This window comes from Tomitella biformata AHU 1821 (assembly GCF_000524475.1).
Taxonomy (GTDB): Bacteria; Actinomycetota; Actinomycetes; order Mycobacteriales; family Mycobacteriaceae; genus Tomitella; species Tomitella biformata.
Genome location: NZ_BAVQ01000043.1, coordinates 113,238 through 170,650, shown reverse-complemented (window position 1 = coordinate 170,650; position 57,413 = coordinate 113,238). Strand labels below are relative to the sequence as shown.

48 protein-coding genes, 2 tRNA genes, 1 other RNA gene and 1 pseudogene (2 of these 52 cut by a window edge) are annotated in these 57,413 nt (G+C 69.1%); 26 read left to right on the top strand and 26 right to left on the bottom strand.

Going from position 1 to position 57,413, the window contains the following annotated elements; genetic code table 11:
* A protein-coding gene (locus TBIF_RS14545; RefSeq protein WP_235174752.1) for an Rv3212 family protein crosses the window boundary here: on the bottom strand, positions 1-648 show its 5' portion. It extends 594 nt beyond the left edge of the window; 648 of the gene's 1,242 nt are visible here — the first part of the coding sequence; it begins with the start codon at positions 646-648; its stop codon lies off the left edge, out of view.
* An 80-nt stretch (positions 649-728) separates the two neighbouring features.
* Complete coding sequence (locus tag TBIF_RS14540) at positions 729-2,312, bottom strand: DEAD/DEAH box helicase (protein ID WP_024795507.1); 1,584 nt, start codon at positions 2,310-2,312, stop codon at positions 729-731.
* A gap of 274 nt (positions 2,313-2,586) precedes the next feature.
* Here TBIF_RS14540 and TBIF_RS14535 point away from each other — a divergent pair, with 274 nt between their 5' ends.
* Together TBIF_RS14535 and TBIF_RS14530 are read left to right on the top strand one after the other, a co-directional pair.
* Positions 2,587-3,255, top strand: coding sequence for a ferritin-like fold-containing protein (locus TBIF_RS14535; RefSeq protein WP_038171334.1), 669 nt, complete (start codon positions 2,587-2,589; stop codon positions 3,253-3,255).
* Between the two features lie 46 nt (positions 3,256-3,301).
* On the top strand, positions 3,302-3,526 hold the full coding sequence (locus TBIF_RS14530; RefSeq protein WP_024795505.1) for a DUF3107 domain-containing protein: 225 nt from the start codon (positions 3,302-3,304) through the stop codon (positions 3,524-3,526).
* Positions 3,527-3,725: 199 nt separating this feature from the next.
* Here the strand turns inward: TBIF_RS14530 and fasR are convergent, their stop codons facing one another.
* Positions 3,726-4,370 (bottom strand): HTH-type transcriptional activator FasR, encoded by a 645-nt coding sequence (gene fasR / locus TBIF_RS14520; protein WP_051461565.1) that lies wholly within the window; start codon positions 4,368-4,370, stop codon positions 3,726-3,728.
* Between the two features lie 245 nt (positions 4,371-4,615).
* Between fasR and TBIF_RS14515 the strand changes: the two genes are divergently transcribed.
* The 3 genes from TBIF_RS14515 (at position 4,616) to TBIF_RS14505 (ending at position 7,740) form a co-directional block, all read left to right on the top strand.
* Positions 4,616-5,662: a DUF3152 domain-containing protein gene (locus tag TBIF_RS14515; RefSeq protein WP_235174748.1), complete on the top strand. Its 1,047-nt coding sequence runs from the start codon at positions 4,616-4,618 to the stop codon at positions 5,660-5,662.
* A complete protein-coding gene (locus tag TBIF_RS14510) occupies positions 5,659-6,819 on the top strand; it encodes a ThiF family adenylyltransferase (RefSeq protein ID WP_038171331.1) in 1,161 nt (386 codons plus the stop codon). The genes TBIF_RS14515 and TBIF_RS14510 overlap by 4 nt, the downstream gene beginning before the upstream one ends.
* A gap of 63 nt (positions 6,820-6,882) precedes the next feature.
* On the top strand, positions 6,883-7,740 hold the full coding sequence (locus TBIF_RS14505; protein WP_024795501.1) for a TIGR02569 family protein: 858 nt from the start codon (positions 6,883-6,885) through the stop codon (positions 7,738-7,740).
* Position 7,741: 1 nt separating this feature from the next.
* Here TBIF_RS14505 and TBIF_RS23700 read toward each other — a convergent pair whose 3' ends face one another.
* On the bottom strand, positions 7,742-8,941 hold the full coding sequence (locus TBIF_RS23700) for a MinD/ParA family ATP-binding protein (RefSeq protein WP_024795500.1): 1,200 nt from the start codon (positions 8,939-8,941) through the stop codon (positions 7,742-7,744).
* Positions 8,942-9,024: 83 nt separating this feature from the next.
* On the bottom strand, positions 9,025-9,690 hold the full coding sequence (locus TBIF_RS14495) for a FadR/GntR family transcriptional regulator (protein ID WP_024795499.1): 666 nt from the start codon (positions 9,688-9,690) through the stop codon (positions 9,025-9,027).
* Positions 9,691-9,812: 122 nt separating this feature from the next.
* Between TBIF_RS14495 and TBIF_RS14490 the strand changes: the two genes are divergently transcribed.
* Entirely contained in the window at positions 9,813-11,063 is a 1,251-nt protein-coding gene (locus TBIF_RS14490; protein ID WP_024795498.1) for an MFS transporter, read from the top strand.
* A 227-nt stretch (positions 11,064-11,290) separates the two neighbouring features.
* Positions 11,291-11,851, top strand: coding sequence for a hypothetical protein (locus tag TBIF_RS14485; protein ID WP_024795497.1), 561 nt, complete (start codon positions 11,291-11,293; stop codon positions 11,849-11,851).
* Here the strand turns inward: TBIF_RS14485 and TBIF_RS14480 are convergent.
* Genes TBIF_RS14480 through TBIF_RS23695 form a run of 4 tightly spaced genes read right to left on the bottom strand, consistent with a single transcriptional unit; the run spans position 11,835 to position 14,646 of the window.
* A complete protein-coding gene (locus tag TBIF_RS14480; protein WP_148302277.1) occupies positions 11,835-12,146 on the bottom strand; it encodes a hypothetical protein in 312 nt (103 codons plus the stop codon). The two genes, TBIF_RS14485 and TBIF_RS14480, sit on opposite strands and share 17 nt — an antisense overlap.
* Before the next feature lie 52 nt (positions 12,147-12,198).
* The gene (locus TBIF_RS14475) at positions 12,199-12,495 is read right to left on the bottom strand and encodes an MGMT family protein (protein ID WP_024795495.1); all 297 of its coding nucleotides are present in this window, start codon (positions 12,493-12,495) and stop codon (positions 12,199-12,201) included.
* On the bottom strand, positions 12,496-13,275 hold the full coding sequence (locus tag TBIF_RS14470; protein ID WP_024795494.1) for an alpha/beta fold hydrolase: 780 nt from the start codon (positions 13,273-13,275) through the stop codon (positions 12,496-12,498). It abuts the gene before it with no gap.
* Between the two features lie 21 nt (positions 13,276-13,296).
* Positions 13,297-14,646, bottom strand: coding sequence for a cytochrome P450 (locus TBIF_RS23695; RefSeq protein ID WP_038171246.1), 1,350 nt, complete (start codon positions 14,644-14,646; stop codon positions 13,297-13,299).
* Positions 14,647-14,762: 116 nt separating this feature from the next.
* Between TBIF_RS23695 and TBIF_RS14460 the strand changes: the two genes are divergently transcribed.
* Genes TBIF_RS14460 through TBIF_RS14450 form a run of 3 tightly spaced genes read left to right on the top strand, consistent with a single transcriptional unit; the run spans position 14,763 to position 22,084 of the window.
* Positions 14,763-15,380, top strand: a complete 618-nt coding sequence (locus tag TBIF_RS14460) for a TetR/AcrR family transcriptional regulator (protein WP_024795493.1) — start codon at positions 14,763-14,765, stop codon at positions 15,378-15,380.
* Between the two features lie 48 nt (positions 15,381-15,428).
* Positions 15,429-18,770 carry an ATP-dependent helicase gene (locus tag TBIF_RS14455; RefSeq protein WP_051461558.1) on the top strand — a complete coding sequence of 1,114 codons (3,342 nt, stop codon included), beginning with the start codon at positions 15,429-15,431 and terminating at the stop codon, positions 18,768-18,770.
* 5 nt (positions 18,771-18,775) lie between these two features.
* Positions 18,776-22,084, top strand: coding sequence for an ATP-dependent helicase (locus tag TBIF_RS14450; RefSeq protein WP_024795491.1), 3,309 nt, complete (start codon positions 18,776-18,778; stop codon positions 22,082-22,084).
* Here TBIF_RS14450 and TBIF_RS14445 read toward each other — a convergent pair.
* On the bottom strand, positions 22,028-22,423 hold the full coding sequence (locus TBIF_RS14445) for a DoxX family protein (RefSeq protein WP_038171241.1): 396 nt from the start codon (positions 22,421-22,423) through the stop codon (positions 22,028-22,030). The two genes, TBIF_RS14450 and TBIF_RS14445, sit on opposite strands and share 57 nt — an antisense overlap.
* Before the next feature lie 144 nt (positions 22,424-22,567).
* On the opposite strand from TBIF_RS14445, the gene TBIF_RS14440 reads away from it, so the two are divergent.
* Both TBIF_RS14440 and nudC read left to right on the top strand, forming a co-directional pair.
* The gene (locus TBIF_RS14440; RefSeq protein ID WP_024795489.1) at positions 22,568-23,647 is read left to right on the top strand and encodes a potassium channel family protein; all 1,080 of its coding nucleotides are present in this window, start codon (positions 22,568-22,570) and stop codon (positions 23,645-23,647) included.
* A 50-nt stretch (positions 23,648-23,697) separates the two neighbouring features.
* Positions 23,698-24,633: an NAD(+) diphosphatase gene (gene nudC / locus TBIF_RS14435; protein WP_024795488.1), complete on the top strand. Its 936-nt coding sequence runs from the start codon at positions 23,698-23,700 to the stop codon at positions 24,631-24,633.
* A gap of 74 nt (positions 24,634-24,707) precedes the next feature.
* Here the strand turns inward: nudC and TBIF_RS14430 are convergent, their stop codons facing one another.
* From TBIF_RS14430 to TBIF_RS14420, 3 genes are all read right to left on the bottom strand, one after another.
* Positions 24,708-25,280, bottom strand: a complete 573-nt coding sequence (locus TBIF_RS14430; RefSeq protein ID WP_024795487.1) for a DUF6434 domain-containing protein — start codon at positions 25,278-25,280, stop codon at positions 24,708-24,710.
* A gap of 106 nt (positions 25,281-25,386) precedes the next feature.
* Complete coding sequence (locus TBIF_RS14425) at positions 25,387-26,013, bottom strand: maleylpyruvate isomerase family mycothiol-dependent enzyme (protein WP_024795486.1); 627 nt, start codon at positions 26,011-26,013, stop codon at positions 25,387-25,389.
* A gap of 7 nt (positions 26,014-26,020) precedes the next feature.
* Entirely contained in the window at positions 26,021-26,287 is a 267-nt protein-coding gene (locus TBIF_RS14420) for a mycoredoxin (protein WP_024795485.1), read from the bottom strand.
* 83 nt (positions 26,288-26,370) lie between these two features.
* Between TBIF_RS14420 and TBIF_RS14415 the strand changes: the two genes are divergently transcribed.
* Positions 26,371-28,503: an ATP-dependent DNA helicase UvrD2 gene (locus tag TBIF_RS14415; protein WP_024795484.1), complete on the top strand. Its 2,133-nt coding sequence runs from the start codon at positions 26,371-26,373 to the stop codon at positions 28,501-28,503.
* 153 nt (positions 28,504-28,656) lie between these two features.
* On the opposite strand, the gene TBIF_RS14410 is transcribed toward TBIF_RS14415, so the two are convergent.
* From TBIF_RS14410 to TBIF_RS23690, 3 genes are all read right to left on the bottom strand, one after another.
* On the bottom strand, positions 28,657-29,979 hold the full coding sequence (locus tag TBIF_RS14410; protein ID WP_024795483.1) for an ABC1 kinase family protein: 1,323 nt from the start codon (positions 29,977-29,979) through the stop codon (positions 28,657-28,659).
* 4 nt (positions 29,980-29,983) lie between these two features.
* Positions 29,984-30,922, bottom strand: a complete 939-nt coding sequence (locus TBIF_RS14405) for a hypothetical protein (protein WP_024795482.1) — start codon at positions 30,920-30,922, stop codon at positions 29,984-29,986.
* 106 nt (positions 30,923-31,028) lie between these two features.
* A complete protein-coding gene (locus TBIF_RS23690) occupies positions 31,029-32,438 on the bottom strand; it encodes a zinc-dependent metalloprotease (RefSeq protein WP_038171239.1) in 1,410 nt (469 codons plus the stop codon).
* A gap of 125 nt (positions 32,439-32,563) precedes the next feature.
* Between TBIF_RS23690 and TBIF_RS14395 the strand changes: the two genes are divergently transcribed.
* Complete coding sequence (locus TBIF_RS14395; RefSeq protein ID WP_084611714.1) at positions 32,564-33,613, top strand: YlbL family protein; 1,050 nt, start codon at positions 32,564-32,566, stop codon at positions 33,611-33,613.
* Positions 33,614-33,620: 7 nt separating this feature from the next.
* On the opposite strand, the gene TBIF_RS14390 is transcribed toward TBIF_RS14395, so the two are convergent.
* Positions 33,621-34,193, bottom strand: a complete 573-nt coding sequence (locus TBIF_RS14390; protein ID WP_024795480.1) for a PPA1309 family protein — start codon at positions 34,191-34,193, stop codon at positions 33,621-33,623.
* A 167-nt stretch (positions 34,194-34,360) separates the two neighbouring features.
* Here TBIF_RS14390 and TBIF_RS14385 point away from each other — a divergent pair, with 167 nt between their 5' ends.
* On the top strand, positions 34,361-37,348 hold the full coding sequence (locus TBIF_RS14385) for a UPF0182 family protein (protein WP_024795479.1): 2,988 nt from the start codon (positions 34,361-34,363) through the stop codon (positions 37,346-37,348).
* Between the two features lie 89 nt (positions 37,349-37,437).
* Positions 37,438-37,511 (top strand) — tRNA-Met (locus TBIF_RS14380).
* A gap of 54 nt (positions 37,512-37,565) precedes the next feature.
* On the opposite strand, the gene TBIF_RS14375 is transcribed toward TBIF_RS14380, so the two are convergent.
* Positions 37,566-38,366, bottom strand: coding sequence for an isocitrate lyase/PEP mutase family protein (locus tag TBIF_RS14375; RefSeq protein ID WP_235174746.1), 801 nt, complete (start codon positions 38,364-38,366; stop codon positions 37,566-37,568).
* A 118-nt stretch (positions 38,367-38,484) separates the two neighbouring features.
* On the opposite strand from TBIF_RS14375, the gene TBIF_RS14370 reads away from it, so the two are divergent.
* Positions 38,485-38,558 (top strand) — tRNA-Met (locus TBIF_RS14370).
* Positions 38,559-38,612: 54 nt separating this feature from the next.
* On the opposite strand, the gene TBIF_RS14365 is transcribed toward TBIF_RS14370, so the two are convergent.
* From TBIF_RS14365 to TBIF_RS14355, 3 genes are all read right to left on the bottom strand, one after another.
* On the bottom strand, positions 38,613-40,364 hold the full coding sequence (locus TBIF_RS14365) for a CocE/NonD family hydrolase (protein ID WP_038171236.1): 1,752 nt from the start codon (positions 40,362-40,364) through the stop codon (positions 38,613-38,615).
* Between the two features lie 196 nt (positions 40,365-40,560).
* Positions 40,561-42,210 carry an acyl-CoA synthetase gene (locus tag TBIF_RS14360; RefSeq protein WP_051461556.1) on the bottom strand — a complete coding sequence of 550 codons (1,650 nt, stop codon included), beginning with the start codon at positions 42,208-42,210 and terminating at the stop codon, positions 40,561-40,563.
* 107 nt (positions 42,211-42,317) lie between these two features.
* A complete protein-coding gene (locus TBIF_RS14355) occupies positions 42,318-43,748 on the bottom strand; it encodes an MFS transporter (RefSeq protein ID WP_024795475.1) in 1,431 nt (476 codons plus the stop codon).
* A gap of 133 nt (positions 43,749-43,881) precedes the next feature.
* Here TBIF_RS14355 and TBIF_RS23685 point away from each other — a divergent pair.
* Positions 43,882-45,413, top strand: a pseudogene (locus TBIF_RS23685) (ABC-F family ATP-binding cassette domain-containing protein).
* A gap of 86 nt (positions 45,414-45,499) precedes the next feature.
* On the opposite strand, the gene TBIF_RS14345 reads toward TBIF_RS23685, so the two are convergent.
* Together TBIF_RS14345 and TBIF_RS14340 are read right to left on the bottom strand one after the other, a co-directional pair.
* The gene (locus tag TBIF_RS14345; RefSeq protein ID WP_024795474.1) at positions 45,500-46,705 is read right to left on the bottom strand and encodes an acyl-CoA dehydrogenase family protein; all 1,206 of its coding nucleotides are present in this window, start codon (positions 46,703-46,705) and stop codon (positions 45,500-45,502) included.
* Between the two features lie 41 nt (positions 46,706-46,746).
* Positions 46,747-48,141 (bottom strand): acyl-CoA dehydrogenase family protein, encoded by a 1,395-nt coding sequence (locus TBIF_RS14340; protein WP_038171234.1) that lies wholly within the window; start codon positions 48,139-48,141, stop codon positions 46,747-46,749.
* Between the two features lie 126 nt (positions 48,142-48,267).
* Between TBIF_RS14340 and TBIF_RS14335 the strand changes: the two genes are divergently transcribed.
* Positions 48,268-48,936, top strand: coding sequence for a phosphoribosylanthranilate isomerase (locus TBIF_RS14335; protein ID WP_235174744.1), 669 nt, complete (start codon positions 48,268-48,270; stop codon positions 48,934-48,936).
* On the opposite strand, the gene hisN is transcribed toward TBIF_RS14335, so the two are convergent.
* Entirely contained in the window at positions 48,933-49,712 is a 780-nt protein-coding gene (hisN, locus tag TBIF_RS14330; protein ID WP_207164732.1) for a histidinol-phosphatase, read from the bottom strand. The two genes, TBIF_RS14335 and hisN, sit on opposite strands and share 4 nt — an antisense overlap.
* Positions 49,713-49,770: 58 nt before the next feature.
* Here hisN and prfB point away from each other — a divergent pair, with 58 nt between their 5' ends.
* From prfB to smpB, 6 genes are all read left to right on the top strand, one after another.
* Entirely contained in the window at positions 49,771-50,889 is a 1,119-nt protein-coding gene (gene prfB, locus TBIF_RS14325) for a peptide chain release factor 2 (RefSeq protein ID WP_024795470.1), read from the top strand.
* 5 nt (positions 50,890-50,894) lie between these two features.
* Positions 50,895-51,818, top strand: coding sequence for a mechanosensitive ion channel family protein (locus TBIF_RS14320; protein WP_024795469.1), 924 nt, complete (start codon positions 50,895-50,897; stop codon positions 51,816-51,818).
* Positions 51,815-52,330, top strand: a complete 516-nt coding sequence (locus TBIF_RS24540) for an Rv3103c transmembrane domain-containing protein (protein ID WP_024795468.1) — start codon at positions 51,815-51,817, stop codon at positions 52,328-52,330. Before TBIF_RS14320 ends, TBIF_RS24540 begins: the two co-directional genes overlap by 4 nt.
* 78 nt (positions 52,331-52,408) lie before the next feature.
* The gene (gene ftsE, locus TBIF_RS14310) at positions 52,409-53,098 is read left to right on the top strand and encodes a cell division ATP-binding protein FtsE (RefSeq protein ID WP_024795467.1); all 690 of its coding nucleotides are present in this window, start codon (positions 52,409-52,411) and stop codon (positions 53,096-53,098) included.
* Between the two features lie 57 nt (positions 53,099-53,155).
* Complete coding sequence (gene ftsX / locus TBIF_RS14305) at positions 53,156-54,058, top strand: permease-like cell division protein FtsX (protein WP_024795466.1); 903 nt, start codon at positions 53,156-53,158, stop codon at positions 54,056-54,058.
* A gap of 11 nt (positions 54,059-54,069) precedes the next feature.
* Positions 54,070-54,579, top strand: a complete 510-nt coding sequence (gene smpB, locus TBIF_RS14300) for an SsrA-binding protein SmpB (RefSeq protein WP_024795465.1) — start codon at positions 54,070-54,072, stop codon at positions 54,577-54,579.
* 44 nt (positions 54,580-54,623) lie between these two features.
* On the opposite strand, the gene TBIF_RS14295 is transcribed toward smpB, so the two are convergent.
* Positions 54,624-56,750 (bottom strand): hypothetical protein, encoded by a 2,127-nt coding sequence (locus tag TBIF_RS14295; RefSeq protein ID WP_038171231.1) that lies wholly within the window; start codon positions 56,748-56,750, stop codon positions 54,624-54,626.
* A 160-nt stretch (positions 56,751-56,910) separates the two neighbouring features.
* On the opposite strand from TBIF_RS14295, the gene ssrA reads away from it, so the two are divergent.
* Positions 56,911-57,282, top strand: a transfer-messenger RNA (tmRNA) gene (ssrA, locus tag TBIF_RS25000).
* A 64-nt stretch (positions 57,283-57,346) separates the two neighbouring features.
* Here the strand turns inward: ssrA and codB are convergent.
* A protein-coding gene (gene codB / locus TBIF_RS14290; protein ID WP_024795463.1) for a cytosine permease crosses the window boundary here: on the bottom strand, positions 57,347-57,413 show its 3' portion. It continues 1,268 nt past the right edge of the window; the window shows 67 of its 1,335 coding nt (coding positions 1,269-1,335); its start codon lies off the right edge, out of view; the stop codon is at positions 57,347-57,349.

The window sequence follows — 57,413 nt, the reverse complement described above, 5'->3', positions numbered from 1 at the left end:
GATCCGCTCCGGGGAGCTGGCGACCGAGCGCAGCTCGCAGCCGGAACGGGGCTGGAAGCCGGGGTTCACGGGGGCCTCGACGCGGCCGTACTCGACCGTGCGGACCAGGTCATTGCGCCAGGACTCGAGCCGGGTGTCGCCGTAGGCCGTGACGAAGGTGCCATTCGCCTGCAATGTGATGTCGGAGTCCACATTGCTGGAGCGCTGCGGGCCGCGTGCGCCGGTGTCGGCCTTGAGCGCGGTGACCTCGCTGCACCCGTTCGCTGTCCGGTACACGCTGACCGCCATGTCCCAGGCGCCGATCACCCCGCACAGGGGCACATCGCGCTGATACCGCCACCGTTGCTCGCCAGTCAGATGGTCGCGGCCCACGACGGCGTCGCCATCTGCGGTGACCACGGTGGCGCCGAGCACAACGGGGGCTTGGGTCGCGCCGCTGCGCTGTTGCCAGAGCGGCGCCAGCACGTCGGGCACCGTCGCTGCGGCGCTCAGCGGCTCGCCGTCGCCGGGCGGCGCGGTGAGCGACGTGGTCGCCCGCTCGGCGCTGGTCGGCCATACGACAGCCGCCACGATCAGCACGGAGAGAGTGATAACGGCGACGGCAATCAGGTCTCCGCGAGTGCGTCTCTCGGGCTTCAGCTTGGGCACTGGGCCAGGTTAGCTGGCGCGCAACAGCAACGTGGGCGCGCCCGGCCGAAGCCGAGCGCGCCCACGTTGGGAAAAACTGTCTAGCTGTCCGAAGCGCCCGTGCTCGCGGCCGCGGCGTCTGAGGACGGACGGCGACGACGGCGACGACGGGGCTTGCTCTCGCCCGCAGCGCCCTCGGCGGCCGGTGCGCCGGTGGCCTCTGCGGGGGCCGCGGTGTCGGACTGTCCGGCGCGGGTCCGCGTGCGGGTGCGGGTCCGCGGGGCGGAGTCGCCCTCGCGGGGCTTGCGCGGGGTACGAGTCTCATTCTTCGCGCCTGCGGTCTTGGAACTGGGGGCCTTGGCCGTGGGGCCGCCGATCGAGCCCTTGACGGTGGTGGGGATGTCCAGCTCCACGTACAGGTGCTCGGAGTTGGAGTAGGTCTCCACCGGGTCGTCGATGTTCAGGCCGAGGGCCTTGTCGATCAGGCTCCAGCGGGGCAAGTCGTCCCAGTCCACGAGCGTGATGGCAATGCCGGTGCGACCCGCGCGACCGGTGCGGCCGATGCGGTGCACGTAGGTCTTCTCGTCGTCGGGGCACTGGTAGTTGATGACGTGCGTGACGTCGTCGATGTCGATGCCACGGGCCGCGACGTCGGTGGCGACCAGCACGTCGATCTTGCCGCTGCGGAAGCCGTCGAGAGCCTTCTCGCGTTGCACCTGGTTGAGGTCGCCGTGTACGGCGCCCACGTTGAAGCCGCGCTCGGCGAGTTCGTCCGCCACCTTCTGCGCGGTGCGCTTGGTGCGGGAGAAGATCATCGTCGCGCCGCGCTCGCGGGCCTGCAGGATGCGCGCGACCATCTCGACCTTGTCGAGGGCATGGGCGCGGAAGATGTGCTGGACGGTGCGGTCGTGCACTGCGGAGGAGTCGGGCTCCTCGGCGCGGATGTGCGTCGGCTTCGTCAGGAACGTGCGGGCCAGCGTGATGATCGGGCCGGGCATCGTCGCGGAGAACAGCATCGTCTGGCGCTTGTCCGGGACCATGCCGAGGATGCGCTCGATGTCTGGGAGGAAGCCGAGGTCCAGCATCTCGTCGGCCTCGTCGAGCACCAGCACGCCGACCTTGCCCAAGATCAGGTGGCCCTGGTTGGCCAGGTCCAGCAGGCGGCCCGGGGTGCCGACGACCACGTCGACGCCGGACTGCAGGATCGCGATCTGGCTCTCGTATGGACGGCCGCCGTAGATCGAGGTCACGCGCGTCGGCATGTGCTTGGACGCGTCCTCGAGGTCCTTCGTCACCTGGACGCACAGCTCGCGCGTCGGGACGATGATCAGGGCGCGCGGGGTGCCGTCGAGGGGGCTGGTGGCGTCATCGGCGGCGATGCGGTGCAGCAGCGGGATACCGAAGCCGAAGGTCTTGCCCATGCCCGTGCGGGCCTGGCCGATGAGGTCATCGCCAGCCAGCGCCAGGGGGAGCGTCAGCTCTTGGATCGCGAACGTGCGGTCGATGCCGACATCGGCGAGTCCGCGGACGAGCTCCTCGCGGACGCCGAGCTCGGCGAACGTGGGGGCGGGTGCGTCGGGGGTGTGGTTCAGGGAGGTCGAGCTCACGTCCGGACTCGGGGTCACGGTCGTGTCGACGGTTGTCTTACTCAGGGTTCTGGCCTTCCATGCGTCTCTCGCGCGCACGAGGGTCGGGCGGGGCCTGCCAACGGCGGCTCTCCCTTGACTAAACCCGTCCCCCTACGAACCCACGGAACGAATGCCGGATACCGGGTCGGTGGCCTGACTGTCGAACCGCATCCAGCGTCCATCTATCTGGCCGCGGTGCTGGTCGGTGCGCGCACAATTTCAATTGACGCCGACGGTAATGCCGGTCATCGGGCACCAGTCTAGCTGTTCCTGCGGCTCGTGGGGGCGGCACCATCAACGTCACATACTCCTCGGACTATCCTCGGTGACCATGAGTGTCACTGCTGAGACTGCTGTGCCGTCGGACCATCCGGGTGTGGACGAGTTGTTCGGGCTGCTTGCCTATGGACAGCTGTCCGCTTTCTACCGACTGTCGTCGGACGCGGAGATGTCGCCGGGCCTGCGCGGAAAGGTGGCAATGGCGGGGCTGGCTGCCACCGACTTCGAGCACTTCGAGCTGCTCTCGAGCGCTCTTTCCGACCGTGGCGTCGACGTGTTCGAGGCGATGGCCCCCTATACCGAGATCCTGGAGCGATTCCACGCCTCCACCACCCCCAGCTCCTGGCTGGAGTCCCTCGTCAAGGCCTATATCGGCGATGGCTTGGCGTCGGACTTCCACCGCGAGATCATCGCCGCCCTGCCTGAGGACGTGCGGGAGATCGTCCGGGAGTCGCTGGAGGAGACGGCGCGCTCGGAGTTCGTCGTCGCCGAGGTCCGCGCGGCCATCGCCGCGAATCCGCAGGAGAGGTCCCGGTTGGCGCTGTGGGCCCGCCGGCTGCTCGGCGAGGCAGTCACCCAGGCCCAGTACGTGGCGATGCAGCGCGAGGCGCTGGCAGAGTTGGTGATGGCCGCGGCCGGTGACATCAACAACCTGGCGGTGCTCTTTGACCGTTTGCAGGACGAGCATGCGCGCCGGATGGAAGCTCTCGGCCTCAGCTAGTGTTCGATATTGAGTCAGCAAGAACTCACAACCAAGGAGGTTGACCGTGGAGGTCAAGATCGGTATTTCCGACAGCCCGCGCGAACTGGTGATTGCGAGTTCGCAGACTCCCGCAGCGGTCGAGAAGCTTGTGTCGGCGGCGCTGGCAGACGGCACGTCGACCCTGAGCCTCGAGGACGAGAAGGGTCGCAAGTTCCTGGTGGCCGCCTCGCGCATCGCGTATGTGGAGATCGGCGCCGCGGGCGGCCGCACCGTCGGCTTCAGCAGCTGATTCTCGTTATTTGACTGTGCCCACCTCGGATTTCTCGAGGTGGGCACAGTGCTTTCTCAGACCGGTGGGTCTTAGCCTCATCGGACTCCACCATCGAGGCGGTGGCGGGCAAGGTGGGATACAGCAACGCGTTCGCACTGGGCGCGGCGTTCAAACGGGTGCGTGGCATCTCGTCGACGGAGTACCGCAGGACAGTGGCCTAGATCCGGTTTCCCTGCATCGGGACGTGGGACAGGCCGCCCCAGAGGAGGGAGGCCGTCGTGTTGATGGCGTCCTCCTGGGAGATCGGCCGGTCTGCCTCGAGCCAGTAGCGGGCGCTGACCTGGCTGGCGCCGACGAGACCGACGGCGAGCATGCGGGCGCGATACGGGTCCAGTCCGGAGTCCTGGCTGACCATGTCGAAGACGGCGTCCACGCAGGCCTCGGTGCCACGATCGACGGCGGTCTGCACCTGGGTGTCGCCCATCAGGTCCGACTCGAAGACCAGGCGATAGCCCTGCGTGTCGTTGTCGACGAAATCGAAGAACGCTTGCACAGCGGCGTGCACGCGCTGGCGGTTGTCGGTGGTGGAGCGCAGCGCCTGGCGTACACCTTGGACCATCAGGTCGATGTGCCGGCCGAGGACCGCCATATAGAGGTCGAGTTTGCTGGGGAAGTGCTGGTAGAGCACGGGTTTGCTGACGCCGGCCCGCTCCGCGATCTCATCCATGCCGGCGGAGTGGTAGCCGTTGATGACGAAGACATCGCTCGCCGCCGTCATCAACTGAAGGCGGCGCTCGCTGCGAGGCATGCGGACGCCCTTCTTGGGTCGTTCGACCGCGGGTGCGCCGCCAGCGTCGTGCATTGAGTCCGTCATAGCTCTCCAGTCTGGCGCAGAAACGTTGATTGCCGTGAGGCAGATAGGGCGTGCGTCAACTTCGGACCTATCACGTGCGGGGCCGTCCGGTCATTGGCCGCCGAGGGCTTACACAGTACTAGGGTCGCTTCGGCAAGAATTCGCCCATTGCCCCCGACGAAAGTAAGGTGGGCCAAGACCCCCCGCGCGGCGTGCCCTGAGACAGTCTAGGCGGCGTGTGAGATTCTGTGGTCGTGACAAATCGGGACGGCGAGATGCGGCGGAGTGCCCTTGATGAGGGAACCGGCGATTCGTCCACCCCTCAGGAGACTGACGACGGCTTCTCGTTCCCGTCGTGGAACCAGCCCCTGCGGGCCCATTGGGACCCGGCGGCGCAGGCTCCCCCTCGGACTAAAGCCCGGCGCAGCGAGCGGGAGGGCATCCGACGTCAGACGAAGCTCGGCCGCTTCGTCTCCCAGTACGGCTGGCGGGCATATGCGATCCCCGTGCTGCTTATCGTCACAATCTTGGTGATCGTGGACGCCTCGCGCGGGGGCACCCCGGTTGCCGCTGGCGGAGACCCCGGACTGGGCGCCCGGACCACCCAGGTCAACGGCATCGTGGGCGCGCCCCGCGGGGACGGCCAATTCGACGCCTCGATCCCCGCCGTCGCGCTGCCTGCGGGCGGCGCGTTCACCGAGCGCGGGACCGGCGGCTTCCACATCGTGCCGGGCACGACGGAGCAGGTCGGCCAAGGACTCGACCACGTGTACACGTACACGATCGACGTCGAGGACGGCGTGGACACGGTCGGTTACGGCGGCGACGAGGCCTACGCGCAGCTGGTCGCGGCGACCCTCTCGAATCCCAAGAGCTGGATCAAGGACGAGAAAGTCGGCTTCCGGCGTGTCGACGATCCGAATGCCGACTTCCACATCGCGTTGACCTCCCAGATGACGGTCCGCGACACCTGTGGCTACGACATTCCCGTTGAGTCGTCCTGCTACAACGCAGACCTCAAGCGCGTGGTGCTCAACGAGTCCCGCTGGGTCCGCGGTGCGGTGGCCTATCAGGGCGATATCGGCTCCTACCGGCAGTACATGGTCAACCATGAGGTTGGCCATGCAATCGGCTACGCGCAGCACCAGCCGTGCGAGTCCTCGAACGGGCTGGCGCCGGTGATGATGCAACAGACCTTTGGCACCGCGAACAACGAGCTCTCGCAGCTGGACACGCACGGCGTCGTCAAGGCGGACGACCTCGTCTGCACCGCTAATCCGTGGCCCTACCCGCGCGCATGAGCCCGCTGGCGCCTGTGGTGTCGCCCGGCCCGGAGCTGACGGCGACGCAGCGGGCGCGGTTCCACCGGCACGTGATCCTCCCGGACCTCGGCGAGATCGGCCAACGCCGCCTCTGCAACGCGAAGGTGCTCGTGATCGGCGCGGGCGGCCTCGGCTCCCCGGCGCTGCTGTATTTGACGGCGGCCGGGGTGGGCACCATCGGCATCGTCGATTTCGACGTGGTGGAGACCTCCAACCTGCACCGCCAAGTTATCCATGGCCACGCCGACGTGGGCCGGCTCAAGGCCGAGAGCGCCAGGGACTCGATGCTGGCGATCGACGCCGACGCGCACGTCGTGCTGCACACCGATCGACTCGAGCCGGGCAACGCCGTCGAGCTGTTCAGCCAGTACGACTTGATCCTGGACGGCACCGACAACTTCGCCACCCGCTACCTGGTCAACGATGCCGCGGCGCTGGCCGGCAAGCCATATGTGTGGGGCTCGATCTTCCGCTTCGAGGGCCAGATATCCGTGTTCTGGGATGCCGCGCCAGACGGCCGGGCGGTGAACTACCGGGATCTGTATCCGACTCCGCCGCCGCCGGGCACCGTGCCGTCGTGCGCGGAGGGCGGGGTGCTGGGGGTGCTGTGCGCGGCCGTCGGCTCAATCATGGCGACGGAGGCCGTCAAACTGATCGCGGGCCTCGGCGAGCCGCTGCTGGGCCGGCTGCTCTGCTACGACGCGCTGGCTATGACGCACCGGACCATTCAGATCCGCAAGGACCCAGGCGTTGCGCCGATCACCGAGCTGACCGACTACGACGCGTTCTGCGGGCTGCCGAGCGCTGCTGTCGGGGGCGAGGTGACGGCCGACGAGTTGCGGGACATCCTGGCCGATCCGACGGCTGTGGACCTGATCGACGTCCGCGAGCAGGCCGAGTGGGACATCGCGCATCTGCCCGGCGCCCGGCTGATCCCCATGGGGCGGTTGCGATCTCAACTGCAGGGTGGGCAGCTGACCAGTGAGCGGCCCATCGTGCTCTATTGCAAAGTGGGCGCCCGGTCTGCTGAGGCGCTGGGCTGGCTCCGTGAGGCGGGTTTCGCCGATAGCCGCCACCTGGCCGAGGGGATCGACGGCTGGTCGCGGCGCGTCGATCCGAGCCTGCCGCGGTACTAACCTCGACGACACGGCTCGGCCGCTTCGTCGCCCGGACACCGCGGGCCGGTAGGTTCTATAGACGTGAGCCTTGTCGTTGAACCTCCCGCGCACGTCCGGTCCACCTTCGGTTTACGCGAGAGCGTCGGGGTGGCTCTAGATGGCACGTGGGATCGCGGCTGGCGGTACGACGACGTGGTGCTCGCCCCAGTGGCCGACAACGCGCGGGCGGCCTGGTCCGCGAAGATCCGCGAATCCCTGGATGTCGATGGCGTCCGGCTGGCTCGTCCGGTGCGCTCCAGTGACGGCCGCTACGTGGTTTCAGGTTGGCACGCAGAGAGTTTCATCACCGGGACGCCGGAGCCGCGTTATGACGAGGTGGTGTCGGTGGCCGTGCGGTTGCATGCGAAGACGGCGACGCTGGAGCGCCCGCGATTCCTTGCGCAGTCGGTGACGGCGCCATATAGCGACGTCGACGTGTTCACCGTGGCGGATCAATCCGCGTGGGCAGATGATCCGCTGCAGGCGGCCCGGGGTCACGGCATGCTCGAGAGCGTCACCGAGGACAGCGCGCGGAGCATGGCGCTGATCTCGCAGTTGGCCGGGCTACGCCGGCCGGTGCACACCCCGGACCAGGTGGTGCACGGAGACCTGTTCAGCACCGTTCTCTTTGCTGGCGCGGCCGCGCCCGGCATTGTGGACTTCACACCGTATTGGCGTCCGGCGCCCTGGGCCGCCGCCGTCGTGGTGGTCGACGCCATCTCATGGGGCGGCGCGGACGCGGGGCTGATCAGCCGCTGGAGCGTGCTGCCCGAGTGGCCGCAGATGCTGTTGCGCGCGTTGATGTTCCGGCTCGCCGTGCATGCGCTGCATAAACGCTCCACGCCGGGCGTGCTGCCCGGCCTGGCCTATACCGCTGAGCTGGTCCGGACTGTGTTGTAGGTCAGCGGGGCATTCCAAAACCCTCGGCCACAGTGGCCGCGAGCTCTAGGAAAGCCCGACGCGTGGGCTTGCTGACCAGATCGAGATCGATCTCCGCGCCCTCCGCGAGGTGGCTGTCATATGGGACCACCTGGACTGCGCGGCAGCGGTCGAGGAACAGCCGCTCCAGCTGGTCGAGGTCGACGGAGGATGAACCCTTCCGGGCCGAGTTGACCACTACGACGGTGCGTTCGACCAGATCGGCGTGGCCGTGGTGCTCCAGCCAGTCGAGGGTGGCGATCGCGCTGCGGGCCCCGTCGATGGCGGGCGAGGTGATCAGCACCAGCGCGTTCGCGGTGTCCAGCACGCCGGCCATGGCTGAGTGCATCAGCCCGGTGCCACAATCGGTCAAGATTATATTGTAGAAATTCTGCAGAATCCGCAGTACAGAGCGGTAATTGGACTCGCTGAACGCCTCCGAGACGGCGGGGTCCTTCTCCGAGGCGAGGACCTCGAGCCGGCTGGGGGCCTGCGAGGTGTGCGCGCGGACGTCGGAGTAGCGCCGCACGTTGCGGTCCTCGAGCAGGCTGCGCGCCGTGGACGTCGTCTGGCTGGGGATGCGCTGGCCGAGGGTGCCCAGGTCCGGGTTCGCGTCGACGGCGATCACGCGGTCCCCGCGGATGGACGCGAAGGTGGAGCCGAGGCCCACCGTCGTGGTGGTCTTGCCCACGCCGCCTTTGAGGGAGAGCAGCGCGATGCGGTAGTCGCCGCGGATCGGCTGGTTGCTGCGGTCCACCAGCTCGCGCTGGGCGATGTCCGCGGGGGACTCGCCGGGATTGATCAAGCGTCCGGAGATCAGGTAGATGGCCCGTCGCCACCCGGTCTGCGGGGGGCGCTTGGCCCGGCGCAGCAGGTTCAGCTCGGAGACCCCGGGATTTGGCTGGCTGTTGCGGGGCGGGGCCTGGACATAGGGGGCCGCGGCCCGCGGAGCCGGGCTGGGCGCGCGCCACTGGGAGGGCGCCGCGGCGGCGACGGGTGCGGGTGCGGGTGCGGGGGGCGCAGGTGGCGGGGGCGGTGTCGGCAGAGGCGCGGGGGCCCGGATTGCCTGTATTACGGTGGTCGTCTCGCCGTCGGGCTCGGGTGTGCGGTCCTCGCGACGGGGCGCGTCGGCCGGCCGAGCCAGCCATGGCGGATTGTTCGGTGTGAAGTCGTCAGTGAGCACGAAACCCCCCCAGGTTTGAAAGAAATCAGTGTGTGTGCGGGGTCACGCTAGCATTGTCGCTGGGCGAGGGCTAGCGCTGCCCGTCAGCGCAGCCGGCTGAGCCGGGCGTCGAGCAATTGGCGGGCGATGTGCGCGGCGCCGTCCGAGTCCCCCGCGACTATCGACTCGACGAGGGCGGTGTGCTCGTCGAGGTGCATCGAGCCCTCGCTGACGATCTCGTCCTCTATGTCGAGTTCCATTGTGGGGATGAGGTTTTGATAGACCTCGACGTAGAGGCTGTTGTGGGTGGCGAGGACGATTGCCCGGTGCAGGGCGGCGTCGGCTCGGGCAAACTCCGCGATGTCGCCGAGTTCGGAGAGGTCCTCCAAGGAGGCGATCAGGCTGCGTAGCTGTGTGATGTCGGCGTCGTCGCGGCGTGCCGCGGCGAGGGTGGCGGCGGTGACGTCGAGAGCCTGGCGTAGTTCGAGGAGCTCCTGCCGCTGGGCGTGGTCGACCTGTTTCCGGATGGTGCCGGAGACCAGGGAATCCGCCATCACGTAGGTCCCGGAGCCTTGCCGGCGTTCGAGCATCCCGACGTGCACCAGAGACTGCACGGCCTCCCGGACGGTATTCCGGCCGGTGCCGGTGAGCAGAGTCAACTCGGGTTCGGTGGGAATGCGTCCGCCGACGGGCCAGCGGCCGGACTCGATCTCGACACCGATCAGGTCGATGACCTGGGATACCAGTCCGGTCCGTTTGATGGGGAGCATGGCAGCCTCACATTCTGGTGTGACCAGCGTGACAGCGTCTCGCTTGGCCGGGTTGATGGAGTCATCCTATGATTTATTCGTCCCCGCGACACAGCGGGGGCATGACAATTGGCGGTACCGGGATGAACGCGAGAGCTCAAAGGGTCGATGCTAAGGCGGAGGCGAAGCTCGCTAGGCGGTCTCTGATCTCGGGTCGGCTCCTGGCCTTTCTCGCCCTTGCCGTGTCCGCGCTGGTCCTGCGCACGGCGGTCACCTCGATCACCCCGCTGCTTGGCGACATCAGCGACGACATCGGCTTCAACTCCACCATCGTCGGCGTCTTCGGCATGCTGCCGACCGCGATGTTCGCGGTGTTCGGGCTCCTGACCCCATTGCTGGTGATCCGCTGGGACCTCGAGCGGGTCGCGATCTTGGCCATGGTCATGGCCGGGGCCGGCATGCTCGCGCGGGCGATGGTGAATGACACCGGCTCGCTGCTGGCGCTGTCCGCGTTGGCCCTCGGCGGGATGGGTATCGGCAACGTCGTCATTCCGCCACTGGTCAAACGCTACTTCTCGGATCGCGTCGCGGTGATGAGCGCCGTCTACATCATGGGTGTGCAGCTGGGCACGGCGATCCCGCCACTGCTCGCAGTGCCGGTGGCCGACGCGCTGGGCTGGCGCTTCTCGATTGGGATGTGGGCGATTGTCGCGGCCGCCGCGTTGCTGCCATGCGTCGGGCTGTGGCTGTCCCGGCGGACCGCCACCGCGTCGGGCACGGAGACGGACGCGCGGCCGACGCGAGCGGTGGCCGGCACGCGGCTCTCGCGGACCAGCCTGTCCTGGGGCATGGCCGTCATGTTCGGTATGACCTCGCTGATCACATACTCGATGTTCACGTGGCTGCCGCGGATCCTCAGCGACGCCGGCGCGGACAAGGCCTTCGGCGGCTCGATGGTGGCGTTGTTCTCGGCGATGGGCTTCATCGCGGCGCTCGGCGCGCCCGCCCTGTGCGCGCGGGTCTACAACCCGTTCCCGATCGTCCTGGTGTGCGTCGCCGCGTACCTCGTCGGCTTCGCGGGGCTCTATTTCGCGCCGATGAGCGTGCCCGTCCTCTGGGTGATCCTGGTGGGACTGGGACCGAGCACCTTCCCGATGGCCCTGACACTGATCAACCTGCGCACGCGCACGCAATCGGGAGCCTCGCGGCTCTCCGGCTTCACCCAGGGCCTCGGCTACACGGTGGCTTGCCTGGGACCGCTGCTGTTCGGGGTTCTGCGGGACCAAACTGGCGGTTGGGGTTGGCCGTTCGCGATGTTGCTGGTGGCTGTGGCGTTCATGGTGACCGGCGCCTACTACGCGTGCAAGCCGCGGATGCTGGAGGACCTGTGGTGAGGCGGGTTGCCGTGGGGGCGGCCGCGGCGCTGGCAGGGTGCGCTTCGGCGCCGGTCCAAGAAGATTCGGGCCCGACGGTCGAGGAGCAGGTGCTGACGCAGGCGCTGCTGCCCGGCGGTGGCCCCACGTGGACACCCCGATGATGGGGCCGGAGCAGACGATGGCCCGCGAGCCGCGGCCGGTGCTGATCTCGTACGAGTAGCGGCCGCGGGTGGCACACTCCAGGCATGTCGTCCGTGTCCTGGTCCCAGTTCTTTTCGGCCACCCTCATCCTCGTGGGTGTGCCCACCCTGATCGGGGCAGGCATCATCATCTGGCCCGTCATGCGGGCGGAGCGAGCAGGGCTGGCGGGCAGAGGTGGGACGGGCGGCGGAAGTCTAGGGCCGTGGTCCACGGGACTGGTCGCGTTTCCCCTCGGCTTTCTTGCCTGCATGGGCTGGCTGACGTGGTCCGCGGACTATCACGGCGAGTTCCGCGGGCCGGGCCTGCCCGCGCCAAACGAGTTCCCCACCTGGCAGGTGATCGCCTGTGGGGCGACGGTGGTGCTGGTGTGTTTCGTCGCGGCCAGATTGTCCCGGTGGGCGATTGCCGGCGGGCTGGCCGCGGCCGCGGGCACGGCGGCAGGGTTCGCAACCGCGTTCAGCGTGGCGGCCAGCACCGACTCCACCGGGCAATCGGGGGTGGGCGTGGCGCTCTCGATGATCGGGTGGGCCGTGGGTTTGGGCGTGCTGATGCTTGTTAGAGGCTTCTGGATGGCGGGACGGCGGACGCTCAGTAGTCCCAGTTGACGACCAGTGCCCCATCCGGCGCGCGCTCGACGATGTTCTTGTCGCTGATGCCGCCGGTGGCGAGGAACGCGGTCATCTGGGTCAGCGCGCCGGGAATGATGTACGCACCGTCATCATCCAGCAGAGGAACCAGCACCCGGATCGTCGAGAACTCCTGCTTGGTGGCCTTGTTCTTATAGGGGTAGTTGGCCATCATCTCGATGTCGATCGCGAGGGTGAGCTCGTCCTGCCGGCGAAACTCCATGACCCGGTAGCGATAAAGGGGGTCATACTTTTCCGCCTCTTCCGCGGTCACTGTGAGATTAGGGACGAGGGCCTTGCCCCAGAGGTAGAAGGCTCTGTCGGCCTCAGAACTCATGGAACGCGATCCGCATATTGACCCGGTCGCCGCGGATCGGCGCGCCCTCGTCGGCCAGCAGGTCGAGCTGGCGTTGGCCGACCTCCTGCGCGGGTTTGCCGTCGGCCCTGATCACCCGCTGCCACGGCAGCCCGCCGCCGTCCACACGCAGGATCCACGCGACGGTGCGCGGGGTCGACAGCCCGGCGGCCTCGGCGATGGCGCCGTAGGTGGAGACCTTGCCAGGCGGGATCGACAGGATCATCGAGCGCACGTGCTCGACCTGTTCCGGAGTGGTCTTGGCCATTTAGAGAGCCTTCCGCAGCAGTTCGCCCACCAGGTCGGGGCGGGACTGGTCGATCATGTGCTCGTTGTCGACCTCGAGGACCTGGGCCTGCGCGCCGAGGTGGGCGTGGAGGTCGGCGATATACGCGTCGGTGATGAAGCGCGGGTTGACGCGCGTCGCCCGGACCATTGTCGTGGCCAGGCCCGCGGGCGGCAGGACGGCCGGGCGGGCCATCTCGCCCCACGCGGCGACGGCCGCCGGCACGCAGATGCGCCAGCCGACGCGGCCGTTCGGGAGGTCTATCAAATGCTCCGTGATGTCCGCGTCGAGGACGTCCGCGGGCACATCGGACCAGCCGCCGTTGGCCTTGTCATCGCGGGCTTCCTGTGCGTGCGGGTAGTCGGGGGAGGCCAGGAAGTGCCCGGCGATCTCGAGAGCCCAGTCCGGGTCCAGGCCCATCGCGGGATCCAGGAGGATCAGGGCGCGAATCTTCTCGGGGACCGCACGAGCCAGGTGCACGGCGATGGCCGCGCCGTAGGAGTGCCCGATCAGCACCACGGGCTCCGGGGCCTCCTCCTCCAGTAGTTCGACGAGGTCCGCGATGTGCGCGTCGATGCCCCACGGCGGTGCCCATGGGGAGCGGCCGTGCCCGCGCAGGTCCGGGGCGAGAATCCGGGCGTCGGGCACCTCGGCGGCGGCCATCCGTGCCCAGCGCAGGCCGTGGCCGGTGAGCCCGTGCAGGGCGAGGACGTCGGGGGCGCGGCCCTGGGGGCCGAAGTGGTGAACGTGCAGTGCGGGCATGTCCTAAGTGTTGCAGCCCTGTCAGCGCCGAGTGAGCCGGACCGGCTGCCCGTCCTTGGGGAAGGGTAGGGACTTGCGATCCATCGGGGCCCGGTACGACGGGTCGACGTGCCACTCGAAGTTGCGCAGGAGGTGGTGCAGCACGATCTTGATCTCAGCGCCCGCAAAGTGCAGGCCGATGCACTTGTGCACACCGCCGCCGAAAGGCTCCCACGCCATGCGGTGGACCTTGTCCTCCCTGCGCTCGGCGGAGAACCGGCCGGGGTCGAACACCTCAGGATCAGGCCACAGCTCCGCCATGTGATGGGTGAAATGCGGAGTGATCGCGACCATCGTGTCTGCCGGGATGAAGTGCCCGAGCACCTCGGTGTCCCGCACGGTCTTGCGCACGATGGTGGGAACTGGCGACACCAGCCGCATCGATTCCTTCATCGCGAGGTCGAGGGATTCCAGTTGTGCGAGCTGCCCGTACTCGATCGAGTCCGAGCCGATCGCCAGAGACTCTTCCCGGCAACGCTGCTGCCACTCTGGATACTGGCCGAGGTACTGCATCATCGTCGAGATCGTGATGGTCGACGTGTCGTGGGCGGCCATCAGGAGGAAGATCATGTGGTTGATGACGTCATCGTCGCTGAACCGCTCGCCGTCCACCTCTACCCGGCACAGCACCGAGAAAATGTCCTCGCCGTCGCCCGCCCGGCGAGCCGGCAGGTACTCGCGCAGGAAGGCCTCGACCTTGCGGCGGCCCGCGAGCCCGCGGCGCCACCTGCCACCCGGCACCGGGTACCGCACCAGCGCAGTGGCGGCCTGGACGCAGTCGATGAACGCCGTGTTGATCTCGTCCAGCCGCTTCTGGCTGACGCCAGGGGCGCCGCCCATGAAGATGTCGACGGCCAGATTGAGCGTCAACTGTTTCAGCGCGGGGTAGACCTTAATGTTCTCGCCAGGCTGCCACTGCCTGATCGCGGCCTGGACCGCCGGATCGATAGCGGCCGCGTAGCCGGCCAACCGGGCGGGGGTGAACGCCTGCTGCATCAAGCGCCGATGCTTCATGTGCTCGCCGAAGTCCAACAGCATCAGGCCGCGTTCGAAGAATGGCCCGATCAGGAATTCCCAGCCCGCGCCACTGGCGAAGGCCTTGTCCTTATTGGACAGCGCGACGTCGCATGCGTCGGGCCCGAGAAGCACGACGAATTGTGTGCCGAAGGCCCGAAACCACGAGACCTCGCCATAGCGGTCATACCGATCCGACCACATTCTCAGTGGGTCCCGGATGGCGTCGAGACCGTGGCCCACTAGTGGCAGGCCGTTATCGCCAGGCACCGGTTTCAGGTCGCTTTCCGCGGGGGCGAGCGCCAAGTTCTTCGTCATTCGAACTCCTCATCATCTAGCAGGACTGTCGAGCAGGCGGATCCTCGGACATCTGACAGTGAGTCCTGTCAGTTGTCTGAGTTTGAATTAGACAGGGCTCCCTGTCAAGGTTTGGTATGACCTCATCCCCGCGGCCCTATCGGGGCGTCAGCGCACAAGATCGTCAGTCGGCTCGGCGGCGGCAGCTGTTGGACGCGGCGTTGGAGATAGTCGGCACTCGCGGTGCGGAGCGTGCGACGATGACCGCCATCTGCGTGCAGGCGGGCCTGACAGAGCGCTATTTTTACGAGAGCTTCAGCGCCCGAGACGGTCTACTGCTCGCCTTGGTCGACGAGATCGCCGAACAGGTGCGCGCCGCCGTGTTGGCTGCGCTGCGGGAAACCGAGGGCGACGCCGAGGCTAGAGCGCGCGCCGCGTTCTCCGCCTTCGCCGCACTACTCACCGAGGACCCCCGCAAGGGTCGCGCCGCAATCATCGAGTCGTCCACCTTGCCTGCTCTGCGCCAGCGGCGGCACGAGTTGTTCGGCGACTTTGCCGCGTTGGTCGTGACGCAGGCACAGGCTCTGTTCGGGCCTGCCGCGTTGCCCGCGCCGCAGGACGAGATCGGCGCGTTGCTGCTCGTCGGCGGGCTGGGCGAGCTGCTCACCGCCTGGCTGCAGGATGAGACCAGCGCCGAGGTCGAGGACATCGTGGACACCGCGACGCGCTGGTTCACGGTGGGGATGCACGCCTAGGCAGAGCGCTGCCGCCACCTTGTCAGAGCCCCGTGCTGAGATGGTCGGGTGCGCAAGGGACAACGAGGTAGTGGATCAGGCGAGGGGTCGCGGGCCCGGCTGGTTCCGGCGTCGCGGAAAGTTCTCGAGCCTCGGGTGTGGGACGGGGACGCGGCGGCGCTGCTCGAACATGCCGCGTCCGGTAAGCCGCGCGGCGGCTGGCGGCCCGTGCAGATCCTCGGTGGGCCCGGGACGGGCAAGACCTCGCTGCTGGTGGACCTGGTGTTGGCGCAGCTGCGGGCGGGCGCGGACCCCGAGTCGATCCTGCTGCTGACCCAGTCCAAGCGGGCCGCGGGGGAGCTGCGGGCCGCGATCACCGAGGCGCTGCTGGCTCAGGGCGACGGCGACGGCGGCCAGGTCACCCGCGAGCCGCTGGTGCGCACCGTGCACTCCTACGCGTTCGCGGTGCTGCGCCTCGCCGCCGCCGCGCATGACAACCCGCCGCCGCGGTTGATCACCGGCGCGGAGCAGGACGCCGTGCTGCGCGAGATGCTGCGCGGCGACATCGAGGACGGCGCGCGGATGTGGCCCAAGCGGCTGCGGCCGGCGCTCGGGATGGTCGGCTTCGCCCGCGAGCTGCGGGATCTGATGCTGCGCGCCGCCGAGCGCGGCTACGGCCCGGAGGACTTGGAGCGGTTGGGGCGCAAGGCCTCTCGACCGGACTGGGTCGCCGCCGGCAAGTTCGCGGGCCGCTACGAGCAGGGCATGCTGCTGCGCTCGTCGGTCGGTATGGAGGCCCCGACGGCGACGGCCCCGGCGCTGGACGCGGCCGAGCTGATCAGTGCGGCGCTGGACGCGTTCGCCATCGATCCACAGCTGTTGGCGGGGGAGCGCGCGCGGCTGCGCTGCGTCCTGGTCGACGACGCCCATCATCTCGACCCCCAAGCCGCGCAGGTGGTGCGACTGCTCGGCGACGGCACGGCGCTGACCGCGATCGCGGGCGATGGCGACCAGCAGGTCTTCCGCTTCCGCGGGGCCAGTGCGGACTTCCTCGAGGGGCTGGCCGAGCCGGGCTCGCCGGACCGCATCGTGCTCACCCAGGCCCGGCGCTACGGCGCCGCGCTCGCGAACACCGGCGCGCGCATCGCCGCCCGGCTGCCCGCAGCCGCTCCGCAGCGCGGGCCCTTCGCTGCTGAGACCCGTGCGAGCCAGGTGCAGGTGCGGGTGCTCACCACCCCAGCGCACGAGGCCGCGCTGATCGCGGACACCCTGCGCCGCGCGCACCTTGCGGACGGCGTGCCGTGGGACCGGATGGCCGTGATCGTGCGGTCCGTGCCGTCTTCCCTGGCGGCGCTGCGCCGCGCGCTGCTCGCCGCCGGGGTCCCCGTGACGACGGCAGCCAACGAGCTGCCGCTCGCCCGCCTGCACGGCGTCTCCTCCCTGTTATTGGCTCTCCGAGCCCTGACGGGGGCCGAGTTCACCGGCGACGACGCACTCGCCCTGGTCTCCGGCCCTCTGGGCGGGGCGGACCCCGTGGCGCTGCGCCGCCTGCGCCGCGGACTGCGCCGGGCGGAGCTGGCCTCGGGGCGTGAGCGGGACTCCGCAGAGGTGCTGCGGCAGGCGCTGCTGGCCGACGCCGGCCCGCTGACGGGGCTCTCCAGCCTGAGCGAGGTCGAGGCCCGGCCGTTGCTGCGGGCCCACAAGGTCCTCGCCGCCGGCCGCGATGCCCTGGCGGACGGGCTCGGCGTGGAGGACGTGCTGTGGGAGCTCTGGCACACCAGCGGGCTCGAGGGCCGCTGGGTCGCCGCCTCCGCCCGCGGCGGTCCCGCGGGGGTGCAGGCGGATCGCGACCTAGACGGGATCGTCGCGCTGTTCGACTCGGCGGCCGACTATGTGGACCGGCTGCCCGCCGCCCGCGTCTCCGCGTTCGTCGAGTACGTCACCGAGCAGGAGCTGCCGGGCGAGACGCGGGCGCGGGCCGCGGCTCCGGCGGCCGTGACCATCCTCAGTGCGCACTCCGCCGCCGGGCGCGAATGGGACGTCGTCGCCGTGGCCGGAGTCCAGGATGGGCTCTGGCCCAACCTGCGCGCCCGCGGAACCCTTTTGGGCACAGAGGATCTCGTGGATGTCATGGACGGGGTGGCCTCGGCGCCGGGTGATGGCGGGCCAACCGTCACACTCTCGCGGACCGCGCCGCTGCTGGCCGATGAGCGGCGACTGTTCCTCGTGGCCTGCACCCGCGCGCGGTCCCGGTTGCTCATCACGGCCGTCGAGTCCGCGGACGGGGATATGACGCCCTCGCGCTTCCTGTCCGGGTTGAGGGACTCCGGCGCCGAGGGGCCCGACGATACCGACCCCGACGGCCCCGACGGCCCGGATTTGCCCGAGCCCACACCGGACGTGGGCCGCATGTTGGCGCTGCCGGCGCTGGTCGGGGAGCTGCGCGCGGTGCTGTGCGCTGAACCCGCCGAGAATCCAGCGGACCCCGCCGACCAGGAGCGGCGCTCCAGGGCCGCCACCCAACTCGCCCGGCTCGCTGCTGCGGGGGTGCCCGGCGCACACCCCGACCAGTGGCATGGGCTGGCCGCGGCCAGCACCGGCGAGCCGCTGTGGGAGACGGCGGATGGGCCGGTCTCGCTGTCCCCGTCGAACGTGGAGCAGCTGCAGAACTGCACCCTGCGCTGGCTGCTCGAGCGCCACGGCGGCACCGACGGCTCGCAGGTCAGCGCCGTCACCGGCACCCTCGTGCACACGCTGGTGCAGGCCGTCGCCGGGCACCTGCCGGAGGAACTGGTGCAGGAGGAGATGGACAAGGCGTGGGAGCAGGTGGACCTCGGCTCCCCGTGGTACTCGCGGCACGAGCTCGCGCGGCACCGGCAGATGCTCGACGCCTTCCGAAACTGGTTGCTGGCCACCAGGTTCGAGCTCACCGAGTCCGGCGTCGAGGTCGGCGTGGATGTGGTCCTGCCCTCCCCGGACTCGGCACTGCCGGACGTGCAGTTGCGTGGTCGGGTGGACCGACTCGAGCGGGACGGCGACGACCGACCCGTGATTATCGACGTCAAAACAGCCCGCAACGCCGTCACCAAGCAGGTGGCGGAGGAGCACGCGCAGCTGGCCACCTACCAGGTGGCCGCGGCGGCGGGCGGCTTTGACGGGCAGGCACAGGAGCCGGGCGGGGCCAGACTGGTGTTCGTCGCGAAGGCGGACCGCCACGGCGTCGCCGTCGAGCGGGTCCAGCAGCCACTGACCCCGGAGCGCGCCGCGGAGTGGCGTCAGACGATCCACGTGGTCGCCGCTGCGACCCGGGGGCCGGAGTTCACGGCCACGGTCAACGACACGTGCGGGCACTGTCCGGTGAGCTCGAGCTGCCCGGCCCATGATTCAGGAAGACAGGTGACGAACCCGTGAGCCCAGTGAGCCCGGCGGAGATCGCGGAGGCGCTTGGCCAGTTCCCGCCCACCGACGAGCAGGCGGCGGTGATCTCGGCGCCGCTGGAGCCGGTGCTCGTCGTCGCCGGGGCCGGGGCGGGCAAGACGGAGACGATGGCCGCGCGCGTGGTGTGGCTCGTCGCCAACGGCATGGTCACGCCCGAGCAGGTGCTCGGCCTGACCTTCACCCGCAAGGCCGCGCAGCAGCTGACGACGCGCATCCGCCAGCGCCTGGCCCGCCTCGGCGGCTCCAGCCTGCTGCGGCGCATCGATCCGGGCGGCGAGATCCGGGACCGGTTGCGCGCCGCCGAGCCCGAGGTCGGCACCTACCACTCCTACGCCGGCCGGCTGCTGGGCGAATACGGCCTGCTGCTGCCGATGGAGCCGTCTGTGCGGATGCTCGGGGAGACGCAGCTGTGGCAGCTGGCGCACCGGGTGGTCAGCTCGTGGGACGGGGAGCTGGACACGGATTTGAACCCCACGACGATCACCGAGCAGGTCCTGGCCCTCGCAGGCGAGCTCGGCGAGCACCTCGTGGAACCCGCCGACCTCGAGGCCGCGCACGTTGCCCTCGAGCACCTGCTGTTCACCCTGCCCGCCGGGCCGCGCCAGAAGGCGGAGCCCAGCGCCAAGCTCACCGACATCATCCGCAAGCAGGAGGCGCGCATCGCGCTGCTGCCCCTGGTGCGCCGACTCGCCGAGGAGCTCCGCTCGGAGGGCGCGCTCGACCCGAACAGTCAGATGTCCCTTGCCGCCCGGCTCGCGCAGGCGCACCCGGAGGTGGGGGAGGCCGAGCGTCGCCGGTTCCGCGCGGTGATGCTCGACGAGTACCAGGACACCGGCCACGCCCAGCGGGTGCTGCTGTCCTCGCTGTTTGGCGGCGTGGCCGGGTCTGCGGCAAAGTCAACGGTGGCGCTGACCTCGGTGGGCGACCCGATGCAGTCGATCTACGGCTGGCGCGGCGCGTCGGCTGCCAACCTGCCGTACTTCGCCACCGACTTCCCGGCTGGCGATGCGCCCGCCCGCACCCTGGAGCTGCTCACCAGCTGGCGCAACCCGGCCGAGGCGCTGCAGCTGGCGAACGCGATCGCGGAGCCGCTGCGGCACAAGGGTGTCACTGTTAGCGAGCTGCGGGCGCGCCCCGGCGTGGAGCCGGGCAATGTGCGGGGCGCGCTGTTGGCGGATGTCGCCGCCGAGCGCGAGTGGCTCGCCGATCATATTGCCGCGCAGTTCGCCCGGGCCCGCGAGGCTGGCGAGCCCGCCCCGACCGCCGCGGTGCTCGTGCGCCGCAACGCCGACTCCGCCCCGCTGGCCGAGGTGCTGCGCGCGCGGGGCCTGCCGGTCGAGGTCGTCGGCCTCGGCGGGCTGCTCGACGAGCCGGAGGTCCGCGACGTCGTCAGCATGCTGCGACTGGTCGCGGACCCCCTCGCCGGCGGTGCCGCGATGCGAGTGCTGACCGGTGCCCGTTGGCGGCTCGGCGCGGCCGACCTGACGGCACTCGCCCGGCGCACCCGAGAGCTGGACTCGCGCGCACGGGGTGGTTCCGGCGCGGCGATCACCGACGCCGATGAGCTGCACGACGCACTGCACTCCGCATTGCCCGGCGACGCGAGCGACCCCGCCGGGCTTGGCGACGCTATCGCGGACCCCGGCCCCGAGGAGCGCTACTCGGAGATCGGGCGCCGGCGCATTGGCGAGCTCGCCAAACTCCTCGCGTCCCTGCGCGAGCGACTCGGCCAACCCCTCAGCGAGCTGGTCTTCGAGGTCGAGCGGGCGGTCGGCGCCGGGCTGGAGTCCCTCGCCCGGCGTCACTCCACCGCGGGGGTGGGCCGCGAGCACCTCGACGCGTTCGCCGACATCGTCGCCGACTACGCCTCCGACCCGCGCGCGACGCTGACCGGGCTGCTGTCCTACCTCGCCGCCGCGGAGTCCGTGGAGAAGGGCCTGACCCCTGGCGAGGTTTCGGTGGACCCGGACCGCGTGCAAATCCTCACCGTGCACTCCGCGAAGGGCCTCGAATGGGAGGTTGTCGCGGTCCCGCACCTGGTCAAGGGAGTGTTCCCCTCGGAGGGTGGTTCGAGCACCTGGCTGGGCGACGTCACCGAGCTGCCCCCGCAGCTGCGCGGGGACCGCGTCACCGAGCCGGGCGGGGAGGGCATCCCCGTGCTCGAGTTCGAGGATGTGAACAATCGCAAAGACCTCGAGAACGCCATCGAGTCGCACAAGAAGGCCCTCGCCCAGCGCCGCCTCGACGAGGACCGGCGCCTGTTCTACGTCGCCGTCACCCGCACCGAGCAGACGCTGCTGCTCTCCGGTCACCACTGGCCCGAGGCCGGGAAATCCCGCGGGCCCTCGCCATTCCTGCTTGAGGCGCGCGACGTGCTGGAGGCCGGTGCGGGAGTGGTGGAGCACTGGGCCGCCGAGCCCGACACCGACGTGAACCCGCTGGCCGCACAGGTGCGAGCAGCGCAGTGGCCCGCGGACCCGCTCGGCTCGCGCCGCCCGGCCGTGGAGGACGGCGCCCGGCTGGTCCTCGCAGCGCTGGCGGCGGGGCCGCAGGACGCGGAAGACCCCGCAGATTCCGACGGTTGGGCCGCCGATGTGGAGCTGCTCCTCGCCGAGCGGGAGAGCAATCGGCGTCGCCGCCACGACGTGACGCTGCCGGGCTCGATGTCGGTGAGCCAGGTCGTCGCACTCAAGGCAGACCCGGACGCCCTAGCCGAACGGCTGCGCCGGCCCGTGCCCTATAAGCCGAACCCCCTCGCGCGACGCGGCACCGCGTTCCACGCGTGGATCGAGCGCCGGTTCGGCGCGACCCGGCTCCTCGACCTCGACGAGCTGCCCGGCGCGGCCGACACTGGGGCCGCGCCCGACGCGGATCTGGAGAAGCTGCAAGCGGCGTTCCTGGACTCCGAATGGGCGCACCGCACCCCTGTTGAGGTCGAGACGGGATTCGAGACCATCATCGGCGGCGTCGTGCTGCGCGGCCGAATGGACGCGGTGTTCCGGGACTCCGGCGGCGGCTGGACGGTGATCGACTGGAAGACCGGGGCTCCCCCCACCGCGGCGGAGGAGGCCGCGGTGGGGATGCAGCTCGCGGTCTACCGCATCGCGTGGGCTGAGCTCTCCGGCGCGCCGCTGGGGCAAGTCCGAGCGGCGTTCCACTATGTGCGCAGCGGGCGGACCGTCGCCCCGAAGCACCTGCCGGAGGGTCCCGAGTTGGCGGAGCTGCTGGCGTCAGCGGGCGGCGCGGCGGACAGTGCTGCGGCGGATGTCGAGGGCGGCCAGGACTAGCGGGATCTGCAGCGGCAGCCGGCCATAGGCGATCGCACGGTAGGACAGCGGACGGCGCCGCCACCGCAGAGCCATGTAGACGTTTGCGGGGAAGACGGCGACGAACAACGCGGCCGCCGCGCCCGCACCCAGCCGCCGGGTGGCGGGGGCCGCGATGGCAAGGCCGACGCCGAGCTCGGCGGCCCCGGAGGCATAGGTCCAGCCGCGCGCGGTGCCAGGGATCTGGGGTGGGACCAGGGGATCGAACAGCTCTGGCCGCGCCATATGAAGAGCCCCCGCGCCAATCAGCAACGTGGCCAGGGCGGCGGTCTTCTGTCCGGGTGTCACGCGAGGTCTCATAGGGGGAAGGCTAGCTGCTGCGGGGGCCGGTGTCAGTGGGAAATGAGGGGACACCCAACACTTGGCGGGGCGGCGGGCTACGCTCCCCGGTTGTGAGTGCACTCGCCGGCAAACGGCGCCAAAGCGGCAACGGAGGTCAGTGCGATGGCCGGTAGGATCCGCAAGCGGTTCGAGACGGACGACGAGCTGACAGACCGGCCGGACTTCGACCTCGTCGACATCATCCGGGTGCCCATGCACCGGGTCAGCCCGGCCCGCAACATGCTGTGGCGCCTGGCTCTGGGCATAGGCCTGCTGATGGGCTCGGCAGTCATCATCTATCTCCAGCGCGCCGGCTATCAGGACGTCGCCTACAACGACGCCGGCGGCGGCGCCTCGATGACGTTCCTCGATGCGCTCTACCACGCGACGGTGTCGGTCACCACGACCGGTTTTGGTGATATCTCGCCGGTCAGCGAGTCGGCCCGGCTGGTGAACACCCTCGTGATCACACCGCTGCGCATGGCCTTCCTGGTGGTGTTGGTCGGCACGACCATCGAGGTCCTCACAGAACGTTCTCGGCAAGCCCTGAAGATCCAGCGTTGGAGGCGGAAGTTGCGCGATCACACGGTCGTAGTCGGATACGGCACCAAGGGGCGGTCCGCGGTGGACGCGTTGACCGGTGACGGCGTGCCTCCCGGCGAGATCGTCGTCGTCGACACGGACGCGGCGGTGCTGGAGAAGGCCACCCATGCCGGCCTGGTCACGGTGCTCGGCTCCGGCAGCAAGTCCGATGTGCTCAAGCTGGCCGGCGCCCAGCGCGCATCTGCGATCATCGTCGCCGCCAGCCGCGACGACACGGCCGTGCTGGTGACCCTGACCGCCCGCGAGCTGGCGCCGAAGGCCAAGATCGTCGCCTCCGTGCGCGAGGCCGAGTACGTGCACCTGCTGGAGCAGTCCGGCGCGGACTCGGTCGTCGTCTCGTCCGCCACCGCCGGGCGCCTGCTCGGCGTGGCCACGTCCACGCCGAGCGTCGTCGCGATGATCGAGGACCTGCTCACCCCGGACCAGGGCTTCGCCATCGCCGAGCGGGAGGTCGAGCGCGAGGAGATCGGCGGCTCACCGCGGCACCTGCGCGACATCGTGCTCGGCGTCGTGCGCGGCGGAAAACTGCTGCGCGCGGGCACCTCCGAAGTCGATTCCATCGAGGAACACGACCGCCTGCTCTACATCCGCAAAGCCTGATCTAGGCACACCGCGCGTGCGCCAGACCCGTCGGTGGCACAGTGGGACGGGTGAGCGAATTCGAATTGCACAGCCCGCCCCTGCTCTCCCGTGATCCCCTCGACCGACCGCTGGGCCTGCGCGAGGACGACGCGCAGCTCGATGCCGGCTGGCCCAGTGCCAGGGTGCTGCGCCTGAGCGCGCGCGGCAAGGTCCGGACCGACGGCAGCGCGGTGCTCTACGAGGACGCCCTAGAGGTCGCCCCGGACCGTCCCGCCGGCGCCGTGCTGCTCGGCATCGAGGACGGCCGGCACATGTGGGCCATCAGCGACCCGCGGATGGACTCCGCGCCCATCCCCGGCGAGATGGACGGCGCCGTGCAGCTTGGCGACCTACGCACGCACGGCGTCCACTTCGCCGCCGTGGACACGGCCCGGATGGTGGCCGCGCAGGCGGTGCTCAACTGGCATCACGGGGCGAAATTCTGCGCCCGCGACGGCGCGCCCACCGTGCTCAAGAGCGGCGGCTGGGTCAGCGTCTGCGAGAAATGCGAGCGCGAGGAGTACCCGCGCACCGACCCGGCCATCATCTGCCTGGTGCACGACGGCGCGGACCGCGTGCTGCTCGCCCGCCAGGGCACCTGGCCCAAGCGGATGTTCTCGATCCTCGCCGGCTTCGTCGAGGCTGGCGAGTCCCTTGAGGCGTGCGTCGAGCGGGAGATCATGGAGGAGGTCGGTGTGCAGGTCAGCGACGTGCGCTATCTCGGCAGCCAGCCCTGGCCGTTCCCCCGCTCGGTGATGCTGGGCTTCCACGCGACCGGCGACCCCTCGACCCCGCTCGTGTTCTCCGACGGCGAGATCGGCGAGGCCGAGTGGTTCACCCGCGCCCAGGTCCGCGCGTCGCTCGCGCAGGGGGACTGGGCCGACGACGGCCAGACCCGGCCGATGCTGCCCGGGTCGGTCTCGATCGCCCGCGGCATCCTCGAGGCCTGGGCCGCGCTGGACTAGGCGTGGGTCCCAGCACGTCCGCCGGGCGATGCCGAGCTGACGGTTCCGCGGGACCGTCAGCTCGGCATCGAACGCTACGCCCTGCCCCGCTCGTCGATCGGCAGTGCTCGATAGGTGCGCCAGGCCTCCATTAGGTCCGCGCGATTGCTGCCGGGGTTATCGAGGTGCCACTGCCGGGTGAACCGGTTGAGCTCGAATTGGGCGCCGATCTCCGGGGCCGGGGCGTCGCGGGTGGCGCGCCAGTGGGCGGCCGCGTCGGCGAGGGTGGAGGTTCCATCCGCGGCAGCGAAGAACTCGCGCATCGCGGCGTCGAAGTGGAAGTGCGGGTCCACGTGCTCGGTGAACCAGGCGCGGACCACTTGGCTGCACCGTTGGCCGGGCGGGATGGCGGTGGCAGGGGCCAAGGGCGGTGCGAGCTGGCGGCTGGATTTCGGCCGAACCGTCAGCGGGATCGACGGTTCGCGGCCGTCTAGATCGGCGGCAATCCGGTTGGCTAATTCCGCCTTCCGGCCAGACGTGCGCAGACCCGCAGCGCGGGCGAAACTGAGTAGCTCGGCCTTTGTCCAGTACCAACGGGAGAACTCGGCGGCGGTCAGCTCGGCGCGTAGTGCTGGGCGGTCCGACGGGCTGACAGAGTGGGAGGGCATCTTGCCATCCAACAGGACCCGCCGGCCGTCGCTACCCTAGTGAGTGGTTCGAGCAGGCAAGCGGAGGTGGGTGCCGGGGTGGCCCGGCACCCGGCACTACGCCAGATTAGGCGAGCCGGGCTGCCCCGCTACCGCTGAGTCGATCTGCGGCGACGGGGCGCCCCGAGATGGCGAGCAGCAAATCGACGCCGTCGCCCTCGACGGTCTCGCCCTGTCCCCACGTCGTCCCAGTCTGCCGGTCGATCAGGCGCAGGCCCACGGCGCGTTCCCGGCCGCCGCCGAAGGAGGCCGGGGTGCGGAGTTGGTAGGCGAGGGCCTGGACGACGGCCTGCGCCGGATAGCTGCCGGCCAGGCCCAGCGGGCGGCGGATGTCCTCGCCGTGCACGAACGCCTCCACCAAGCGCGTCGCGAGGTTCGCCGGGGGAGTCCGGGTGAGCCCCATAGCGTCCTCGAAGGCTCGAAGGGTCTCCCGCGGGTCCGGGCGCCTCTCCCGGGCGATGCCGTTCTCATTCGCGCGGTCGAAGTCCAGGCGGGCCCGCAGCATCTCGCGGACGAAGGCGAGCCGGCCAGTCCGAGCCGTGTCCACCAGGTGGGCGAGCACGTCGTGCACATCCCAGCCGGGGCAGAGGGAGGCGGCTGACCACTGCTCGGCGCGCAGGCCGGACAGGTCGGTCACCAGCGCGCGTCGCTCCACGTGGACCGCGGACCAGATCGCCGCCGTCGCCCGCCGCATGTCTTAGTCAGTCCTGCTCGAGGAGCCCAAGCCGCCGTTGCACGCCCTTGAGCGGCGGGTTCGTCGCCGTCTCGCCGCCGGGGAACAGCAGGGTGGGCACCACGTGGTTGCCGTCGTTGACACTGGCCACGAAGTCGGCGGCAGCGGGATCGGACTCGATGTCGATCTCGACGAACTCGATCCCGGCCTCGTTGAGCTGCGTCTTGAGTCGGCGGCAGAAGCCACACCAGGTGGTCGAGTACATGGTCAGCACGGAAACGTCATTTGCGGTCACGGCTGGGCCAACCAACCGCAGGCGGGGTTTATTCCCTGGTGGCCGGACCCGGGCTTGTCAGAGGGGGCTGAGAGGATGGCCCCATGCCCACAGCAGTTGCCGGACTCGACCCTGAACAGACCGCCGCGGTGCTCGCGCCGCGCGGACCCGTGTGTGTGCTGGCCGGCGCCGGCACGGGCAAGACGCGCACCATCACCCGTCGCATCGCGCACCTGGTGTCCGACGGCCATGTGGCCGCGGGCCAGGTCCTGGCCGTCACGTTCACGGCCCGCGCGGCCGGGGAGATGCGGACGCGGCTGCGGGCACTGGGCATCGGCGACGCGAGCAGCGGGGCCGTGCAGGCCCGTACCTTCCACGCCGCGGCGCTGCGGCAGCTGCGGTACTTCTGGCCCCAGGTGGTCGGGGACATGGAGTGGCAGCTCCTCGACCGCAAATTCGGCGTGGTGGGGCAGGCCGCGTCGCAGGTGGGCGTGTCCACCAGCACCGACAGCATCCGCGACCTCGCGGGTGAGATCGAGTGGGCCAAGGGCTCGCTGATCGCACCGGAGCAGTACCCGGAGGTGGCCGCGAGGCTGCGCCGGGACACCCCGACGGCGCCGGAGCAGGTTGCCGCGGTCTATGCCGCTTATGAGCAGATCAAGTCCTACTCGACCTCTCTGGACTTCGACGATCTGCTGCTGCACACCGCCGCCGCGCTGGAGGAGAACTCTGCCGTCGCGGAGGAGTTCCGGGACCGGTACCGCTGCTTCGTCGTCGACGAGTACCAGGACGTCACCCCGCTGCAGCAGCGGGTGCTCGACGCGTGGCTGGGCCAGCGCGACGACCTCACGGTGGTCGGCGACGCGAACCAGACCATCTACTCGTTCACCGGCGCCTCGCCGAAATACCTCCTCGACTTCTCGCGCAGGTTCCCCGACGCGACGGTGGTGCGGCTCGAGCGTGACTACCGCTCGACGCCCCAGGTGGTCGAGCTCGCGAACCAGGTGATCGGCGCGGCCCGCGGGCGCATCGCCGGCACCCGGCTCAAGCTGATCGGCCAGCGCCCGGCAGGCCCCGCCCCGCTGTTCGCGGAGTACGACGACGAGCCGGGCGAGGCCGTGAACGTCGCCGCGCAAATCAAGAAGCTGATCGCGAACGGCACCCCGGCGTCCGAGATCGCGGTGCTCTACCGCATCAACGCCCAGTCCGAGGTGCATGAGCAGGCGCTCACCGAGGCGGGTATCCCGTTCCAGGTGCGCGGCGGCGAGGGGTTCTTCAACCGCCAGGAGGTGCGCCAGGCCATCCACGCGCTGCGCCAGACCGCGGGCCGCGACGACCTGCCGGAGGGCGCGGACGTCGGCGCGAACCTCGTGACGCTGGTGCGCGCCGTGCTGGTCCCGCTGGGGCTCACCGACACCGAGCCGACCGGCGCGCAGGCCCGCGAGCGGTGGGGCTCGCTGCGCTCGCTGATCCAGCTCACCGAGGAGGTCTTGGTCCACGAGCCGGAGCTGACCCTCGGCGGGCTCCTGGTCGAGCTGGCCAAGCGCGCCGAGGCCAGGCACCCACCGGTGGTCGACGGCGTCACCCTCGCGTCGCTGCACGCGGCGAAGGGCCTGGAATGGGACGCGGTGTTCCTCGTCGGCCTGACCGAGGGGATGCTGCCGATCACGCACGCCCTCGGCAGCGGCGGCGAGCCGGACGACGAGGCCGCGGTGGAGGAGGAGCGACGCCTGCTCTACGTCGGCGTGACGCGGGCCCGCGAGCACCTCGCGATGTCGTGGGCGCTGGCGCGCAACGAGGGCGGGCGCAAGACGCGCCGCCGCTCGCGCTTCATGCACGGTGTGGTGCCGGATAGCTCGCCGGCGTCGAAGATTGCGACGCCCCCGACGCGCGAGCGGAAGAAGCCGCGCTGCCGAGTCTGCGGCAAGGGCCTGATCACGACGATGTCGACCAAGCTGGGCCGCTGCGAGAGCTGCCCCTCGAACCTCGACGACGCCGTGTTCGACGCGTTGCGGAATTGGCGCTCGGCCAAGGCGAAGCAGCAGTCGGTGCCCGCCTACATCGTGTTCACGGACGCGACGCTGACGGCGATCGCGGAGCAGTTGCCCGCCAGCGAGACCGCGCTGACCTCGATCCCGGGTATCGGCGCGGCCAAGCTGGAGCGGTACGGCGCGGACGTGCTGGCGATTATCCGCGGCGAGCCCGTCGAGGTCTCGGACGAGCCCCTGCCGGATTAGCACCGCGCCCCGCCCGACGCTGACACCGAGTTCGCCGCGGTTGCCCAAGGTCGCCGCGATTACGCAGCCACCCCGCGATTGCAATCGCAGCCAATCTGCGAACCCGCGGCGAACGTGCGCGGCAGGAGGTGCGCGGCAGGAGGACCGCGGGGGCTACGCGGTGGGGTCGACCAGCATGTCCGGGGTCCACTTGGCGATCACGGACTGGAAGGGCGCGTTCGCGTCGAGCTGGCACAGGATCGCCACGGAGCCGCTGAGGACGCGGTGGATCATGAGGTACTCCGGCGGCAGCGTGAACGCGCGGCTCGTCTGGAACTCCTTGCCGCGCATGTTGGAGTACTTCCCGGCGATCTGCTGCATCCATTCGCGGCTGAAGTGGAAGGTCTCCACCCGCAGGGGCTCCACGAACGGGCGGAGGAAGTCCAGCGCATCTTGGGGGTCCAGCTTGTCCCCGCGCGCGACGTAGCCGGAGATCGTCATGAGGGCGACCAGGTCCTCGGGCCGGTTTTGCACGGCCAGGCGCACCATCTCCGTGAGCACCTGCGGGATGCCGTCGGGCAGGGCGACGACGGCGCCGAAGTCGATGGCGCCCAGGCGGCCGTCGGGCAGGATCATGAAGTTCCCGGGGTGTGGGTCGGTGTGCATGAGCCCGACCCGGGCGGGGGAGGAGAAGTGGAACTCGCACAGCCGCACGCCCGCCGCGTTGCGCTGCTCGGGGGTGCCGTCGGCGATGATCTCGGCGAGGGGGGTGCCCTCCATCCATTCGGTGACCACCACCTTTGGGGAGCTGGCGACCACGGCGGGGACTGAGATCATGGGGTCGTCGGCGAACTCGGTGGCGAACGCGCGCTGGTAGTTCGCCTCGATGCGGTAGTCGAGCTCCTCCTCGGAGCGCGCGGCCAGCTCGTCCACGAGCGCCTTGACATCGGTGCCGGGGGCGAACGGCTTGAAGATGGGGGCGAGGCGGCGCAGCTGGCGCAGATCCGAGCGCAGGGCCTCGTCAGCGCCGGGGTACTGGATCTTGACGGCGACTCGGCGGCCGTCGGACCAGACCGCGCGGTGCACCTGCCCGATGCTAGCGGCGGCGGCGGGGACGTCGTCGAAGGACTCGAACCGGTCTCGCCAACTGGTGCCCAGCTGTTGGTCGAGCACTCGGTGCACGGCACTTGCGGCCATGGGCGGGGCGTCTTTCTGCAGTTTCGTCAGCGCCTCGCGGTAGGGGCCGGCGATCTCCTCGGGCATCGCGGCCTCGAACACGCTCATGGCCTGGCCCAGCTTCATGGCGCCGCCCTTGAGCTCGCCGAGCACGGCGAAGAGCTGCTCCGCCGCCTTGGTGGCGAGGTCGGCGTTGATTTCCGCGGAGCTCTGCCCGGTCAGCCGCTTGCCGAATCCGGCGGCGGCGCGTCCGGCGATGCCCAGTGGAAGTGATGCAAGCTTCACAGTGCGGGTGGCGCCGCGGCGCGGAATGTCAGACACGGACTCATTGTTCCCGATTCGCGCCGACTTGGCTGGCGACTGCCTGGAATCCAGGGTGTGCGGGGCCGCTCGAGGTGGGGCTCCAGCACCTGCACAAAGGGTGCCGTGGCCAGTGCCGAGTCGCCAACGACGGCGTCCGCAGATCCACCTCGATTGTCGTGTTCAGAGTCACAGGTTGACCTTGCGCCAGGTGCGGGGAATTGCTGCCGGGGGTGAGGATGCGGGCCAACTCGGTCATCGCCAGGCCGACGGTCGCCAGCAGCGTGGCGCGGCACGCATTGCCGGTGCGGCCAAGCTGCTGGGCCAACAGCAGCGGCCAATCCGGGTCGAGATCGCGCCGGTAGAGGTCGGCGCAGCGCAGGCAACTGGTGGTCCCCGGCAGCACCAGGGGGCCGAGCACGCCGACGCCGTCGCGCAGGCGGACCGACAGGTGGGGGATCGCCCGGCTGTGCAGCTCGCGCAGCATCCCAGGCTCGGGGACGATGCGGTCGGTGAGCAGCACCAGCCCGGTCTGCCAGCGGGACTCGTCGCCGCTGGGAGTGTTCGCGGACGTGTGCAGCACGGTGAACCCGAGATCGAGCAGGTGGCTGCGCAGATGGTCGGTGAGCGGGCCGCGGCCGTGCACGCGGACCGGGCTCCGCCGGACGGGCTCGGGCCGGCGGGCCGACAGGAACCCGGACCGGCCGAGCTCTTCCAAGATCGGCAGCACCGACTCTTTGGCGACGGCGGATCGCATACAGGCCTCATCGAGGCTTTGGCTGCCGTCGAGGTGGCCGAGCAGCCGCACGGTCTGCTCGGCCGTCACCTCCGCCGGCGGGGTGATCACCACCGCGCGATGCGGGTCAACACCGAGCTGCACGGTGCCGTCCGGGCGCAGAAGCACCGACGCGCAGCGATCGAGAATGGGGAAGGAGAGGTCCGCGGCAGGCCTAGTCTCGCTCATGCGCCCACTGTGGCATAGGACATGGTGGAATCAAGCGGGAATAGGGGAGTTATCCACAGGGTGTTTTATGCCCTGACCTGAGACGACGTCCTCCAGATGGAACTCGCTAGTCCGCGGCCTCGTCCGAGGCCGGGTTCTCGCGATCCTTACGCTCCTGCTCCTCCAACCGCTCAAGCTGCGCGATGGGATTGTCGAAGTCGCTGTTGTCGCCGCCCAGAAGGCGGTCGATGAACCCGGCGGGGTTGTCCAGGTCGCCGCTGTCGGGGAGGAGGTCGGGGTGCGCCCACACCTCGTCGCGCTTGTCGATGCCGAGGTCCGTGGTCAGCCTGGACCACAGCGCGGCCGCCTCGCGGAGCTTGCGCGGGCGCAGTTCCAGGCCGACCAGTGTGGCGAAGGTCTGCTCCGCTGGACCGCCGCTGGCGCGTCGTCTGCGCAGAGTCTCGCCGAGCGCGTTGGCGCCCGGGATCCGGTCGTGCAACGAGGCGCCCACCACGGTGGAGACCCAGCCCTCGACGAGCGCGAGCAGCACCTCGAGGCGCTCCAGCGCGGCCTTCTGCTCGGGGGTGTCCTTCGGCTCGAACGTGCCCTGGCCCAGAAGATCCTGTAGCGCGGACGGGTCGGACAGGGACGTCGGGTCGAAGTTGCGGGCAGCTTCCTCGATTGCGGAGAAGTCCATGGTGATGCCGCGGGCATAGGACTCGACAGCGTCGAACAGCCGCGAGGAGAGCCACGGGACATGGCTGAACAGGCGATGGTGCGCCGCCTCGCGCGCGGCCAGGAACATCAGCACCTCGGAGCGCGGCTGTTCCAGGCCCTCGCCGAACGTGGCGATGGCGGCGGGCAGCAGCGCGGCGGTGCCGACGCGGCCCAGCGGCAGGCCGATCTCGGTGGAGGTGAGGACGGTGGTGGAGAGGTGGCCCAGGGCCTGCCCCAGCTGCTGGCCGTACGCGGCCCCGCTCATCTGGGTGATCATGCCCATCATGGGGCCAGCCATCTGCTGGGCCTCGGCGGGCAGGCCCTTCGTCCACATGGTGGCCATCTGGTTCGCGACGGGATCGCAGAGGCGCTGCCAGCTGTCGATGGTGGCGTCGATCCACTGCGCGGGCGTCCACGCCTCGGTCACGTGCACGCCGGTGGGCATCGTCGTGTTCTCATCCATCCACAGCTCGGCGAGCCGGACCGCGTCGACCACGGCCTGGGTGTGCTCGGCGGTGACGGGGACGACGTTCTTCAGCGCGGACTTGGCCGTCTTGCTGGCGAGCTCGTAATTCACGGTGCCCTTGCCATCGCCGCCGCCGGCCATCGCGCCGCCCATGCCGGAGAGCATCTGGCCGAATTGGGAGAGCATCTCGCCGAGCTGGCTGGGGTCGAAGTTGCCGCCGCCCTGCTGCCCGAATGCGGCGAACCCGAACGGGTCCGAGCCGGAGCCGCCCTTGTCGCCCTTATCTCCCTTGTCGTCGGGATTGTTGGGATCGTCGGGGTCATTGCTCGAGAAGCCAAACGGCGTATCGCTCATGCCTCAACGGTACCGGCATGGCGCGGTGAGTCGAGGCATCATGCTCAAGGCGAACAGGCACACCGCGTCGGCGCCGGAACCGCGGGCGCTCTACGCTTGGCCGGGTGACTCGACGGATCCTTACAATGGCGGCTCTGCTGGCGCCGGTCGTTGCGCTCTTGATTGCCGGCTTCACCGTGGTGGTGCCATTCGTGGCGATGGGCCCGGGGCCGACGGTCAACACACTCGGCGACACGGAAATTGCGGTCGACGTCGATGGCGAGCAGCAGACACAGACCGTGCCCGTGGTCGATGTGACCGGCGCGCCCGTCGACCCGACGGCCGGCAACCTCAACATGACCACCGTCGCCGTCCGGGACCAGCTGACACTGTTCGAGGCGATCGGGCTGTGGGCGAGTGGCGACAACGGCATCGTGCCGCGCGACGAGGTATATCAGCCCGGCAAGTCGAAGGACGAGATCCAGCAGGAGAACTCCGCCGACTTCCAGTCCTCTGAGACCAGCGCGGAGCTCGCGGCGCTGCGATTCCTGGACAAGCCGTTCGCGCTGGCCCCGGCCGTCGGGCAGGTGGTGGCGGGCGGCCCCGCGGACGGCACGCTCGAGCCGGACGATGTGTTGTTGCGGATCGGCGGCGTCGAGGTCGCGGATGCGGCCGCGGCCAAGGCCGCGATTGGCGCGAAGCAGCCGGGCGACAACGTGGAGATCGAGATCCGCCGCGGGGCGGACGTGCAGACCAAGACCGTCGAGCTGGGCAAGTCGGGGGAGGGCGACGATCAGACGGCCGTCCTCGGCATCCTGCTGAGCGAGGTGCCGGTCTCCGATGTGGACGTCACGTTCAACCTCGCCGGTATCGGCGGTCCGTCGGCGGGCCTGATGTTCTCGCTGGCCCTCGTGGACAAGCTGAGCCCGGGGGAGCTCAACGGCGGCAAATTTGTCGCTGGCACCGGCACCATCGACGAGAACGGCCAGGTGGGCCCCATCGGCGGGATCACCTACAAGATGGCCGCGGCCCAGGCGGCCGGGGCGACGATCTTCCTGGTGCCGGCCGCGAACTGCGCCGAGGCAGCCCGGCACGTGCCGGACGGCCTGGACCTGGTGAAGGTCGAGAGCCTGGCCAGCGCGGTGTCCGGATTGGCGGCCGTCGCCACAGCCGACGGCCAGGCGCCATCCTGCTAGCTGCCGACTAGTCCTCGGGGTCGGCCTCGAACGTGGCCCGCAGCGCGTCGAGCATCTCCGCGCCGAGGCCCTCGTACTGCAGCAGTTCGACGCGGCCCTGCACGGGCGAAGGCGCGACTGCGCCGTCCGGCGTGCGCAGCTGCAGCAGACTCAGCCCGCGGCCGTCGCGCAGCACCCCGGAGTAGAGGCGCGCGTCCTGGCTGGCCGGGTTTCGGCGGGCCCGAGTGGGATCGGCGTCCACGTCGGCGTCGGCGCCGGGCGGCAGCACCACTATCTGGCGCACCAAGATCGCGCCGACGACCGAATCGGGCCAGGTGATGCCGGAGACGATCTCGCCGAGCGCGTCCGGATGCTGGTCGATGTCCTCATGCAGGGCGGCCTGCTCGATGGGGGTCAGGCCCGCGCTGTCGAGATCATGGATCAGGGAGGGGTCCGTCTCGGCGAGCAGCGAGGTGGGGACCAAGGCGAACATCTCGGGCCGCTGGTCCCAGCCGGTATCGTCGACGAACTCGGCGACCTCTCGGATGCTGGTGCCCAGGTTGGCGAGGGAATAGGACGTGGAGTGAAACTGCGTGCTCATCGCCATATCTTCGCACCCGCGCGGGAAGGTCAGGAACTGGCTCGGTTTTCGGGCCGTTGAGTGGGTAGCCGGGCTGTTCCGTACAGTACGGATCAATGTGGTCTCGCAGTGCGGGGCACAAATCCAGGTGGCGCCAGGCGCCGCCGAATGAGGTTGGAGTGTGAGACGTGGGCGTGCGACCGTCCAGCGGTATCCCGCAGCTATCCCGGAGAAGCAAGATCCTGCTGGGCCTCGGCCTGGTTGTGGTGTTGGGATTGCTGTTCGGCCCGCGGCTGCTAGGCATCTATATTGATTGGCTCTGGTTCCGCTCGGTCGACTACGGCTCGGTGTTCAGCACCGTCGTGCTCACGCGGATCATCATCTTCGCCGTGGTGGCGATTTTCGTCGCCGCCACCATCTTCGGCTCGATCCTCATCGCCTATCGGACCCGCTCGGTGTTCGTGCCGGTGTCGAATCCCCATGACCCCGTCGCGCGGTATCGCTCGCTGGTGATGGGCAAGCGCAAGACCTTCGCACTGGGCATTCCGATCGTGATCGGCTTGATCTCGGGCCTAGTGGCGCAGGACAGCTGGCAGATGGTGCAGCTGTTCTTCAACGGCGGCGACTTCGGCATCCAGGACCCGCAGTTCGGCTATGACATCGGGTTCTATGTGTTCACGTTGCCGTTCATCCAGGCGATTCTGAGCTGGCTGTTCGTCGCCCTGTTCATCGCCTTCTTCGCGGCGCTCGTCACCCACTACATCTTCGGCGGCATCCGTCTGGCCGTCAGCGAGGGCCGTCTCACGCGGGCCGCGCGCGCCCAGCTGGCCATCATCGCGGGATTGTTCCTGCTGGTCAAGGCCGTCGCGTACTGGTTCGACCGCTACGCACTGCTCTCTAACGACTCCAAAATGCCGACGTTTGCCGGCGCGGGTTACAGCGACATCCACGCGGTGCTGCCCTCGAAGCTGATCCTGATGGCCATCGCGGTCCTGTGTGCGCTGGTCTTCTTCGCGGCCATCGTGCTGCGAGACCTGCGGATCCCGGCTCTGGCGACGGCGCTCATGGTGCTGTCCTCGGTGCTGATCGGCGCTGTGTACCCGCTGATCGTCGAGCAGTTCTCGGTCAAGCCGAACGCGGCGCAGAAGGAGTCCGAGTACATCACCCGGAACATCCAGGCCACGCGTGATGCATACGGGATCAACAACGTCACTGATGGCGGCGATGTCACTTATCAGTCGTATCCGGGCGCGAGCACGAAGAGCCCGGTCAACGTCCCCGCGGACCACACCACCATCGAGAACCTCCGCCTGCTCGATCCGAACATCCTCTCGCCCACGTTCACGGCGCGGCAGCAGCTGAAGAACTTCTACGGCTTCCCGGACATGCTCAACATCGACCGCTACGAGGTCGATGGCGAGCTGCAGGACTTCGTCCTCGCGCCCCGCGAGCTGGCGCCAGGGAGCTTCACCGGCAACCAGACCGACTGGATCAACCGCCACACCGTGTACACGCATGGCAACGGCATTGTCGCTGCCCCCGCGAACACCGTCACCTCGTCCCCCGGTGCGGGCCAGGAGAGCGCCGGCGGCTATCCGGTGTTCACGGTCAGCGACCTGACGGTGCAGTCCGATATCGACGCGCTCAAGGTGGACCAGCCGCGGATCTACTTCGGCGAGCTGATCGCGAAGACGCCGCAGGACTACTCGATCGTCGGCGCGGCGGGCTCGGCGCCTCGCGAGTACGACACCGAGACCGAGAAGTACACCTACACCGGCAAGGACGGGGTGCCGATCAGCAACTGGATCAACCGCCTCGCCTTCGCCGCGAAGTATGGCGAGCGCAACATCCTGTTCTCGAACGCCATCGGCTCCGACTCCAAGATCATCTTCAACCGGGACCCGCGGGACCGGGTCCAAGAGGTGGCCCCGTGGCTGACCACGGACGCCGGCGCCTACCCCGCGGTGGTCGACGGGCGCATCCAGTGGATCGTCGACGGGTACACCACGCTAGAGAACTACCCCTACGCCCAGCGCGCCTCGCTGGACGATCTGGTCTCCGACAGCGTCGACGCCGCGACTGGCCGACCGCTGCCGAAGAAGGAGGTCTCCTATATCCGCAACTCGGTGAAGGCGACCGTCGACGCCTATGACGGCACCGTCACGCTGTACGAGTTCGACGAGAACGACCCCGTGCTCAAGGCGTGGAGTGGCGTGTTCCCGGGCACGGTCAAGCCGAAGGGCGAGATCAGCGAGGACTTGAACGCGCACATCCGCTACCCGGAGGACCTGTTCAAGGTGCAGCGCGAGATGCTCGCGAAGTACCACGTGGACGAGCCGACGGACTTCTTCACGAACGACGCGTTCTGGACGGTGCCCACCGACCCCACAGTGGAGACGGACAAGAACCAGCCGCCGTACTACCTGCTGATGGGCAACCCGGAGACGGCGACGCCGGAGTTCCTGTTGACCAGCCCGATGCGCGGCTATCAGCGTGACTTCCTGTCTGCGTACATCTCGGTGTCTTCGGACCCGAAGACCTATGGGCAGATCCTGGTGCGCACCCTGCCGACGGACTCGCAGACACAGGGCCCGAACCAGGCACAGAACTCGATGGTCTCGGACGCGAAGGTGTCCACCGAGGTGGCGCTGCTCAAGCAGGCCAACAAGGTGCAGTACGGCAACCTGCTCACGCTCCCGATCGCCGACGGCGGCATCCTCTACGTCGGCCCGCTGTACACGGAGCGGAACTCGACCACCGGCGGCACCTTCCCGCAGTTGACGCGAGTGCTGATGAGCTACACGGACTCGAAGGGTGGCGTGAAGGTCGGCTACGCGCAGACGGTGCAGGAGGCGCTCTCGCAGATCTTCGGCGCGGACACCGCGGGGCTGGCGACCAGGCCCGCGCCCGAGGGAGAGGCGGCGCCCGCCGAGCCCGCCAATCCCGAGCCCGGGACTGACGGCTCCACGACCCCGGCGGAGACTCCGACAACGCCGGCTCCGACACCGGCGCCGACCGGTGACGCGGCGGCCGCCGGTGTCGCGGTCAACGACGCGATGAAGGAGCTCAAGACGGCGCAGACGAGCGGCGACTTCGCGGCGTACGGCAAGGCGCTGGAAGACCTGGATAAGGCCATCGCCAACTGGCAGGCGGTCACCGGCAACACCGGAAACTAGCCTCGCCGGAAGATAAAACCGCAGGTGGGCGGGGGATTGGAAGCCGATTTGCTTCCGCCCCCGCCCTCCCTGTAACGTTCTCTTTGCAGCGCGGGGTGGAGCAGCTCGGTAGCTCGCTGGGCTCATAACCCAGAGGTCGCAGGTTCAAATCCTGTCCCCGCTACTAATACTCAGGCCCGGAACCAGATCATGGTTCCGGGCCTGAGTGCATTGCAGGTCAGTGCGGGTCGACGAAGAGCGCTTCGATGTCCGGGAGCTGCTCGAACCGGGTGAACGTGCCTTCCTCCGCGATCTCCCTGGCCGCCGCCAGGAACCCGCCCCATGCGACGCGGGCCAGTGTGCCGCCCACGCTGATCCGGCGTACGCCCAGGCCCGCCGCCTCGCCGACGGTCAGATACGGCGCGTTGATCAGCACGTTCACCGGGGCCGGGGCCACCGCCGCGATGATCGCGGAAACCTGTCCGGCCGTGTCGATGCCCGGCGCGTAGAGGCAGTCGGCGCCGGCCTCGCTGTAGGCGCGAAGGCGGCGGATCGTCTCGTCGAGGTTCGGGCGTCCGCACACGAATCCCTCGGACCGGCCCGTGAGCACCACGCCGGTGCCGCTGTCGTCGATCGCGCGTCGTGCGGCGCGCACGCGCTCTACCGCGAGGTCGAGGTTGTGGAGCGGCTCACCTCCCGCGGATTCCTCGCCCGTGAAGTCCTCGATCGAGAGGCCGGCGATGCCGGTGGCGACGGCAAGCGACACGTTGTCGTAGACCCGCTGCGGGTCGGACGCGAACCCGCCCTGGAAATCCGCGTTCACCGGCACGCCCACCGCGTCCGCGAGAGCCCTCAGGTGGCCCAGCGACTCCTCGAGGTGGACCTGGCTGTCCCCGCGGCCCATTGTCCAGGCGAAGCCGGCGCTCGTGGTGGCGAGCGCTGGGAAGCCCAACTGCTCCAGGGCCTGGGCGCTGCCGATGTCCCAGGGGTTCGGCATCACGAAGCAGCTCGAGGTGTGCAGGTGATGAAAAGTGGTCACTCGGTCGTCGTGCAGGGCCATGGCGTCCTCCAGAAGGGGCGGACCCAGCGTACTCCGCAGGCCCGGCACGGACGGTGGTAATTGCCGCCCCAAAACTAGGGTAGTGTGGTCTTTGCAGCGCGGGGTGGAGCAGCTCGGTAGCTCGCTGGGCTCATAACCCAGAGGTCGCAGGTTCAAATCCTGTCCCCGCTACTAATGAAGACCGGTTCGGACTTACACAGTCCGGGCCGGTCTTTTTTGCGCTGGTCAGGGTGTCACAGGCAGTGTGAGCGTCTGGGCGGCGTCGGCCATGAACTCGACCCGCTGCGAGACCAGGTTTCCGCGGAAGGCGGCATTGCCGCCCGCAAAGCTCACGCCGATACGGTGGCCGGGCTCGAAGCGATGGACGATGGGGGGCAGCGTGATGTGGAGGGGCCCGCCGGGGTTGAGCACGCGGATGGGCGCCACGAGGTCGTGGATGGAGGTCTCTGCGCCGTCGGGCCCGATATCGACGATCTGCGCGAACACCACGGTCGAACGCTCCAGAGACCCGTTCCCGCCCGGGTCCGCGGCAAGGCTGATGTCGAGGGTGGGGGCGCCGACGACCGTGAGCGAGGTGGCGAGCGGTTCGCTGGCCCAGTCCGCCGTCGTGCCCGGCGTGGAGAATTGGGGGAGCGGGATCGCGGCCCCCGGATCTGGCGGGACGGGCAGGCCGGAGACGCCGGTGGTCAGACCCCGCAGCGCGTCACCACCTGTGAGGTCGAGCGTGATGGGAGATCCCACGCGGGGGTCCGCCGCGCCGGCGAAGGCGGGGGCGGCGTTGCCGGAGTACTCCACCCAGTCCTGGAAGTAGGCGAAGGCGGGGCCGGTGTCCACGGTGCTGCCGAGCAGCTGGCTGTCGAACCAGTCCACGATGCGGCCCGCGACGTACTGGGTGTCAGGGTCGGGGGCCGCGGCGTCGAGCTCGCCGGGGGCAGGCGGGCCGGAATGCCCGCCGAGCTGCCAGATCATCTTCACCTCGACGCCGCGGGCAGCCAGCGCGTCGTAGGTCGACTGGGCCGCGCTCAAGTTGAACAGCGTGTCGTTCTGGCCCTGGATCAGCAGCGTGGGGATGGCGATGGCGTCGGTGTAGTGGGCAACCGAGACGCTCTCGAACAGGCTCATCGCGCGCTGGTCGGGCCAGCCGGTGAGGAGCGCGTTCACGAGGGCGGGGCAGACCTCATCGGTGAAATTCGGGCACGGCAGCGCGCGGAGGGGGGTAGCCAGGTACCCGTCCGGGCCGGGGGAGAGCATCCCGGCCAGGGCGAGCTGGTCGGTCCACACCGCCTTGGTGACGCCAGGTGTGGGCTCGCCGCTGTCGGAGACCAGGCTGTTGGGGGCGAGGGCGGATCCGAGGTCGTGCCACGTGATCATGGGGACGATGGTGTCGATGCGCGGGTCCACAGACGCGGCGGCGAATTGGACCTGACCACCGTAGGAGCCGCCGACCATGCCGACTCGGGGGTCGTGGTCGCTGGGCGCGCCGCGATGGTCCACGCTGTCGCGGGCGATGAAGTCCGCGCCGGGCAGGGGCTGGCGGTGCTCGGGGTCCGCGAAGGCGATACCGTCCTGCCCGCCGAGGTAGTCGACGAGCTGGCTGGCCGCCTTGCCGTCGTATCGCGGGTCGTCGAGCGTGACCTTGCAGGTGGAGCCGCCGAAACCCAGGCCGGAATAGGACAGGACGGCATAGCCGCGCCCGGCGAGCATGCGGGCCATTGGAGCCTGGTCGTTTTTGGAGCCGCCGAACCCATTGGTGGTGAGGATGGCGGCGACGGGGTGCTCCGGGCTCGCGGCGGTGGGCCGGTAGAGATCGCCGACGATATCGCAGGAGGTTGCCGCGTCATCGGGGCCTACCTGGACCGCGAAATGCAGTGTCTGGACGGCGACCTCGAGGCCTTGGGCGGCGGCAGGAGATCCCGCGGCGGCAGAGAAGGCCAGCAGGGCGGCGGTCGTGACGGACAGAGTGCTGATGATCCGCATGTGCGATTCCCAGGTCGGCGAATAACCGGATTCTCGGGCCGTCACACGACGGGAGTGCCCGAGATAGTGCGTGGGACACCTACTTCCGCCGTGACAACAGGTTGCATGTGATTTGCAACACTACTGTTTAGGTGGGCGCGGCACACGGGAATGGCCGTGTGTCGACACAATGGCACGTCTATCGAGCGGGATGTGGCTAGAGATCGATGATGGTGCGCTTGAGCAGCTTGCCGGTGGCGTTGCGGGGCAGCTCGTCCAGGAACAGGATCTCGCGCGGCACCTTATAGCGGGCGAGGTTTTTGCGGACGTGCTCCTTGAGCTCGTCCGGGTTGGGGGCCGCGCCATCGGCCAGCACGACGGCCGCGCGCAGCCGGTGTCCGAAGTCCGCGTCGGGCACGCCCACGACAGCAGCCTCGAGCACGTCGGCACGCTCGACGAGGAGGTTCTCGACCTCGAGCGGGTAGACGTTCTCGCCGCCGGAGACGATCATGTCGTCGTCGCGGCCCTCGATGAACAGCAGACCGCGCTCGTCGAAGTAGCCGATGTCGCCGGAGGACAGGTGCCCGTCGATCAGCTCCTTATGGCGGCCATCGGTGTACCCGCCGAAACTCAGGCCGCTGCGCACGAAAATGCGGCCGGTGACGTTCGGCGCGGTGATCTTGCGGTCGTCCGGGTCGTAGAGCACCACGGAGCAGGTCACGGGCGGCCTGCCCGCGGTGCCGGGTGCGACGCGCAGGTCCTCGGGGGTCGCGACGGTGGCGACGGCGACCTCGGTGGAGCCGTAGAGGTTGTAGAGCACCTCGCCGAAGATCTCGGCGGTGCGCCTGCACAGGTCCGGGGACAGCGAGGAGCCGGCGGCGAAGATGATGCGCAGCGAGGACGTGTCGTACTTGGCGAGGACTTCGGGACCGAGGTCGATGATGCGCTGCAGCATGGTGGGCACCACGATCAGCGCGTCAGCCCTGTGCTCGGCGATTCCCGCGAGGGCCTTCTCCGGGTTGAACCTTCGGTTGAGGATCACCGTGCAGCCCAAGGCGATCGAGATGATGAACTGCGAGACGCCGGTGCCGTGGAAGATCGGCGCCGCCATATACGTGACGCCGCCGCGCCGCAGCGGGATCCGGTCGAGGAACTGCGCCGACGCGAACACCGACGTGCGCTCACGGGGTGCGCCCTTCGGTGTGCCGGTGGTGCCGCTGGTCAGCAGCACAAAGCCGCCGGGCTTCTTCGGCGCGGGGGGTGGGCTGGTGGGGCTCGACGCGATCAGCCCATAGATGTCCTGGGGGCCGGCGGACGCGTCGTGCCCCTCTTCGGCCCATGACAGATAGCGGGTGATGGAGTCGGGGATGACGCTGAGGAGCTCGGCGAACTCGCTGTCGAAGACGAGGGCCTCGACGCCCTCCCGCGCGGACACGTCCGCCAGCTGCGGCCCGGCGAACCCGGTGTTGAGCATGACCAGCCGCGCGCCGATCTTGCCGCTGGCCAGCATCGTCAGGACTAGGCCGCGGTGGTCGCGGCACAGCGCGGCGATGATCGAGCCCTGGCCGAGGCCGGTCGACAGCCAAGCGTGGGCGAGGGCGTTGGACTGCGCGTCGAGCTCGGCGAAGGTGAGGGGGCCGAGCTCGTCGATGATGCCGTCGCGGTCGGGGGTCATGCTGGCGGCGTGCTTGGCCGCGCCGACGAACGGGCCGTATTTGCTCAGGCTGATCAGGGAGTGGATGCCGTGATCCAGACGGGGGAACGGGACCAGCCCGGAGCGCTGCATCACCCGAACCGCCTTGGCTACCTCGACCGCCCTCGCCGTCCCCTGCGACAGAAGCTCTCTCGTCTTGCCCAACTCGATCATTCGTGCCCTCCCGACAACTCCACGTGACAGTGCTGGGCGATGCCCGCAACCCCTTGCATTGCGGTTCACCTTATAGGGAATTGGCAAACTATCTGTGATGTGAAGTCCTAGGAATCTGCCGCCAGGGACTCGGCTGGCCGGCGGATCAGGACAGCCCCGATGCCCCATGCCAGCGCGCAGAGTCCGGCAGCCGCCAGGATGGCCGCCTGAAATCCTTCGACGTTGCCGGCCGATGACGTTCCTGCCGAGTTCACGGTGGAGACGATGAAGCCCGCGACTGCCACCCCCAGCACTCCGCCGAGCTGGCGGGCCTCGGTCGTCATCGCCGAGATCTGATGGTGTTCCCCGGCGGGGACGGCCCGCATCGCGGTGGCGGTGGCCGGGGTGAGGACGAAGGGACGGGCCAGGCCGAACAGCAGCAGCGCCGCCACCATCGCGGGGATCTGGCCGCGCCCCGCGAAGACCGCCACCATGATGAGCGAGACGGTGACGAGTCCGAGGCCGGTGAGGATCGGCAGGGTGGGGCCGCGGCGGTCCGCTACCCGGCCGGCCAGCACGGATAGCAGCGGCGAGCCCAGCACCGTCGGGAGCAGCAACGCACCGGCCAGGAGGGCTCCGTAATCGAGCGACTGCTGCAGGTAGAGCACCACCTCGACGGTGAGGGCGAGGATCGCGAACTGCAGGGCGAATAGTGTCAGCAGGCATCCCGCGGCCGCGGGGATTCGGAGCAGTCGCAGCTGGATCAGCGGGTCGTCGCGGCGCTGCTCTACCAACAGGAACGCCGCCAACGCGGCCAGTCCGGCGAGCGCCAGTGCGAGCGGCCCGCTGGACAAGCCGCGATAGCCGAGCTCCAGCAGCCCCTGCACCAGCGCGGCGAGGCCCAGCATGAGCAGGACGAGCCCGGGGAGGTCGATCTGCGGTGGCTGGGGGGAACGCGCGTCCGTGATCCACGTGCGCCCCATGACCAGGGCCGCGGCCACGAGCGGCACGGGGAGCACGAACACCCAGCGCCAGTGCGCGTGGTCCACGAGGAGCCCGCCGAGCACCGGGCCCACGAGCAGGAACACGGAGCCGCCGGCGGCGAGCGCCCCGACAGCCCAACCCCGCCGGGCCGACGGCAACGCGGACGTGACGACGGCCAGTGACAGCGGGACCGACAGGGCGGCGCCCACGCCCTGGATCGCGCGTAGGGCCAACAGGACCTCGATCGACGGCGCGAGCGCGCAGGCGACCGACGCGGTGCCGAACAGCGCCGCCCCGAACAGGAAGAGCGGACGCCGACCGAACCTGTCTGCGAGCCGCGCCGCCGCCGGCATCATCGCCGCGAGGACCACCAGGTAGATGCCGATGACGAAATGGGCTTCGGAGCCGGTGGAACCGAGGTCTCGGCGCAGGGCGTCGAGTGTGACCGGGCTGGCGGTCTGGTCGAGGAAGACGAATCCATTGGCCGCGCACGCCGCGATGAGCACCCCGCGCGCCCGCGGGCCAACGCCTTCGTCGGACGGGCCGTCCTCGGTGGGATCGCTACGGGTCGCCATGGCCTCGACGCTATTCCTCTTGCTATGCGGGGATGGGGACATTACGATTTGTGCAACATTCCCCCGTGATCGGAGTCCGGTGCTCATTTCCAGGTAGTTCGCAGCTCATCAGCCGCACACCTTGGGAGCATCGTTGTCTCATTCTCTTGTCATTTCTGATCTGCATTTTTCCTGGCCCGACGGCACCGTCGTATTCGATGGCCTCAACGCGGTGTTCCCCGCCGGCGCGACCGCGCTGAGGCCATCAACGGCGCGGGGAAATCGACCCTCCTCAAGCTCGTCACCGGCGAGCTGGCCCCTGTCCGCGGCTCGGTGAGTGCGGAGGGGGCCATCGGCGTGCTGCCGCAAGACATTGTGCTCGATGCGCACCGCACAGTCTCAGATATGTTGGGGGCCAAGGAGATTCGTGCGGCACTGCGTCGCATCGAGGGCGGGGTGGGGTCGCCCGCGGACTTCGACGTCGTCGGCTCGGACTGGGATATCGACGAGCGCTGCCGGGCGATGCTCGGGCGGCTGGGCCTGGCGATCGACGATCTCGACCGGCCCCTCGGTGCGGTCTCCGGCGGCGAGGCGACGCTGCTCGCGCTCGCCGGGCTGCTGCTGTCCGGGCCGGGGACGCTGCTCCTCGACGAGCCCACCAACAACCTCGACGCCGCGCATCGCCGGTATCTCTATGACGTGATCGCGGGCTTCGGCGGGACCGTCCTCGTGGTCAGCCACGACCTGGAGCTGCTGGAGCGGGTGGGTGCGACGGCCGAGCTGCGCGATGGGCAGATCCGGCTCTTCGGCGGCCCGTACAGCCACTACCGGGAGGTGATCGACGTGGAGCAGCAGGCCGCCCGCGAGATGGTCGCGGACGCGAAGAACAACCTGCGCAAGCAGCGTGGAGAACTGATCGACGCGCAGACCAAGGTGGACCGCAAGGCCCGCTACGGCAAGCAGATGGCCGCCAACAAGCGGGCGTCGCCCCTGGTCCTGGGCATGTGGAAGAACAGCTCCCAGGTCACCGCAGGGAAGCTGCGCGGCGCGCACCAGGCCGCGGTGGAAGACGCACGGGGCGTGCTGGACAGCGCGGAGGCCCTGCTGCGGGACGATGATGCAATCCGCATCGACCTGCCCGACAGCGCTGTCCCCCCGCGGCGCGAGGTACTTGTCGGGCTTGCCTTCTCAGGCGGGGAGCTGGAGATCGTCGGGCCCGAGCGCATCGGCATCGTCGGCCGTAATGGCGCCGGCAAGACCACCCTGCTGCGCACGATCATGGACAGCGACGGGCTGCGGGTGCCGGTGGCCTATCTGCCGCAGCGGCTCGACATCTTCGACGACGCCGAGACCCTGGCCGAGGCCGTTTCCGCGGCCGCGCCCGAGGCGGACCAGCAGGATGTGCGCGCGCACCTGGCCCGGCTGCTGTTCCGTGGCCGCGCTGGCGACAAGGAGATTGGCTCGCTCTCGGGCGGGGAGCGGCTGCGCGCGGCGTTGGCCGTGGTGCTGTTCCGCCGGCCCGCCCCGCAGCTGCTGATCCTCGACGAGCCCACCAATAACCTGGACCTGGACTCGGTGGAGTCGATGGTCGACGCGCTGGGGACCTGGCCCGGGGCGCTGGTGATCGTCAGCCACGACGAGGGTTTCCTGAACCGCGTGGGGATCGATAGGCGGGTGGAGCTGTGAGCGGCGGTGGGGAGACATCTGTTGTGCAGTTAATCGGGTGGAATCGCGAAAACTTCTGATTACCTGCACAACAGATGTCGGCCAGGCTATTTCAGCTCGGCGGAGGACAGGTCCAGCACCCGGCGGGCCACAATGAGCTGCTGGATCTGCTGCGTGCCCTCGAAGATGTCGAGGATCTTCGAGTCCCGCGCCCACTTCTCGAGCAGCGGCCGCTCGGAGTAGCCGTAGCTGCCCGCGAGCTCGACGGCCTTGAGCGTGACGGCGGTGCCCATGCGGCCGGCCTTCGCCTTGGCCATCGAGGCCTCGAGCGAGTTCGGCTTCTTGTTGTCGGCCATCCACGCGGCGCGGATGGTCAGCAGGTAGGCGGCCTCCCAATCGGCCTCCAGGTCCAGGTAGGCGGCGGCCGCCGCGTGCTGGTTGTTGACGGGGGTGTCGTAGGAGACGTCGACACCGGCCTCGGTGAGGATCTCGCGGAGCTCCTCCAGCGCGGCGCGGGCCAGGCCGACGGCCATGCCGGCGACCAGCGGGCGCGTGTTGTCGAAGGTGGCCATGACGCCGCCGAACCCCTTGTTGACGTCCACCTCAGGGCTGCCGAGCAGGTTGTCCTGGGGGATGCGGCAATCCTCGAGCAGCAGCACGGCGGTATCCGACGCGCGGATGCCCAGCTTGTGCTCGAGTCGGGCGACAGACAGGCCCGGAGCGTCGCGCGGCACCACGAAGGACTTGATGGCGGCGCGGCCCTTGGACTTGTCGACGCTGGCCCACACCACGATGTGGGTGGAGCGCTCGCCAGCGGTGACGAAGATCTTCTCGCCGTTGAGGACCCACTCGTCGCCGTCGAGCACGGCGGTGGTGGAGACGGCGGCGGAGTCGGAGCCGAAGCTGGGCTCGGTGATGGCCATCGAGGCCCACACCTTGCCGAAGCGCTCGAGCTGCTCATCGGTGGCGACGGCGGCGATCGCGGAGTTGCCCAGGCCCTGATAGGGGATCGAGAGGGTGAGGCCGACGTCGCCCCAGCAGGTCTCGATGACGTTCATCAGGGAGGCCATGTTGCCGCCGTTGACGTTTCCTTCGGTTTTCCGCTCCGTGCCGCGGCCCATCGTGGCGCCGGAGGCGGCCTGGCCGGCGTCGGCGAGGCCCTCGACGAGGCTGGCCATCGTGTCGAGCTCGACGGGGCGCTCGTGCTCGGCCAGGTCGTACTTGCGGGAGATGGGGCGGAAGATCTGCGCCGCGGCCTGGTGGGCCTGGTTCGACGCGGCCTTCATCTTCTTGGGGAGTTCAAGGTTGATCATGGTGTCTCCGAGTTGGGGAGGAGGGAATTAGATGATGGCCGCTAGATCAGGACGATGCCTTCGGCGACGCCGATGCCGCGCAGATCGCGGTACCAGCGCTCCACCGGGTGCTCCTTGGTGAAGCCGTGGCCGCCGAGCAGCTGCACGCCGTCGAGGCCGATCTTCATGCCCTTCTCGGAGGCGAGGCGGCGCGCCAGGGCGGCCTCGCGGTTGAATGCGAGCCCCTGCTCGGCGCGCGCGGCGCCGCGGTAGGTGACCAGGCGCAGGCCGTCGAGCTCGATGGCGATATCGGCGACCATGAACGCGACTGCCTGGCGGTGGCTGATGGGCTCGCCGAACGCCTCGCGCTCGTTGACGTAGGGGATCACGTAGTCCAGGACGGCCTGGCCGGTGCCGACGGCGAGCGCGGCCCAGCCGAGGCGGGCCAACGCGATGGCGTCGGAGAACTCCTGCGCGCGGGTGGCGGAATCGGCGGAGCCCAACAGCGCGGTCTCAGGGACCGAGACATCGGTCAGCAGCAACCGGCCCAGTCCTGCGGCGCGCAGGCCCATGCTCGGGTCCGCCTCGACGACGAGGCCCTTGGCTCCGGACTCGACGATGAAGAACGCGGGGCGCCCGTCCAGCTCGGCGGCGACGATGAACAGCTCAGCGGTGCCGGCCGCGGGAACCATGGACTTGACGCCGCTCAGTCGGTAGCCGCCGGGGGAGCGGACGGCCTTGGTGGCCAGCTCGAACGGGTTGAACAGCGGGCAGGGCTCGGCCACGACCAGTGCCGCGCCGGGGACCGTCTCGCCGGCGAAGGCGGGCAGGTACGTCTGCTGCTGGGCATCAGTGCCCCACTGGGTCAACGCGACCGCGACGCCACTGGGGGCGAGGATCGGCAGGGCCAGGCCCATGTCGCCGTGCGCGAGGGCCTCGGCGACCAGCGCGTTGGTGACTGCCCCGCGCTCCTCGGCGACGCCGTCGAACTGCTCGGGGATGTTGATCATGGTGACGCCCAGCTCGGCGGCGCGGCCGAGGAGGTCGGCGGGGGCCTGTGCGGCGGCGTCGGCGTCGTGCGCGGCGGGACGCAGGATCTCACCGGCGAAATCGGCGACGGTGTCGACGATCATCTGCTGCTCTTCGGACGGGGTGACGTCGAAGCCGCCGGCGGCCGCGGACTTGAGGCGCTGCGGCTTATCGGAGCCGCCGGACTTGGCGAACATGCGGTTCGCCGCGCCGATGGTGCGGAAGCCCGTCTTGGTGCCCTCGTACGCGACGCGGTCGACGGTCTCGCGGATCTTGTATTTATCAGCCAGCGGCGATCCGGTGATCGTGGTCAGCAGCCGCATGGCGGTGCCGATGGCGTCCCGCTTGACGGGGCTCTTGCCAATAGTGGAGTCGTCACGGCGCTTCGCCGGACGGTCCTGGACGGGGGGCTTACCGTTATTGCTCATTGTCACCAGCTGTTCCTGCGATGGCCGCGGCCATGGAATGTGTGGGCTTTCGCCTTATCTTACTCAAAAGTAAGGTGACCCGCTAGTAGGGGGTGGCGAACGTGGCATTGGGCTACGGTCCACGGCATGGGCGTAGACGGCGCGATGCGGGTGAAGGTGTGCGGAATCCGGTCCGCGGAGGACCTGATGATCGTCCTCGAAGCTGGTGTTGATGATATCGGATTCATTTGCGGCACAACGCACTTCAGCGAGGATTCGCTGACTCCGGACGAGGCGTCGCGGCTGGTGGCACTGGCCCCCGCGGACGCGTCGACCGTGCTGGTCACCCACCTCGTGGATCCGGCGCAGATCCTCGCATTGGCCGACCATATTGGGGTACGGGGCATCCAGCTGCACGGCCCGGTCGACGACGCGGCAGCCGCGTCGGTGCGGGCCGGGGCGTTCGGACGACGGGTCACGCGGGCGCTGCATGTGGTGGCCGGGATGGGCCTGGCAGAGATCTCGTCGCTGGGGCGGACCGCCGACGCGCTGCTGCTGGACTCGCGCACCGCGGAGCGGCTCGGCGGGACGGGGCAGGTGCATGACTGGTCGATCAGCGCCCGGATCCGGGAGTTGGCCGGTGCGCCCGTGATCCTGGCGGGCGGGCTCACGCCCGAGAATGTCGCGGAGGCGATCGCCGTCGTGCGCCCGGCCGGGGTTGATGCGAACTCGGGGCTCGAGGACGTGCGGGGAGATAAGGACGCGGGGCGGGTGCGGGAGTTCGTGGAGAGGGCTCGCGCCGCGCGCGCCAGTTAGGCCTGGAGCCGGCTCAGGACCGCGTCGTGCAGGGGCCCGTTGCTCGCGATGGCGCTGCCGCCGGCGGGGCCGTTCTCGCCCTCGAGGTTGGTGAAGCGCCCGCCCGCCTCGCGGACCAGGACGTCGAGCGCGGCGAGGTCCCACAGGGAGACCTCGGGCTCGGCGGCAATGTCCACGACGCCCTCGGCCACCATGCAGTAGGACAGGAAGTCGCCGTAGCCGCGCACGCGCCACACGTCGTCGGTCAGGGCGATGAACTGGTCGCGGATACCGCGGTCGCGCCAGCCGCTCAGGCTGGAGAAGGACAGGCTCGCGTCGGACATCTCCGCCACTGTCGACACGGACAGCCGCCGGGCGAGGCCACCCTCGAAGTTCCCGAACGAGCCCAGGCCCGACGCGGCCCACCAGCGACGCGAGAGGGCCGGGGCGCTGACGACGCCGACCACCGGCACACCGTCCTCGAGCAGCGAGATCAGCGTGGCCCACACGGGGACGCCGCGCACGAAGTTCTTGGTCCCATCGATCGGGTCGATCACCCACTGGCGGCCGCGGCCCAGCGCGTCGCCGCCGAACTCCTCCCCCAGGACGGCGTCGTCACGGCGCTCGATGTCGAGGATGTCGCGGATGATGCGCTCCACCGCGAGGTCCGCATCGGAAACTGGCGTCATGTCCGGCTTGGCGCTGACCTTGAGGTCGTCGGCACGGAACCGCTTGCCGGTGATGGAGTCGGCGCGGTTGGCGAGGCGCAGGGCGAGGTCCAGATCGGAGGCGTACATGCACGTCACCGTACCGCCCGGCGGGGTTTGCCAGAGGAAGCAGGTAGCCTCAACTATCGTGCACCCTGACGTATCCGCAGACCTGTCCTCGCTCGACACCACCTTGCTGACCGTGGAGAAGGTCCTCGATGTCGAGGAGCTCGCCCGGCGCATCAACGAGCTGGAGCATCAGGCCGCGGATCCGGAGCTCTGGAACGACCAGGACCACGCCCAGAAGGTGACCAGCGAGCTGTCGTACGCGCAGGCCACGCTGCGCAAGGTGAAGGCCCTGCGCGAGCGACTCGACGACCTGCCCGTTCTCTACGAGATCGCCGAGGACGAGGAGGAGGGCGCGGACCGGGATGCGGCCCTGGCCGACGCGGACGCCGAGCGAGCGACGCTGCGCGAGGACATCGAGGCGATTGAGGTTCGCACTCTGCTCTCCGGCGAGTTCGATGAGCGCGACGCCCTGATCAACATCCGCTCCGGCGCCGGCGGCATCGACGCCGCGGACTTCGCGCAGATGCTGATGCGCATGTACATCCGCTGGGCCGAGAAGCACAATTACAAGGTCGAGGTCTACGACATCTCCTACGCGGAGGAGGCCGGGATCAAGAGCACCACGTTCGCCGTCAAGGCCCCGTACACCTACGGCACCCTGTCCGTGGAACAGGGCACGCACCGCCTGGTGCGGATCAGCCCGTTCGACAACCAAGGCCGCCGCCAGACCTCCTTCGCCGAGGTCGAGGTGCTGCCGGTCGTCGAGACGAAGGACTCCATCGAGATCGCCGACAACGACGTGCGCGTGGACGTCTACCGCTCCTCCGGCCCCGGCGGGCAGTCCGTGAACACCACCGACTCCGCCGTGCGGCTCACGCACATCCCCACCGGCATCGTCGTGACCTGCCAGAACGAGAAGTCGCAGCTCCAGAACAAGGTCGCCGCGATGAAGGTCCTCCAGTCCAAGCTGATGGAGCGCCAGCGCCAGGAGGAGAAGGCGGCGATGGAGGAGTTGGGCGCCGGCGGCAACGCGTCGTGGGGCAACCAGATGCGCTCCTACGTGCTGCACCCGTACCAGATGGTCAAGGACCTGCGCACCGAGTACGAGGTCAACAACCCGTCCGGTGTGCTCGACGGCGACATCGACGGCTTCCTTGAGGCCGGGATTCGCTGGCGCATGCAGGACCACGAGGGATAGCCCCGATGGTGCTCGCGAGCGGAGTGTTCGGTCCGACGTCGGACATCAAGCACTGGTTCCAGACCGAGGCGCTGCAGATCCTGCTGATCGCGCTTGGCGCGGTGCTGCTGTGCCGCTTTGTGAAATGGGGCGGCAACCGCATCACCGCGCGGATCGACCGCAAGTTCCAGGGCAGCGACCAGTTGGTGCGCACTGAGCGGTCCAAGCACAACCACGCGATGACGCAGGTCATCAGCTATGTCACGATCGGTGTGGTCGCCATCGTCGCGATCTTGAACATCGTGGCGCGCTTCGGGGTGCCCATCACCAGCCTCGTCGCGCCCGCGACGGTGCTGGGCGCGGGCCTGGGCTTCGGCGCCCAGCGGATTGTGCAGGACTTCCTCGCAGGCTTCTTCATCATCACGGAGCGCCAGTACGGCTACGGGGACGTCGTCTCGATCGTGGTGCCGAGCGGCATCGAGCCCGCCGAGGGCACGGTGGAGGACGTGACGCTGCGCTACACCCGCCTGCGCAACGCGGATGGCGAGGTCATCACCATTCCGAACGGGCAGATTGTCAAGGCCTCAAACCTCTCGCGGGACTGGGCGCGCTCGGTGATCGACGTGCCGGTGCCGCCGAACGCCGACGTCAACCATGTGACAGACGTGCTGATCGAGGTGGGGGAGGCGGCGTTTGAGGACAAGAAGCTGAACAAGTACCTGCTCGACGCGCCGACGGTGATGGGCATCGAGTCCCTGACGGTGGACGCCGTGCATCTGCGGATGGTCGCGCGGACTCTGCCCGGTAAGCAGTTCGAGGTGGGCCGCGAGCTCCGAGTGCGGGTGGCCAGGGCACTGCTCCGCTACGGCATCATCGTGCCCGACATTATGGAGACCGCGAGCCAGCCCACGAGCCAGCCCATGAGCGTGGCGCAGGAGGACAAGGAATGACCGGGGACCAGTCCGCACCCGAGCACCCGCCCGAGGCCAGGCGCAGGCGGTGGCAGGAACTGCAGCGGTGGATGGGGGAGCTCGGGGTCCGACTCCGCAAGCCGCCGCGCCAGATCTTCGCGAACGGCCGGATCTACAACCGGATCCGGATCTCCACCGTCGTGCTCATCGTGGCGTTCCTCGGCGTGCTGTGGCTGTACCAAACGTTGCGCCCGGCGCCCACCGTCGGGCCGCCCGCTCCGGCGCCGACCTCCGAGCAGCAAGAGGACAAGACGGCCCCCGCCGACACGAGCGGGTCGTCCGCCACCACGGAGCGGCCGCGGACCACCGCGACACCGACTCCCACGTCCTCGATTGAGCCGAGCAGCAAGGAGGCTCCGACGGGTGCAGAGGGTGCGACGCCGACGACCGCGGAGCCGTCGCAGTCGGCCCCACCCGCGGACGGGACGGAACGTGGCACGACGGAGCCGACCAGTGCGGCCCCGACGTCTGCGCCGCCCACCACGCCCTGATCCCCGTGCACGCCCTGATCGGAGTCCGGCCGCGCGTCTCATCGGCAAGATTTGAGAACATGGCTAGACTGGCTCTCCGTGATCCGTCTCGAGAACGTCTCCAAGTCATATCGCACGTCAACGCGGCCGGCTTTGGACAAGGTGAACGTCAAGATCGACAAGGGCGAGTTCGCCTTTCTCATCGGCCCGTCGGGCTCTGGGAAGTCGACTTTCCTCAAGCTGTTGCTCAAGGACGAGGTTCCCACCTCGGGTGATGTGCACCTGGGCGAGTTTCATGTGAACAAACTCTCCAGTCGCCGCGTGCCGAAGCTCCGCCAGGTGGTGGGCTGCGTGTTCCAGGATTTCCGGCTGCTGCAGCAGAAGTCCGTGCAGGACAACGTGGCCTTCGCGCTCGAGGTGATCGGCAAGCGCCCGGACGCGATCGCGAAGGTAGTGCCCGAGGTGCTCGACCTCGTCGGGCTCTCGGGCAAGGCGCACCGGCTGCCGCATGAGCTCTCTGGCGGCGAGCAGCAGCGCGTCGCCATCGCGCGCGCATTCGTCAACCGGCCGCTGCTGCTGCTGGCGGACGAGCCCACTGGCAACCTCGACCCGGACACCAGCGGCGACATCATGCTGCTGCTGGACCGGATCAACCGCACCGGCACGACGGTGCTCATGGCCACGCACGATCACGAGATCGTGGACTCGATGCGCCGGCGCGTGATCGAGCTGCAGCTGGGCAAGGTCATCCGCGACGAGGCGAGAGGCGTCTACGGCGTCGGCAGATAACCCGCCAGCCGGCAAGCTCGATACGACGACTTAGACACGAACCGGAGACCACACCACATGCGCGTGAATTTCATCATCAGCGAAGTCCTCAGCGGATTACGCCGAAACATCACCATGACCATCGCGATGGTCATCACGACAGCGATCTCGCTCGGCCTGCTGGGCAGCGGCCTCCTGGTGGTGCGGATGAGCAACGAGACCCAAGCGCTCTACATGGACCGCGTGGAGATCGAGGTCTACTTGACGCTCGACGTCACGCTGCTCGACCCCACCTGCTCCGACACGACGTGCGCGACGCTCCGCTCGGACCTCGAGAACACCCCCGGCGTGGAGAGCGTCCGCTTCGTGGACCAAGAGGCCGCGAACGAGATGTTCAAGGAGACGTTCAAGAACGACTCCGAGATGCTGGCCTTGCTGGACCCGGACACTCTGACGTCGTCGTTCCGCCTCAAGGTGCCGGACCCGGACCGCTTCGCGGAGATCCGGTCCGAGTTCTCCGAGCGACCCGGCGTGGACAGCATCCGCACTGAGAAGGAGCTGGTGGACCAGCTGATCTCGGTGCTCAACGGTGTGCGCAACGCGGCGTTCGCGGTGGCGCTGGTGCAGGGCCTGGGCGCCATCTTGCTGATGGCCAACATGATCCAGATCGCGGCGTACAGCCGGAAGACGGAGGTCGGTGTGATGCGCCTCGTGGGCGCCTCGCGCTGGTTCACCCAGCTGCCGTTCCTGCTCGAGGCCGTGGTCGCCGCGCTGATCGGCGCCGGACTGGCCATCGGCGGGCTGTTCGTCGCGAAGAACATCTTCCTCGACGACGTCCTCGCGGAGATATACCGTTCCAACACGTTCGCGCAGATCACCAATGCCGACATCGGCCTGATCTCGCCGATCCTCATCGGTCTGGGCGTGGTGTTCGCAGGTCTGACCGCGTGGGTCACGCTGCGCCTGTACGTTCGGGAGTAACCATGGCAAAAATGAGTGTTCAGCGGGCCGAGAAGAAGAAGGCCGAGGTCCCTGTCAAGCAGCGGACCATCGCGAGGAATAAGAAGGCGCGGCACAACTACGAGGTGCTCGACACCTACGAGGCCGGTATCGCGCTGGTCGGCACCGAGGTCAAGAGCTTGCGTGAGGGGAAGGCCTCGCTGGTCGACGCGTTCGCGACCGTCGACAACGGCGAGATCTGGCTGCGTGGGCTGCACATCCCCGAGTACTCGCACGGCACGTGGACCAACCACGCGCCGCGGCGGGTCCGCAAGCTGCTGCTGCATCGCCGGCAGATCGAGCTGCTCATCGGCAAGACCAAGGAGGGCAGCCTGACGCTGGTCCCGCTGTCGATGTACTTCTCCGGCGGCAAGGTCAAGGTCGAGCTGGCCCTGGCCCGCGGCAAGCAGGACTACGACAAGCGCCATGACCTGGCCCGGCGCACCGCCGAGCGCGAGGTGACCCGCGAGCTGGGCCGGCGGATCAAGGGCATGCGCAGCTAGTCGCGTATCGCCTCGCGCTTCGTCGTCCGCGCAATGCTCGCGCTCTAGCGGCCTTCCCACGTGCGCAGGTAGGCCTCTGCGCCGTTGGCCATGTCCGCTTGGAACTGCGAGCCCTGGGCGCCCGCGACCAGGCGGCCGTCCTCGATCCAATCGGGGGTCAGGCCGTACTGGGCGCGGCCGTCCGTATTGATGTCGAAGGTCCGGCTGCCCATCTGGTTCCGGTCCAGGACAGTGCCGTCGAACGCGGTGAACGGGTAGGTCACCGGCGGGGCGGTGGCGGTCTCCCGCGCCGCGGCCTGGGGGGCGAACCCGTTGGTGTCTGAGCCATAGCCGAAGCCGAACAGGCGCGACGGGTCACTGTGCGCGCGGGTGTACTTCCAGTTCTCGACGAAGCCGGCGTCGCGGCCGCGGTTCTCGGGCATCTCGTCCATGCCGTTCGCGTAGGCGCCGACGAAGCCGCCCAGCGCCAAGATGCGCTGGAAGTTGCGCTTGTCAGTCCAGCTGTGGCTCGATATCACCCGCGGGTACCTGGTCTCCTCCAGGATGTTGAGCACCTGGTCGGAGGCCTTCGCCGAGAGGTGGTCGAGGTCCACCGTTATGCCGCGGTCGACCATGCCGCGCACCGCGTAGTCGCCAAGGCCGGTCAGGCCCACCGCATTGCAGTTGTGGCCGGCCGGATAGACGGGCACGGTGACACCCGCGGGGAGTGCCCCTGTCAGCGCGTCCGCGCCGGGGATGGCGATCGGCTGCGCGTTGTCCTCAAGCTCGGTGGTGCACGGCTCGACCTGCCAGAATCGGCCGGTGGCGATGAAGTTGCCGATGTTCACGGCCAGGCCATTGAAGTCGGAGTCCATCCGGGTGCCGCCGAGGGCGTTGTCGAACTTGTGCACCAGCACAATCTGCTGGATGCCCAGCTCCTGCAGCTCGTCGAGGCCGGCGTCGATGTCCGCCTCGTCGCACTGCGGGACTCCGTCCGTGATCGTGCAGCCGAACAGGTCGGAGATCTCCACACCCATGACGACGGCGAGTCGGCCGGACTCGATGACCTCGCGGCCCTGTTCAAAAGTGGTGACGATGCGGAACCAGCCGCGGCCCGGCCCGCCGTACTGGGCGTCTATATAGTCCTGCAGATCATGGAGCTGCCGGTACTGGATCCGCATAACCTCCATGCCGTTGCAGGTGGTGTCCTTGAGCGGATACAGCTCGCACAGCACGTCGTTAGTCACGAACAGGTTCGTGTGGATGCGCTGGCCGCCACGCCACGAGCGCTCCACGGAGCGGTAGTAAGTCTGCTCGTGGGTCTGCGTGCCCGCCGTGGGGTTGTGCTCGAAGTTCGGCCAGCCGGCGGTGTCGTGCGGCGCGAGCGGGTCATCTCCGGAGAGGATCTTCTCCAGCAGCGCCGTCTCGCCGCTGGCCCCATGGTCCGCGCAGTCCTTCAGGGCGACGGTGATGCCCAGCGGGTCATAGGGATGCCCGCAGTGCACCATCCCGCCGATGAATCCCTGTGTGGCCTGGTGGACGTGGGTGTCTGCGTAGCCCTGCAGGTTTCCGTTGGCATCGGTGCCGGTGAAGGGGGCGCCGGTCGCGTTGACCCCGGCCTCGGGGAACGTGGCGCAGCCGCTGGCCGTCGTCAGTTGGAACTCGCCGTCGGCCTTCGTGGCGTCGAGGCCGAGCACCACCAGAGCGTCGGAGCCGGGGACGACGCCTAGACGCTCGCCCGACGCGGTGCTGGCGATTGTGTACGCGCCGTCCGCGTAGGCGACGGTCCAGTCGGCGCCGGGCCCCGCAGCGGCGGACGCGACTACCGCGCCGGAGTTCGCGGCGATCATCGCCTCATCGCTGCCGAAGAACAGAAACCGGCCGAGCTGCGCGGCCTGCGCGCGGAAGGACTCGGCCCCGGCGCTGTCAGCTGATGCCGCGTAGCCGTCGCCCGCACGCTGGATGAAGCCGCCGGTGCTCGCCGCGAGCGCGTAGCAGCCGCCCGCCAGGCCGTAGACCGGATCGGTGGCCGGGCCCTGGCCCGGGATCGGCGACAACACGGAGGCTCCGCCAGCGTTGCCGCCCGGGTTGGCGGGGGGCGCTGCGGGTGCGGCGACAGCCACTGTGGCCCCGCCGACGACCATCAACGCCGATGCGGCCAACGTGGCCAGCCTTAACGGGGATAGGCGCATCTCTCTCGACTTCCAGATTGTTGGACGCTCGGCCAGGTGTGACAATGGTCATGTCTAACATGGGAAGTGGTCCAGCCGGTAGTCCGCCACGGGTGGTGGGGTGAATTTGCGGGCGGAAGGGTCTACAGTGGGGTATCCGCATGCAGTTGTGCGGATGTACGGGGCTGAACGGTTTCGACTGCGTACATAGATTCAAGGGAAGCGTGTCGGTGCAGGCAGGAGACCACCGTAAGCGTCGCTGCAAACCAATAAGCGCCGATACCAATCAGCGCGATCTCACGCTCGCTGCCTAAGCAGCCCGTGTAGATCTGTCAGTCCGGGTTCGCTCTCGATCCGGGTGCTGGCATCAGCTAGAGAGCTTTACCTATCCACCCGGTCGCGGGGTGGTGCGGGACGCCAAACAGCGACTGGGATCGTCATCCGGACTTGTTCGCGAGAACCGGAGATCCAAGTAGAGGCTTAGCGAACTGCACACGGAGAAGCCTTGGAGAAATGGCGGAGGACCCGGGTTCGATTCCCGGCAGCTCCACAACAGCCAGGCCAGAGAGTGTTTCCACACTCTCTGGCCTGGCTTTTTTCTGCTCCGCTGCTTGCTGTCAGGCGGGGATCTCTTGGTCTGCGTCCTTCGGCGCGGCGAAGAGCCGGTGCAGGCCGACCGTCAGG

Bases quoted from the DNA above. Each gene is read 5' to 3' on its own strand.
- TBIF_RS14360 (WP_051461556.1), bottom strand. From the start codon at position 42,210: ATGATCGAGTTGGGCAAGACGAGAGAGCTTCTGTCGCAGGGGACGGCG.
- TBIF_RS14320 (WP_024795469.1), top strand. From the start codon at position 50,895: ATGGTGCTCGCGAGCGGAGTGTTCGGTCCGACGTCGGACATCAAGCAC.
- smpB (WP_024795465.1), top strand. From the start codon at position 54,070: ATGAGTGTTCAGCGGGCCGAGAAGAAGAAGGCCGAGGTCCCTGTCAAG.
- TBIF_RS14475 (WP_024795495.1), bottom strand. From the start codon at position 12,495: ATGGCCAAGACCACTCCGGAACAGGTCGAGCACGTGCGCTCGATGATC.
- TBIF_RS14460 (WP_024795493.1), top strand. From the start codon at position 14,763: ATGACCTCATCCCCGCGGCCCTATCGGGGCGTCAGCGCACAAGATCGT.
- TBIF_RS14495 (WP_024795499.1), bottom strand. From the start codon at position 9,690: ATGCTCCCCATCAAACGGACCGGACTGGTATCCCAGGTCATCGACCTG.
- TBIF_RS14405 (WP_024795482.1), bottom strand. From the start codon at position 30,922: ATGAGCGAGACTAGGCCTGCCGCGGACCTCTCCTTCCCCATTCTCGAT.
- TBIF_RS14470 (WP_024795494.1), bottom strand. From the start codon at position 13,275: ATGCCCGCACTGCACGTTCACCACTTCGGCCCCCAGGGCCGCGCCCCC.
- TBIF_RS14445 (WP_038171241.1), bottom strand. From the start codon at position 22,423: ATGAGACCTCGCGTGACACCCGGACAGAAGACCGCCGCCCTGGCCACG.
- TBIF_RS14430 (WP_024795487.1), bottom strand. From the start codon at position 25,280: ATGCCCTCCCACTCTGTCAGCCCGTCGGACCGCCCAGCACTACGCGCC.
- TBIF_RS14365 (WP_038171236.1), bottom strand. From the start codon at position 40,364: ATGCGGATCATCAGCACTCTGTCCGTCACGACCGCCGCCCTGCTGGCC.
- TBIF_RS14510 (WP_038171331.1), top strand. From the start codon at position 5,659: ATGAGCCCGCTGGCGCCTGTGGTGTCGCCCGGCCCGGAGCTGACGGCG.
- TBIF_RS14425 (WP_024795486.1), bottom strand. From the start codon at position 26,013: ATGCGGCGGGCGACGGCGGCGATCTGGTCCGCGGTCCACGTGGAGCGA.
- fasR (WP_051461565.1), bottom strand. From the start codon at position 4,370: ATGCACGACGCTGGCGGCGCACCCGCGGTCGAACGACCCAAGAAGGGC.
- TBIF_RS14440 (WP_024795489.1), top strand. From the start codon at position 22,568: ATGGCCGGTAGGATCCGCAAGCGGTTCGAGACGGACGACGAGCTGACA.
- TBIF_RS23690 (WP_038171239.1), bottom strand. From the start codon at position 32,438: ATGAGCGATACGCCGTTTGGCTTCTCGAGCAATGACCCCGACGATCCC.
- hisN (WP_207164732.1), bottom strand. From the start codon at position 49,712: ATGTACGCCTCCGATCTGGACCTCGCCCTGCGCCTCGCCAACCGCGCC.
- TBIF_RS14390 (WP_024795480.1), bottom strand. From the start codon at position 34,193: ATGAGCACGCAGTTTCACTCCACGTCCTATTCCCTCGCCAACCTGGGC.
- TBIF_RS14345 (WP_024795474.1), bottom strand. From the start codon at position 46,705: ATGATCAACCTTGAACTCCCCAAGAAGATGAAGGCCGCGTCGAACCAG.
- TBIF_RS14295 (WP_038171231.1), bottom strand. From the start codon at position 56,750: ATGCGCCTATCCCCGTTAAGGCTGGCCACGTTGGCCGCATCGGCGTTG.
- TBIF_RS14415 (WP_024795484.1), top strand. From the start codon at position 26,371: ATGCCCACAGCAGTTGCCGGACTCGACCCTGAACAGACCGCCGCGGTG.
- TBIF_RS14335 (WP_235174744.1), top strand. From the start codon at position 48,268: ATGGGCGTAGACGGCGCGATGCGGGTGAAGGTGTGCGGAATCCGGTCC.
- TBIF_RS14340 (WP_038171234.1), bottom strand. From the start codon at position 48,141: ATGAGCAATAACGGTAAGCCCCCCGTCCAGGACCGTCCGGCGAAGCGC.
- TBIF_RS14535 (WP_038171334.1), top strand. From the start codon at position 2,587: ATGAGTGTCACTGCTGAGACTGCTGTGCCGTCGGACCATCCGGGTGTG.
- TBIF_RS14355 (WP_024795475.1), bottom strand. From the start codon at position 43,748: ATGGCGACCCGTAGCGATCCCACCGAGGACGGCCCGTCCGACGAAGGC.
- TBIF_RS24540 (WP_024795468.1), top strand. From the start codon at position 51,815: ATGACCGGGGACCAGTCCGCACCCGAGCACCCGCCCGAGGCCAGGCGC.
- TBIF_RS14490 (WP_024795498.1), top strand. From the start codon at position 9,813: ATGAACGCGAGAGCTCAAAGGGTCGATGCTAAGGCGGAGGCGAAGCTC.
- ftsX (WP_024795466.1), top strand. From the start codon at position 53,156: ATGCGCGTGAATTTCATCATCAGCGAAGTCCTCAGCGGATTACGCCGA.
- TBIF_RS23695 (WP_038171246.1), bottom strand. From the start codon at position 14,646: ATGACGAAGAACTTGGCGCTCGCCCCCGCGGAAAGCGACCTGAAACCG.
- TBIF_RS14395 (WP_084611714.1), top strand. From the start codon at position 32,564: ATGGCGGCTCTGCTGGCGCCGGTCGTTGCGCTCTTGATTGCCGGCTTC.
- TBIF_RS14485 (WP_024795497.1), top strand. From the start codon at position 11,291: ATGTCGTCCGTGTCCTGGTCCCAGTTCTTTTCGGCCACCCTCATCCTC.